The sequence below is a fragment of the Hanstruepera neustonica genome (assembly GCF_002895005.1).
GTDB lineage: Bacteria > Bacteroidota > Bacteroidia > Flavobacteriales > Flavobacteriaceae > Hanstruepera > Hanstruepera neustonica.
Genome location: NZ_POWF01000002.1, coordinates 288,358 through 346,028, shown reverse-complemented (window position 1 = coordinate 346,028; position 57,671 = coordinate 288,358). Strand labels below are relative to the sequence as shown.

Sequence of the window (57,671 nt, the reverse complement as noted above, 5' to 3'; positions counted from 1 at the left end):
TTGGCCAACAGATAAAATTTTGGAGTTGCTTTGAACGTGTTTTCTGTTGAGGAGATTTTGAATGCGTACAATCAATTCCTCCATGCTAAAAGGTTTCTTTAAATAATCATTACCACCAATGCTAAACCCTTCAACCACATCTTGGGTTTGTGACTTGGCTGTCAAAAAAATAATGGGAATATGATCATCAATGGCTCTGATTTCTTTAGCTAATGTGAAACCATCTTTTTTTGGCATCATCACGTCCAAAACTAAAAGTTCAGGTTGATTTTCATGGTATCCTTGTAGTGCCTTTTCGCCATTTTCAAACAAATAAACCTCAAAGTCTCGAGTTTCTAGACTTTCCTTTATAATCTGGCCCAAGGCAGGTTCATCTTCAGCCAATAATATGCTTGTTTTTTTAGACATTAGGCAGCGTGATTTTAAACGTTGTTAGTTTTGGCTCCAGATGTAGAGTGATTAACCCACCGTGTTTTTCAATAATTTTTTTAGTGTAGTAAAGTCCGATACCAAATCCTTTGACATCATGAGTATTGCCTTTTGGAACCCGATAGAATTTTTCAAAAATGTGATTTTTTGATTCGTTATTCAAAGAAGCACCATTATCAGAAATTGAAATGGACAATGATATGGCGGTTTTCTGAATACTAACTGTAATGGTCTCACCACCATATTTTACAGCATTATCGATAACATTACTAATGGCATTTTCAAAATGAAAGACGTCAACCATGACCGTAATTTCCTGCTGGGGTTTGATAAAGGTTAGAGTTTTATGAGGTGCCTGAATTTGATATTTAGCCATGAGACTTTCCAATAATGGAATCATATCGCAAGATTCTTTGTTGAGGTCTATTTCCTCACTATCTAGCGTGGCAGTTTCCAAAAGTTTTTCAACCATGGTATTTAATTTTTCCAATTGGTTGGAAGACATCTCTAAATATGACTTCGTCTTTTCTGGGTCATTTTTGGTATTGAAGTTTTTAATGCTTTCCAGAGCTACACTAATAGTCGCTATAGGAGTTTTGAACTCGTGTGTGATGTTGCTAATCAAATCATTCTTAACTTCAGCTAATTGTTTTTGATGCTTGATGATTTTGAGAAGATACATTAAACATCCAATAACTGATAAGACCAATAGCAATGACACGAATATGCCTAACATAATGCGTTTTAAAATGAGTGCTGTGGCATTGCTAAAGTATATTTCTAATTCACTGCCTTTTGGCAAATACGTAGATTTGGAAGTGGTCTTTAAGGCAGATAGTTTTATGTTGTCTAATTGCTTACTGGTGAAACTGTCGATAGGCGATTTAAACAATAAGCCGTAATCAATATTTAAATTTTTACGGGTTAACTCGGTTTTTACTAGGGAGTCTAATTGTTCCAATTTTAACGTGTCATTGGTCATAGAATAAATGACTTTTGATGTTAGCATTTTGAAAGAATCTTGGGTGAGTGAATCGATTGAAAAATCCCTGTCTGTACCCATTTCAAGTTTTATAGGTTGCCATTTTTTGACCACCTTTTTTTGGACGGTATCGGAATTACCGAAATAAGAGACATCGTCAAAGATTTCTATTTTTAATGAGTCCCTGTCAGAATCAATATCAATGTGTTTAATGATATCATTAATTTGTTTGTGATGATTGTGCATTTCTGTGGAATCATCCACACTAAAAGCAAATGCTAAAGTATTTTGTTTAGCAATTTTGGCGTAATAGCTGTCAACTGCATTGTCCAAACTTATTTGAACATCATTAATAAGTTGTTGTTTATTGATCAAATAATTTTTGTAATTCCAATACACTTGAATAGCGATTGTGCACATAGCAACAATCACAATAGTATTTAAAATCCAACCGTAACGCACATTATTCATATTTCAAATGTAGAGGTTAAAAATTAGTAAAACTAATCGGTTAACACACGTTAACACTGGTTAACTTAAAAACGAAATCAATCGTTGCATATTTGTAGGGTATAAAAACAAAAACATCAAATTATGAAACGAACAGTTATGCTATTTGCCTTATTCTTAACGACTAGTTTGGTTATGGCACAAGATTTCCAAGGGAAGGCTATTTACAAAACGTCCAGAAAAGTAGATATTCAATTGGATAGCACACAAGTCAATTCCGAACAACATCAAATGATGATGGACATGTTAAAGAAGCAATTTCAAAAAACGTACATATTGAGTTTTAACAAAGAAGCTTCCATTTACAAAGAAGATAAAGAATTAGAAGCTCCTCAACCAGCAGGTGTTCAGGTTATGGTTATCAATACTGGTGGAGCAGATATCCTCTACAAGAATATAAAGGAGAACCGCTATACTAATCAAAGTGAATCCTTTAGTAAATTGTTTTTAATCCAAGATGCCTTGGAGGAACATGATTGGGAATTGACCAATGAGAAAAAGTATATTGGAGATTATGAATGTTTTAAGGCTACCAAAATTCGTGAGATGGAAGTTGTTCGTGGCGGTATTAGTATCAATGGCGATAAAGATTTAGATGCTGAAACCGAAGCCGAGCCCGAAATGAAAGAGGTTACAGTAACCGCTTGGTATACACCGCAGATTCCTGTTAACAATGGACCTGGGAACTACCAAGGACTTCCTGGGTTGATTTTGGAAGTGAACGATGGTACAACAACTATGGTTTGCAGTAAACTGGTTTTGAACCCAGAAAAAGATTTGAATATAGAAGAACCAACCAAAGGCAAAAAAGTAAATCAGGAAGAGTACGATGCCATCATCGAGAAGAAACTCAATGAAATGCAAGAACGCATGAAATCCAATTGGAATGAAAACGGCCGAGGCGAAAACGTTGAAATCCGGATTGGAGGCTAAATTTTTATGATAACTTTAACAAATTCAAGTTAAACATTTATTGCGTTTGTAAGTCTTATTGTAATTATAGGTAATTTTACTAAAATTAATAAAAACAGTTATAATGAGACTATTTCCAACAAGATTACTGATTGCTACTTTAATTTTAATGATGCCATTGTTCACAATGGCCCAACAAGACTTTCAAGGAAAGGCCTATTATCAAACCAAAACTACTATGGATTTGGATAATTGGGGACGAGGTCAAATGAGTGAACAACAAAAAAAGCAGATAATGGAACGCATGAAGAGCTTTTTGGAAAAACAATATATTTTGACATTTACACAATCTGAATCCATTTATAAAGAAGATGAAAAACTAGAAGCTCCTGGAGCTGGAGGGCGAGGATTTGGAATGATGAGCAGTTTCACAGGTGGCGCACAATATAAAAATGTTAAGGAGAAGCAACAGTTACAAGAGCAAGAGTTTTTCGGTAAACAGTTTCTTATAAAAGATTCCCTACCAGATTTAGTGTGGGAAATGGGTACCGAAACCAAGCAAATTGGTCAATATACTTGCTTTAAGGCGACGGCAGTTAAAAAAGTAGATGAATTTGATTGGAGCAGTATGAGACGTCGTGATCGTGATAAGGAAGAGGGCGAAAAGAAAAAAGACTCTACGGAAACAGCAGATGCTAAAAGTGATAACCCAATGGATGAAATTGAAGTGCCCAAAGAAATTGTTGTTACAGCTTGGTACACACCACAAATCCCAGTCAATAATGGACCTGGAGAATATTGGGGATTACCTGGTTTAATTCTAGAAATAAATGCGGATAGAACAACGATGCTATGTACCAAAATAGTATTGAATCCGGATGAAAAAGACGATATCAAAAAACCATCAAAAGGTAAAGAAGTGACACGAAAGGAATATAATGACATCTTCAAACAGAAAATGGAAGAAATGCGCGAAATGTATGGAGGCCGTAGAGGTGGTGGAAGAGGCCATTAATTTTGTGATACTACAATCAAAAAAATCAAAAACCAAAACATGAAGAAATTCTTTTTCATGCTGCTTATTGCAGCATCAAGCACTGCTTTTGCCCAAGTTAAAATTGAGGGTGTGGTTAAAGATAGTATTGGCAATCCATTAGAGTTAGCCAACGTTATTGCCATTAATCAAGAAACTAATAAATTGGATTCCTATGGTATCACCAATGATCAAGGACGCTACAAGTTATCATTAGAGAAAAATACCAATTATAAACTTCAGGTGAGCTACATCGGAATGAAAACAGCCGATGAATCTATTTCTACAACCGACCAGGATATTACCAAAAACTTTACATTGGCTAACGACAATAGTCTGGATGAGGTTGAGCTTATTTATGAAATGCCAGTGACCATCAAAGGGGATACGTTGGTTTATAATGCCGATTCTTTTAATACCGGAACTGAACGTAAACTAGAAGACGTGCTTAAAAATCTTCCAGGCGTAGAGATTAATGATGATGGTCAAATTGAAGTAGAAGGTAAGGTAGTCTCAAAAGTCATGGTTGAAGGAAAAGACTTTTTCGATGGCGATTCTAAATTGGCCACCAAAAATATACCAGCCAATGCGGTTGATAAGGTTCAGGTGCTTAAAAATTATGCTGAAGTTGGGCAGTTGAGTGGTGTGCAAAACAATCAGGACAATGTGGCTTTAAATATCAAACTCAAAGAAGGTAAGGAAAGCTTTTGGTTTGGAACTGTGACTGCTGGAGGAGGTATAACAGATGACAATGGTCTGTATTTGGCACAACCCAAGCTCTTTTATTATAGCCCCAAATACAGTGTGAACGTTATTGGCGATATTAATAATATAGGTGAACTCGCCTTTACAAGACGGGATTATTTTAACTTTTCTGGAGGCTTCAGGCAACCTAGTCAAAGTAGCGGTACTAATATTAGTTTAGGCGATAATGGATTAGGGTTTTTAACCTTGCAAAACAATAATGCCAAACAAATAAACGCGCGTTTCGCGGCAGCCAATTTTAGTTATTCACCAACAGATAAATTAGATATAGGCGGTTTTGGAATTTACACAGGAAACAAAATTTTACTTCAAGAAAGTAATGACCGAATCTATACCGACCCAGAATTGGGAATTCCTGACGAATTTACATCCAGCAATACCGTACAGCGCAGTGATTTGGGAATGTTAAAATTAAATGCATCTTATAAACCCAATGCCAATAATCAATTGGATTATGAGATTTTAGGGCGCATGTCGCAAGAAACGCAAGAGCAAAATGTATTTTCTTCTGTAATTGGCGATGTTGCACAAGGCGAAGAAACTAATCCGTTTAGTATCAATCAAATTTTGAACTATTATTACACGCTAAACGAAACAAATATTTTTGCCTTTGAAGCCACGCACGTCATCAAAGATGAAGATCCTTTTTACAATGCGATATTAGCGAACGACCCATTTAACAATGACGCAACTCCTCCAGATACCAACGACCCTTATGATGACACTGCTGAAAATTTAGGAATGGACCGCAGTCAGTTCAATTATGATATTTCACAAGAAAAACGGGTGAAATCTAATCAATTGGATGCCAAATTGGATTATTGGAATGTACTGAACAGCAAGAGCAATATTAATTTTACGTTGGGGACAATCTACAGTAACCAAAAGTTCAATTCTGAAATTTTCCAGACTTTGGATAATGGCTCTATTTTTTACAATCAACCAGTAATACCTGTTCCACCAGACGATCCATACAGTCCAATGAATGATACCGATTATACATTTAATGACGTGTATTTAGGAGTGCATTATCGATTAAAAGCCGGTATTTTTACATTCACACCAGGATTGTCAGCTCATGCTTATTCCATGAGAAATAATCAGTTTGGATTTACTTATACAGATAATTTCTTCAGAGTTCTACCAGATTTTAATGCCAGAATCCAATTAAAGAAAAGTGAGCAAATAACTTTTGATTACCGCATGCAAACCCAATTTACCGATGTCAATCAATTGGCAGAAGGATTGGTATTGAATAGTTATGACTCGTTTTATGCGGGAAATCAGCAGTTGGAAAGCTCCTTGACACATAACCTTAGCTTGAATTATTTTAGCTTTAATATGTTCAACTATACCAATGTATTTGCTAGAGTCAATTATTCCAAAAACATTGATAACATTCGAACAGCTTCAAGTTTTCAACCAGGAAGTGTTATTAGGGTTTCTAGTCCGTTTAATTCTAATTTTGCCGATGAGACACTTACGGCATTCGGGCGATTCCAACGTAATTTTGGTAAGTTTAGGACTTCGGTAAATGCCAATTTTAATTATAGTAAGTTCAACCAGTTTATTTCATCAGGTCAAGATGTAAATGATTTTAGACGCTCGGTGAATGAAAACTATAGACAAACCTACGGTGCTGAAATACGTACCAATTTTAAGGAAGCACCAAATTTTGAAGTCGGTTATAGTTACGGAATTCAAGATATTGACCAAGGTTCTAGCCGTACCAAAGCCTACACAAGTTCTCCAACCATTGAGTTTGATGCGCTTATTTGGAAATCTTTTACGCTGCGTTCTGAATATCAATATACCAATATTAGTAGAGAAGCAGGTGGTTCTAACAGTTTTGATTTTTGGGATGCTTCGTTGGCTTACCGTAAAGATGCCGATGCCAAATGGGAGTTTGAACTCAAAGCTACAAACTTACTAAATACCCAATCGCAAACACAGGTAAATGCTGGTGGTTTAAGTGTGAGTACCAATGAATATTTTATTCAACCACGGTTTTTAACCTTTAGGGTAATCTATAATTTATAACAAAAAAGCCTCACAAGTGTGAGGCTTTTTTGTTAGTAGTCTCTGATGACATGAATAGTTCCTGAAATGGAATGTTCTATGTTAGTATTGAAATCAATAAATATGCCGTTAAAATTGATATCAATATATTCTCCTAATTCGCCAAGCAATGAAATATTCGCTTCAATGTTTGTGTTTATTCCATCTGGATATGAAGCGTAATTTTCATCTCTAAAACTAAAGAATACATTTGGGTCTGAATAGGTATTAACAATAATGGGTTCGCCATAATTATTTATATTCAATGATAGAAATGAATTATTATCGTTATAATAAATACTTAAAAAGGAATCGAAATCCAAGCCTCCCTGAATATTAAATAAAGTCACAGTGCCTCCATCGTCAACTTGATAGGTTATAAATTCATCTACTGCGTTACAAGCTGCTATAGAACCAACATCGGTAATTGGAGGGGTATATGTAAAACTTAATGTGTCTGTTTCTTGGATGTTTACATAATCTTCAGCTTTTAATTTGAATATATTAGAAGAGTTACTGCATCTAACTGTTGTTAATTCGAAGTTGCCGTTATCAACAAAATCATAATCAAGCGGGTAGTCATTTTCTTTAAATAGTTTGACATAGCCATCTGTTATTGCATTGCCATCACAATCTGTAAAAATACCTGTCACTGTTTCAGTAAGCCATTCATTGCCGTTAGAATTGGATTCAACTAAAATATCTATTTCAGAATCTGATGTAAATGGTCCAGTGGTGTTGGTGTAAAGGTTTCCTGTACATAAATCATTATATTGGCTAACAGTAACGGTTAGTGTTTCGTTGCTTGGCACTAAACCACAAACTTGACCGTCTGTATTCGTATAACCATATCGTGAGCCATAATTTTCGCTCGTAATGATAACCCGTAGATTGGATAAAGCATTGCCTTCTTCATCAATTACATTTATACATAGCATAACAGCTTCCGCAGGAATATCACAATTCCAAAACGAGAAATGGGAAACAGTTCCTACATAGTTATTACCAACTAGAGTCGCTTCACCTTCTTCTTTCCAATAACCTGAGACTTCATCAAAATACCATAAGGGTATCGTTGCTGGTGCTGTATCTAATAAAGTGGCATCAAGAGGTACCGTAATTTCGGCAGTACTGCCTGTGGCCAAATTTAAGTCTTCACCATTACTACCGCGTAATTCCACGGCCAACATGCCAAAGGTTTGCAACATACGCTCCTCATTTTGGGCATTGGCAGCATAGAGCATGCCTGGCATTTGGTCGCGCATGTTTTCATCGGTTGGGTCTAGGTGGTGCATAATCACATTGACACTGCCTGAATAGGCAGAACCATCTTCTTTAATATACTCGCCTTCCAAAGCAACCGAAGCACCATTGGATAAGTTAATGGTTTCTGAAGTACCACTAGCAGTTGTTCCCACAATGGTTTCTTCTAGCAACATAATTTTCACCTTGTTGGTTCCGTTAGTTGGCACTACCGAACGTGAACCATGAATATAACCCGCTTTTTCAACTTTTACATAACCAAAGCGTTCATAAATATTAGCGCCTCTGATAATAAATATACCATTGGCATCTGTCAAGGTGGTTTGGTCACCAAGGGTAACAGTGGCATTGTGGATAGGATTGTTGTTTTTGTCTACCACCTCACCCAAAAAGTCCCTGTTAATATCATTACCAAAATTCTCGGTAAAAACTTCGGGATTTGGATTGGGATTGGTGTCAGACAAACTATTGTCGTCATCATTTTTGCAGGAGTAGATAACAACAAATAATAGACAAAGAGATATAATTTTAAGAAATTTCATAAGCGTGATTGGTTATAGCGTTTTTTTTATAGATGCAGAAACTACAAAAAGGTTGCGTGAATTCTGACAATAGTTTTAAAAAAAAGCCCCGAAAATTCATTTCGAGGCTTTTAATTATGTTGGTAAACACTTATAAATCAAAGGCTTGTTTGACCTTATCGACATAATCTAATTTTTCCCAAGTGAACAACTCCACATCCAAGGTCACATCCTCACCATTAGGTTGTGAAAATGTTTTTGAGATGGTTTCGGGTTTACGTCCCATATGGCCATAAGCAGCAGTTTCACTATACATAGGTTGGCGTAATTTTAAGCGTTCTTCTATAGCAGATGGTCGCATGTCAAATATTTCAGAAACTTTTTGAGCAATTTCACCATCGGTCATATTAAATGGACAAGTACCATAGGTATCAATAAAAATACCCATAGGCTCTACAACACCAATAGCATAACTAACCTGTACCAATACTTCATCACAAACGCCTGCAGCTACTAAATTTTTAGCAATATGTCTGGTGGCATAGGCAGCACTGCGATCAACCTTACTAGGGTCTTTTCCTGAAAACGCACCACCACCATGAGCTCCTTTGCCGCCATAAGTGTCCACAATAATTTTACGACCCGTTAGTCCAGTATCCCCATGAGGTCCACCAATGACAAACTTGCCTGTTGGATTGATATGATATTTTATGTCGCTATTAAATAATGCCTGTAAATGCTCTGGTAATTTCGCAACCACACGAGGTATTAAAATCTCTACAATATCTTTACGGATTTTTGATAACATGTCGTCGTCGGAACCAAAATCATCATGTTGTGTAGAAACAACTATGGCATCAATGCGTTGTGGGATATTATCGTCACTATATTCAATAGTTACCTGGCTTTTTGAATCGGGACGTAGATAAGTAATCTCTTTATTTTCACGGCGTAAGGTAGCTAATTCAATTAATATGCGGTGTGCCAAGTCTAATGCCAATGGCATGTAATTTTCTGTTTCGCGAGTGGCATAACCAAACATCATCCCTTGATCACCAGCTCCTTGTTCTTCCTTTTTAGCTCTATCGACACCACGATTGATATCTTCAGATTGTTCGTGAATAGCAGAAAATACACCGCAGGAATTTCCATCAAACATATAAGCGCCTTTGGTATATCCTATTTTGTTAATAGTATCTCTGGCAATTTTTTGAACATCCAAATAGGTGTTGGATTTGACTTCACCGGCTAAAACAACTTGCCCTGTGGTTACCAAAGTTTCACAAGCAACTTTTGATTCTTTGTCGAATGCTAAAAAGTGATCGATTAAAGCATCACTAATCTGATCGGCTACTTTATCTGGGTGTCCTTCAGATACACTTTCTGAAGTAAATAAATATGGCATAAATCCTAATTTTTTATGGTTTTGAAATTGCGGAAAAAAAGTGAGATTGCGTACTAGCTAAAGAAGTGAAATCGGTACTGCTTTAGCATTTTTTAATGAGGTTGCAATCAGACAAATTTTTCCTCTAATTAATTGTTCGGCAAATGTAAAAAAATAAAATAAAACCCTAACTGATTTCATTTTTTTTATAAAATAATTTGGTTTTTAAATTATTGAATTGCAATATTTGTACACGACAACGTTCAATAATTTACTGATTTGTTATCACGAAAGGCAGAGGGAATAGACCCGTTGAAGCCTTAGCAACCCTTTATTTTTAAAGAAGGTGCTAAATTCTACCCATATAGAATGGGACAGATAACCCGAGAATAATTCTTCTCTCTTTTCTTGATGACATTTTAAATACACTAAAATGTCAGAAATTTTCAAAATATTACAAAATCGTATTCTCGTGCTTGATGGCGCCATGGGTACCATGTTGCAACGCTATAAATTTGATGAAGCAGATTATCGCGGCGAACGATTTAAAGATTTTCCTCATCCCTTAAAAGGAAATAACGATTTACTGTCCTTAACCCAACCACAGGCTATTGCTGAAGTACATAGAAAGTACTTTGAGGCAGGAGCCGATATTGTGGAAACCAATACGTTTTCTGGGACTTCCATAGGAATGGCTGATTACCATATGGAAGATTTGGTTTATGAGTTGAATTATGAGTCAGCAAAAATAGCTAAACTGGTTGCTAAAGAATTTACAAAAACTAATCCTACTAAACCGCGTTTTGTTGCTGGAAGTATTGGGCCGACCAATCGTACGGCGAGTTTATCACCCGATGTTAACCGTCCGGAATATAGAGCCATTACATTTGAAGAACTACGTATTGCCTATAAAGAGCAAGTGGAAGCTTTGATTGATGGTGGAGTTGATATGCTTTTGGTGGAAACCATATTTGATACACTCAATGCGAAGGCGGCTTTATTTGCCATTGAAGAGGTTAAAGAAGTGCGTCAGATAGATATACCAGTTATGGTTTCAGGTACCATTACGGATGCTTCAGGGAGAACGCTTTCAGGACAAACGGTAGAAGCATTCATGGCTTCTGTTTCCCATATCCCGTTATTAAGTATTGGGTTTAATTGTGCTTTGGGAGCTGAACAATTGAAGCCCTATTTACAACGATTAGCCCAAAAAACAGATTTTTTTACTTCGGCACATCCTAATGCAGGCTTACCCAATGCCTTTGGGGAATATGATCAAACGCCAAAAGAAATGCAAGCACTCATCAAAGATTATATGGATCATGAGCTAGTCAACATTATTGGTGGTTGCTGTGGTACCACACCTGAACATATTAAAGCCATTGCTGAAGTGGCTAAAGAATATAGACCTAGACCCTTAAAAACTGCCGCCAATGTCTAATTGTAACTATTTAACATTATCAGGTTTAGAACCATTGGTTGTTACGCCTGAAAGTAATTTTATTAATGTTGGAGAACGCACCAATGTTACAGGTTCTAGAAAATTTTTGCGATTGATTCAGGAAGAAAATTTTTCTGAAGCTTTGGATATTGCTCGGCATCAAGTGGAAGGTGGTGCGCAGATTTTGGATGTGAATATGGATGAAGGCATGCTTGATGGTGTGCAAGCTATGACTACCTTTCTTAATTTGATTGCTTCAGAGCCAGATATTGCGCGAATTCCCATTATGATTGACAGTTCCAAATGGGAAATTATTGAAGCGGGTTTGAGAGTGGTGCAGGGGAAGTGTGTCGTAAACTCGATAAGCTTGAAAGAAGGTGAAGCTGAATTTATACGTCAGGCTAAATTGATAAAACGTTATGGAGCTGCTGTAATCGTCATGGCTTTTGACGAGCAAGGACAGGCTGATAACTATGAGCGACGCATAGAAATTTGTGAACGTTCGTATAACATATTAGTGGATATTGTTCGCTTTTCACCTGAAGATATCATTTTTGATCCTAATATTTTTCCAGTTGCGACTGGGATGGAGGAACACAGAAAGAATGCTATAGATTTTTTCAAAGCAACCCAATGGATTCGAGAAAATTTACCATGCGTGAATGTTTCCGGAGGTGTTAGTAATGTGTCCTTTTCATTCCGTGGAAACGATACGGTTAGAGAAGCCATGCATTCAGCATTTCTTTACCATGCCATTAAACACGGCATGACTATGGGAATTGTGAATCCTGCTATGTTGGAAGTTTATGATGAAATACCAAAAGATTTACTTGAGCATGTAGAAGATGTTCTACTTGACCGTCGTGATGATGCCACTGAACGCTTGTTGGAGTTTGCCGAAAAAGTCAAAGGACAGAAAAAGGATGATAATACCAAAGTTCAAGAATGGCGTCAAGAGCCTCTTCAAGAACGAATTACCCATGCCTTGGTAAAAGGTATTGATGCCTTTATTGTTGATGATGTGGAAGAGGCCAGACAATCTGTAGCGCGGCCTATTGAAGTGATAGAAGGCCATTTAATGAAAGGCATGAATGTCGTTGGCGATTTATTTGGAAGCGGAAAAATGTTCTTACCGCAAGTTGTAAAATCGGCACGCGTGATGAAAAAAGCTGTAGCATATTTACAACCGTTTATAGAAAAAGACAAAGATTCCACCGCAAAAAGTGCCGGTCGTATATTGCTTGCGACGGTTAAGGGCGATGTACACGATATTGGTAAAAATATTGTCAGTGTGGTTCTGGGATGTAATAACTATGACATTATTGACCTAGGCGTCATGGTGCCACCCGAAAAAATTATTCAAACAGCTATTGAAGAGAATGTGGACGTCATTGGATTAAGTGGATTAATCACACCATCTTTAGATGAAATGGTTTATGTTTCGAAAGCCATGGAAGAAAAAGGTTTTCATATTCCATTAATGATTGGAGGGGCTACAACTTCCAGGGCACATTCGGCTGTAAAAATTGCGCCAAATTATTCCAATACGGTGGTGCATGTCAATGATGCTTCTCGGGCAGTAACGGTTGTTGGAAATTTGCTACAAAAGGATAACCGTGTTTATAAGGAACAAATTCGAGAAGAATACGAAAATTTCCGTGAACAATTCCTGGGACGAAGTAAGCAAAAGGAATATGTGACTTTAGAGGAAGCCCGAAAGAGAAAATTCCAAATTAATTGGGAGAGGGCTGACATTATTAAGCCAAATCAACTGGGTATTCAAGTTTTACAGGATTTCAATATATCAATTTTGGAGGACTATATTGATTGGACACCGTTTTTTAGAAGTTGGGATTTACATGGGAAATATCCTGATATTTTAACTGATCAGGTAGTTGGTAATCAAGCTTCAGAATTATTCAATGATGCACAAAAACTACTTCAAAAAATATTCAAAGAAAAACTCTTGAAAGCTAAAGCTGTTTTTGGTTTGTTTCCAGCAAATACCATAAATGTTGATGATATTGAGTTCTCGACTGCGCTCAAACAGACAAACGAACTGTCACCTCGAGCGGAGTCGAGAGGTCTCACAAAATTCCTAACCTTACGTCAGCAACTAAAAAAACGTGAAGGCGTTCCCAATTTTGCATTAGCCGATTTTATCGCGCCAAAAGACACAGGAATTCAAGATTACATAGGTTGCTTTTGCGCGACTACAGGTTTCGGCACCGATGAAATAGCTAAAGAATTTGAAGCAAATCACGATGATTATAACGCCATCATGATTAAAGCTTTGGCTGATCGATTGGCTGAAGCCTTTGCCGAATACTTGCATGAACAGGTTCGTAAGAAGTTTTGGGGTTATGCTGCTGAAGAAAATTTGAGTAATGACCAATTAATTTCGGAACATTACAAGGGTATTCGTCCAGCGCCTGGTTATCCTGCTTGTCCCGACCATCTGGAGAAGAAAACCATTTGGGATGTTTTAAACGTTGAAGAAACCATAGGTGTGAAACTCACAGAAAGTTTAGCCATGTGGCCAGCTGCCAGTGTTAGTGGTTATTATTTTGGCAATAAAGAAGCTAAGTATTTTGGTTTGGGTAAGATTACCAACGACCAATTGGAGGATTATGCCAAACGGAGACAACTAAGTAAAGAAGTCGCTGAAAAATGGTTGAGTCCAAACTTGGTAGAATAACTGTCATTCCTGCGTAGGCAGGAATCTATTGAAAGCATAAACATTAAATAAAAAGATACCTGCTTTTGCAGGCATGCGTATGAAAGTAACAGAACACATAAAAAATGCCAACGGGAAAACGCAGTTTTCCTTTGAAATTTTACCACCATTAAAAGGGCAGCACATACAGTCCATTTTTGATAATATTGACCCGTTGATGGAGTTTAAACCACCATTTATTGATGTGACTTATCATCGAGAAGAGTATGTCTATAAAGAATTGGAGAATGGCTTATTAAAAAAGCAGGTCGTAAAAAAACGTCCAGGGACTGTTGGGATTTGTGCGGCCATTCAAAACAAATATGGTGTTGATGCTATCCCACATATTTTATGCGGTGGATTTACCAAGGAGGATACGGAGAATTTTTTAATTGATTTAGATTTTTTGGGCATTTATAATGTCATGGCCTTACGAGGTGATGCCGTAAAAACAGAAACCTATTTTAGACCTGAAAAAGAGGGTCATGCTTATGCCAGTGAATTGGTGAATCAAATTCAAGAATTGAATCAGGGGAATTATTTGGATGATGATTTACAGAATTCGTCCAAAACAAACTTTTGCATTGGTGTGGCTGCATACCCAGAAAAGCATGCTGAAGCACCTAGTTTGGAAAGTGATATTCATTTTTTAAAAAAGAAAATAAAAAAAGGGGCTGAATATATTGTAACCCAAATGTTTTTTGATAATGAAAAATATTTCAAGTTTGTTGAAAAATGCCGTAATGAGGGTATAGGCGTGCCCATTATACCAGGTTTAAAACCCATAGCAACCAAAAAACAATTGAACTTAATTCCGCATCGGTTTCATGTAGACTTGCCTGAAGCTTTAATTTTGGAGATTATAAAGTGTCAAGACAATACCCAAGTCGCTCAAGTGGGCATGGAATGGTGTATTCAACAATCTAAAGAACTTCAAAAAGCAGGTATCCCGGTATTGCATTATTACTCAATGGGTAAGAGTGATAATATTAGATCAATTGCCCAAGCCGTGTTTTAATAAAAGCGTGATGCTTTATAAAAATAGGTTTATAAAGTGTACTTTTGCGGAAAATATGTCAGGTAATGAAAACGTCTAAATTAGCCGAAGGGTTAAAAGGTTCAGAAATTATTAAAATTGCGGGAGAAGTTAATGCTCTAAAAGAACAAGGGGTAGTGGTGTATAACCAAACTATTGGTGATTTTGATCCTAATATTTTTCCTATTCCAAATGCCCTTAAGGAAGAGATTATAAAAGCTTATGGTAACAATCACACAAATTATCCTGCTGCCAATGGTATGGAATCGCTGCGTGTGAGTGTTGCTAATTATTTATCTGAAAATCTCCAATTAGATTATTCAAAAGACGAAATTTTAATATCTGGTGGCGCAAGGCCTTTAATTTATGCCATTTACCAGACGATACTAGATATTAACGATACCGTTTTGTATCCCGTTCCCTCTTGGAATAATGATGCCTACACATATTTGTCAAGAAACAATGCGGTGGTTGTTGAAACAAAAGCGGAAAATAAATTCATGCCAACAGTTGCTGATATTGAACCTCATATTGAGTCAGTGAATTTAATAGCACTGTGTTCACCGTTAAACCCAACTGGTACCACGTTTAATAAGGAAACACTGTTTGAAATATCTGAACTGGTTGTCAAGGAAAACAAACGCAGAACGGTAAATGATGAAAAACCATTATATGTGTTATACGATCAAATTTATTGGCAATTAACCTATGGAGAAACCGTTCACTATAATCCAGTAGAGTTGGTTCCTGAAATGAGAGCCTATACCATTTTTGTCGATGGAATCTCTAAAGCTTTTGCTGCTACAGGTGTTCGTGTAGGCTGGGCATTTGGACCAAGTCACGTTATCAATAAAATGAAAGCCATGCTCAGTCATATAGGTGCATGGTCACCTAAAGCGGAACAATTGGCAACAGCAACCTACCTGAAACAAGATGCTGAAGTCGCTGATTATCTTTCAAACATTAAATCGGAATTAAATGATCGTTTGGTGTCATTTTATAAGGGGTTTAGTGCGTTGCAGGACAAAGGATTTCCAGTAAAAGCCATAGAACCCGAAGCCGCTTTGTATTTGACTGTTCAGTTTGATTTGATTGGTAAAACAAATCAAGATGGTAGCCAATTGCATACCATTCAAGAAGTAACCAGTTATTTATTAAATGAAGCCAAGTTAGCAATCGTTCCCTTTTATGCATTTGGGGCATCGACAGATTCTAATTGGTTCAGATTATCAGTTGGAACAGCAAGAACGGAAGATATTGAAACCATTTTTGAGTTGTTGGAAGCTGCTTTGTTAAAATTAAGCTAATGACTGTTTAAGAATTTACATACATTTACGCCACAACTTTGTTCATGAGGCTTTATTTAGCGTTTTTTCTTTTTAGTTTTTGTTTATTGAGTTTTTCTCAAGAAAAACAGGCCAATTCTTACTTTGATATTAACTACTTTAAGGGTAATATCGCGCTTCATAACAACGATATACTGCATTTAATCAAAGGACATCCTGAAGGTTTTATTTTAAGTTGGAATAAAAAGACCTTTGGTAATCAAGATTGGGAACAACGCTATTGGTATCCCGATTATGGCGTATCATTTGCCTATCAAAATTTAAAAAATGACGTGTTAGGAAATAACTACTCATTGTATGCCCATTACAATTTTTATTTCTTGAAGCGTAACCTGATGTTACGAATTGGTCAAGGTCTAGCATATACTACCAATCCTTATGATAAGGTTGATAATCACAAAAATATAGCGTTTGGATCGCGATTATTAAGTAGTACGTATTTGATGCTTAATTATAAAAAGGAGCGCATTTTAGATAGGTTTGGATTGCAGGCAGGTGTGAGTTTAATTCACTATAGCAATGCCAATGTTAAGGCGCCAAATACCAGTGTTAATTCCATAACGTTCAATGTTGGTGTAACCTATAATTTGGATGAGGAAGATGCTGAATACATTAAAACCATCACTAAAGAAAAATTTACTGAGCGTATAAAGTATAATTTGGTATTTAGAAGTGGTGTGAATGAAAGTGATGTGGTAGGTAGTGGTCAGTTTCCATTTTATATTGTGTCGGCCTATGCTGATAAGCGATTGGGTTACAAAAGTGCTGTTCAATTAGGTGTCGATGCTTTTTTCTCGAAGTTTTTGGATGAATTAATATATTACCAATCGGTTGCCTTTCCAGAAGAGAATGTGTCTGGTGATGAAGATTATAAGCGTGTAGGTTTGTTTGCAGGGCATGAATTATTTATCAATAAAATGTCGGTGGTTACTCAATTGGGCTACTATGTGTATTACCCGTTCGATTTTGAAGGCAGAACTTATATTCGGGTTGGTTTGAAACGTTATTTTGGTGATAAATGGTTTGGTGCTTTGACTTTAAAATCTCATGGCGCTAAAGCCGAAGCCGTTGAATTTGGTGTTGGAATTCGATTATAAATGAAGAAACTAATTTACATATTATTCGTTTCGATGATAGTGTCTTGTAGCAAGGAGAATGCCAATGACTGTATTCAAAATGCCGGGAATATCATTCAGCAGGAGGTTCCGGTTTCAGAATTTGACAAGATTTTGGTTAATCGCGATGTGGAATTAATTGTGAAGGAAGCTTTCGACTATCAAGTTATTATTGAAACTGGTGAATACTTGTTGAATGATGTGGAAGCTCGCGTTGTAGATAATGAATTACAATTAATAGACCATAACACGTGTAATTATGTGCGTGAATATGGTATCACCAAAGTCTATGTGTCTGCACCCAATATTAGAACCATTAGAACGTCTTCACAATATACCGTAAAATCTGATGGTGTTTTAAATTACCAAACATTGAACCTGCTTTCGGAAGATTTTAATGCTACTCGTACCTTTACGGTTGGGGATTATAATTTACAGGTAAATACCAACAATTTGCGAATCGTATCGAATAATATTTCTTCTTTTTATATCTCTGGTGAAACCAATAATCTCACAGTTGAATTCTATTCGGGCGCTGGACGATTTGAAGGTGCTCATTTAATAGCTCAAAATGTGGAAGTATACCATCGCGGCAGTAATGATATGATTGTGAACCCGCAACAATCCTTGAGTGGCGAATTAGTTGGAACAGGCGATTTGATTTCGGTCAATAGACCACCAACAGTTGAGGTGGAGCAATTATATACTGGAAGGCTTATTTTTAATTAGCTGTTAACTCCCTAAACAAACTCTCCAAGCTGGCATTTTTTTGATTCAATTGAAGAATTTTTAACTGATTATCATGGGCAAAATCAAACACATGCGAGCGCATATCATCAGTTGTTGAAAAGGTGATTTCATAAACAAAGTCATGGGTGTTTTCAACCTGTTTCACTTTTGGAAGTTTTAATAAAAAGGCATCTTCCACACGATAGTCAAATTCCACAATAACCACTTGCTCCTTATCATCTCGTAATTCCTTGAGGGTTTTGTTGGCTACAATTTCACCCTTATTGATGATAATAACACGGTCGCACATAGCTTCCACCTCTTGCATGATATGAGTTGATAAGAATACCGTTTTTTCTTTACCAATGGATTTGATTAAGTTGCGTATATCCACCAATTGATTCGGGTCCAGACCCGTTGTAGGTTCATCAAGAATGAGCACATCAGGATTGTGTAACATGGCATTGGCGAGTCCAACACGTTGTCTGTAACCTTTGGATAGTTGCCCTATTTTTTTATGAGCTTCCGGCGTTAATCCGGTCAATTCAATGACTTCATCTATGCGTGTTTTGTTTACCCCATAAACTTGGGCATTGAACGCTAAATACTCTTTGACATATTGTTCCAGATATAATGGATTGTGTTCAGGCAAATAACCAACGCTTTGTTGTACTTGTTTTTTTTGAGCCGTAATATCAAAATCATTGACTTTGGCTTGACCCTCCGATGGTTCAATGTAGGTTGTCAAGATTTTCATCATCGTTGACTTACCAGCACCGTTAGGACCTAAAAACCCAACAATTTCAGGTTTTTTAACCTTAAACGTAACATGGTTCAAAGCTTTTTGTTCGCCATAAAGTTTGCTTATGTTTTCAACGGATATTGACATAGGTGTGAATTGTTTCTCAAAAATAGGATTTAATTCGATAAAAAAAGAATTCCGTTGAAATTGTCATTCCCGTGAAGGCGGGAATCCAAAATAATAGAATTTCTTTTTTAGAGCACTCAATTTAGAAATTCTATTATTGCCTTGTACTACGAAAACGATATAATTTTGAAAGATTTTAAAAATGATTTTGTTTTTTCATTTTATTGGTTACTTTAGCTATTCAGATTATGAAAACAAGCTCAAATTTTACATACTATAGCGGTTATTATTTCTTTTTTTACAGAAGAAACGAGACGTTATAGGTGTATTTTGAATAAACTATAAATATAAGTCTCGATGGAAATCGGGACTTTTTTTTTACATGATAAAATCGGTTGCCATACAAGGTATAAAAGGATCATTCCATCATATCGTTTCCAATCAATATTTTGGAAAGGAAGTTACCATTCAAGAATGTTTGACTTTTGATAGTGCGGTTCAAAGTTTGTTGACTGATGAAACAGATGCTGTGGTTATGGCATTAGAAAATTCAATTGCAGGCTCCATAATTCCTAACTATGCTTTGATTGATACACATAATTTGCATATTGTCGGTGAGCATTATTTGGATATTCAGCACTGTTTAATGGCATTGCCAAATCAATCTTTACAAGAAATTGAGGAAGTTCGTTCACACCCAATGGCACTGCTACAGTGTAAGGATTTTTTTAAGACCTACCCGCATATGAAACTTGTAGAAGATATTGATACAGCCGAAGTAGCTAAACGGATTGCAGATACTGAAGTCAAAAAAATAGCAGCTATTGGAAGCCAATTAGCTTCCGAACTATATGGTTTAGAGATAGTAGCCAAAAGTATTCAGACTATTAAACATAACGAAACGCGATTTGTTATAGTGAAACGAGAAAATCATGAAGTTGCTGAAAATCGTATAAATAAAGCATCACTGAAATTTGAGTTGGAACACAAAAGGGGGAGTTTGGCAGCTATGTTGAATGTGATGAGTGATTGTCATTTGAATTTAACCAAAATACAATCCCTGCCTAAAATTGAAACACCTTGGAAATATGCTTTTTTTATTGATGTTACTTTTGATGATTATAAACATTTTAAAAAAGCCAAGTCCATAATGACCATAATGACAGAACATTTTAAGGTATTGGGAGAATATATAAATGCGAAACCATGATTGAATTTGCAAATAGACTGGAATCAGTAGAGGAATACTATTTCTCAAGGAAGTTGCGCGAGGTCAATTTTTTAAAGGCTAACGGTAAACCAATTATTAACTTGGGTATTGGTAGTCCGGATTTGCAGCCACCTCAAAAAGTCATTTCGGCTTTGGTTGAAGGTTTGAATGATGAACAGGCGCATAAATATCAAAGTTATCAAGGCTTACCGGAACTGCGCGAGGCTATTGTGGCATTTTATCGTGATATGTTTGATGTGTATATGAGTCCTTCAACTGAAGTATTGCCGCTTATGGGAAGCAAAGAAGGGATTATGCACATCTCGATGGCTTTTTTAAATGAAGGTGATGGTGTGCTTATTCCAAATCCGGGTTATCCGACTTATACATCGGTGACTAAATTGGTTGGTGCCAAACCCATTTTTTATGAATTGGATGCTTCCAATAATTGGTTGCCCGACTTAGATGCTCTGGAAGAACAAGATTTGTCAAACGTCAAACTCATGTGGATAAGCTATCCCCATATGCCAACAGGAGCAAAGGCTAGTGAAGCTTTTTTTACACGATTGGTGGCTTTTGCAAAAAGGCATCAAATTTTACTTGTCAATGATAATCCGTATAGTTTTATCTTGAATGATTCACCAAAAAGTTTGTTTAGCATTTCGGGAGCCAAAGAGGTTTGTTTGGAGTTAAACTCATTAAGCAAAACCTTTAATATGGCTGGATGGCGCGTAGGAATGGTCTTGGGAAAATCCGAGTTCATTAATGCCATTTTAAAAGTTAAGAGCAATATGGATTCCGGGATGTTTTATGGTATTCAAAAAGGTGCTATAGAAGCTTTAAAGTGTACCAAACTATGGTATGTCAGTCTCAATAATGTCTATGAACAGCGACGTGAAATTGTTTGGAAAATAGCCGAAGCACTCAACTGTACTTATGACAAATATAGCTCAGGGATGTTTGTTTGGGCAAAATTACCGGCTTATGTAAAATCGGAAGAATTTATTGATGTGTTACTTAAGGACAAAAACATTTTTGTCGCTCCAGGTACCATCTTCGGTTCAAAAGGCGAAGGGTATATTCGTTTTTCACTGTGTGCTACTACGGATGATTTAGAAGAAGCATTAGCCAGAATATAAAAAAGTATGAAGAATATTTATATCATAGGAGTTGGTTTAATTGGTGGCAGTATTGCCAAAGATGTTAAAAAGCTCAATCCAGAAATTACCATTCATGGAATTGATAGTAATAACAGTCATCTGGAAGAAGCTTTGGAACTTGGAATCATTGACAAGAAAGCGGCGTTTAACGATTTAAAACAGGCCGATATTGTGATTGTGTCTATTCCAGTAGATGCTACGGTTGAAATGCTTCCGAAAATTTTAGATGCTGTTTCAGATGATGCCTTGGTAATGGAGTCCGGTTCCACAAAGTCAGCCATTTGTAACAGTGTTGCTAACCACCCCAAACGCCGAAATTTTTTAGCAACCCATCCCATTGCTGGAACGGAGTTTTCTGGGCCAAAAGCTGCTATGGAAGGTCTATTTCAGGGAAAAACCAACATTATCTGCGAAGTTGAAAAAACGGCATTCAAGTTACAGGAACGTGCATTGGCGATATTTAAAATTATGGGTATGCGTATTCGTTATATGAACCCTGAAGCCCATGACAAACATATTGCGTATGTGTCGCATTTATCACACATCAGTTCATTTATGCTTGGAAAAACAGTCATAGAAAAGGAAAAAAACGAACGGGATATTTTTGATTTGGCGGGCAGTGGTTTCGCTTCAACAGTTCGATTGGCAAAAAGTTCACCTGACATGTGGACACCTATTTTTAGACAAAATAAAACGAATGTTATTGAAACCTTGGAAGAGTATATTCAAAATTTGACTGCTTTTAAAGATTTTATGAAGCATGATGATTTTGATGAAATCTACAATGAAATGAGAAATACCAATCATATTAAGGATATATTAAACGGAATAAAATAAAGGAAAAAGACTATGGAAAACAAAAAGGAATTAAGGTCTTGGTTAGATGCATTTGGGTTGAATCATCCATTGGTCATAGCAGGTCCCTGTAGCGCAGAGACCGAAGAGCAGGTCTTAAAAATAGCGCATCAATTAAAAGATAGTGATGCTACGGTTTTACGAGCCGGTATCTGGAAACCCAGAACACGTCCAGGAAATTTTGAGGGTGTAGGTGCATTGGGACTTAAATGGTTGCAAAAAGCAAAAGAAGAAACGGGTATGCTCATTACCACGGAAGTGGCCAATGCGAATCATGTGGATTTGGCATTACAGCATGATGTGGATATTCTATGGATAGGTGCCAGAACGACTGTGAGCCCATTTATAGTTCAGGAAATTGCTGAAGCCTTAAAGGGGACGGATAAAACGGTATTGGTCAAGAATCCGGTTAATCCAGATTTGGCTTTATGGTTGGGAGCTGTCGAAAGATTTTATACAGCCAATGTCAAAAAATTAGGAGTTATCCATAGAGGGTTTTCAACCTACGAAAAAACCCGATATAGAAATAACCCAGAATGGCAATTACCTATTGATTTACAAAATCGTTTCCCAGATTTACCCCTTATTTTGGACCCTTCTCATATAGCTGGACGACGCGATATCATTTTCGATTTATGTCAAACGGCTCTAGATTTAAATTATGATGGTTTAATGGTAGAAACGCATTTTGATCCTGATAATGCTTGGAGTGATGCAGCACAGCAAATTACACCGAGCACACTTATTCAGTTTATGGACGACTTAAAAATCAGAAAGGAAACTGGTGAGGCGGCTGAATTCAAAAATAAGATAAACACACTTCGAACACAGATAGATGTTATAGATCATCAACTAATTGAAATACTTGGTAAGCGTATGAAGGTAGCCGATGACATTGGATCCCTTAAAAAAGTTCACAATGTGGCTGTTTTACAAACCAAACGTTGGAATGAAATTTTGGGTAAAATGATATTGCAGGGTGAAGAAAAGAATTTAAGTGAAGAATTTATATTAAGAGTTTTTAAAGCCGTTCACCAAGAATCTATCAATCATCAGGAGAAGATTATCAATGCTAATTAGAATTTTAGCATCTTTGTAGTAATGACAGGAACTGTTTATAAATCTACTGGAAGTTGGTACACCGTAAAAACAACATTGGGTGCAAGTTATCAATGCCGAATTAAAGGTAAGTTTAGGCTTAAAGGCATAAAAAGTACCAATCCTATTGCAGTTGGTGATGTTGTAGATTTTGAACTGGAAACCAAAAATGATGAAGTTACTGGTGTGATTGAATCCATTCACGACCGTGAAAACTACATCGTAAGAAAATCGGTAAACCTATCGAAACAAACCCACATCATTGCTGCCAATATTGATCAAGTATTTTTGTTGATTACCATTGACAATCCACCAACATTTACCAGCTTTATCGATCGCTTTTTGGTCACAGCTCAAGCTTATGACGTCAAAACGGTTTTACTGTTTAATAAAGTTGATTCCTATTACGGTGACACATTGGATGAGGTAAAATATTTGGCTCATGTTTATAGAAAGATTGGTTATGAGTGTATTGGTATTTCTGCCAAAACAGGAAAAAATATTGATAAAGTTAAAGCCTTGATGAAGGATAAGGTGAGTATGTTTGCTGGACACTCTGGTGTTGGAAAATCGACTTTAGTTAATGTTATTGAACCAACGCTGGATTTGAAAACCAAAGAAATATCCAATCAACATATGCAAGGTCAACATACCACAACGTTTGCTGAAATGTTTGATTTAAGTTTCGGAGCCAAGATAATTGATACTCCTGGTATCAAAGGCTTTGGAGTGGTGGATATGGATCGAGAAGAAGTTGGAGATTATTTTCCTGAATTTTTTGCGCTAAAACAGGACTGTAAGTTTAACAATTGTATTCACATTGATGAACCAAAATGTGCTGTAAAAGATGCCCTTGAAAATGGTGATATTGCGTATTCACGTTATCGTAGTTATATTCAAATACTCGAGGGTGAAGATGAAAACTATCGAACAGATAATTGGGATAATGAATCATTATGAAGGTAGTTATACAAAGAGTGTCAAAAGCCAGTGTTACGGTTGAAAATGTGAAAATAGCTGATATTCAAAACGGACTGTTGATATTGCTTGGTATTGTTGATGACGATACATTGGAAGACATTCAGTGGTTATCCAATAAGATTGTTAATATGCGCATTTTTCCTGATGCGAATGGTGTTATGAATAGATCAATTCTAGACGTGAATGGTGAAATTATTGTGGTTAGTCAGTTTACATTGCATGCTAGTACAAAAAAGGGAAACAGACCCAGTTACATCAAAGCCGCAAAACCTGAATTGGCTATTCCATTGTATGAGACTTTTATTAAACAACTAGAAACTGATTTTGGCAAAAAGGTGCAATCTGGTGAATTTGGTGCCGATATGAAAGTGGGATTGTTGAATGATGGACCAGTGACCATAATTGTTGATTCTAAAGATAAAATTTAAGTTATTTTTTTTACTTTCTGGCTTAATCTTTTGTAATTAATTATATTTTTATGGAATAATTTCCAGTAATGAGTTCTAGATTTTTCATTCTATTCATTTTATGTAGTTTCCCTTTTATCTTGTTTTCTCAAGATGAGGACGTATTCAATGCTTACAATATTCCATTGGATTTAAAAAATAAAGCTAATGCCGTAATTCGTTTCAATAGTGAAAAACTGGAAGTATCCGATTATAATGATGTCTATTATACGAATCGTAGAATTATTACTGTATTAAATGAATATGGTGATTCTAACGTGAGAGCTTTAGCAGGTTACAATAGTAACCGTATCATTAAAAAAATGGAATGTAGAATTTATGATGCAAATGGAAACCAAATAAAAAAAATTAAAGAAAAAGATTTTAATGATGTTAGTGCCGTTTCAGGAGGAACACTATATTCAGAAAACAGACAAAAATATTTAAATTACACACCTATCAGTTATCCATATACTGTGGACTTTGAATTAGAGGTGCAATTCAAATCAACGGCATTTTTGCCTGATTGGATGCCTATAGAAGGGTATTTTGTGAGTACCCAAGAATCGCATTATGAAGTTGTCAACACTTCAGGAGTAGATTTAAAAATTAAAACCTTAAATTTTGAAGATTATGAAATTGAAAAAATAGGTGACACATATTACAAAGCCACTCATTTAAGTTCACTAAAGCCAGAAGCCTATGCGCCGTCATTTAGGGCTTTTGCACCTCATTTACGATTAGCATTAGCGGAGTTTGAAATGGAAGGCGTGAGAGGAAGTAATAATGGCTGGAAAGGATTTGGAATGTGGGTAAATAATCAATTGCTTTCAAATACTTCCGAATTACCACAAAGTATTAAGGATGAAATTAAAATCCTCACAGCTAATTCAACAACAGACCTTGAAAAAGCAAGAATAGTCTATGAATATATGCAAAACAAAACACGCTATATTAGTGTTCAGGTTGGAATAGGAGGATGGAAACCTATGTATGCTTCAGATGTTGACAGATTGGGATATGGTGATTGTAAAGCACTCACAAATTATACAAAAGCCTTAATGCAGGAGGTCGGTTTAGAATCATACTATACTATTATCTATGGTGATAGAAATATTGTGAATGTAGATAAAGATTTTTCGGCTACCGAAGGTAATCACGCCATTTTATACTTACCTGTAGATGGCGAGGATATTTGGTTAGAATGCACTAGTCAAACAAACCCATTTGGACATATCGCTAGTTTTACTGATGACAGAGATGCTCTTGTAATAACACCTGATGGAGGCCAAGTTATGCATACTAGGGTATATAATGCAAATGATAATTTACTAAAAACTAATGCGCAAATTACATTAGATGAGGCTGGAAATATCAAGGCATCAGTTCAAATGACATCAACTGGCACGCAATACAGCACACATGAAAAGGTCTTAGGAAAAACGGATAAGGATAAGGATTTACATTTTAAGGAGTATTGGGATTATATTAATGGATTGACCATAGGTGATTGTGAAATAATTAATGATAAAACAAAGGTTCAGTTATCAGAAAACATTCATGTTGAAGCTTCTAATTATGCTTCAAAATCTGGCAATAGATTGCTATTTCAGCCAAATGCTTTTAATAGAGTTATGAATGCTCCACCTCGATATAATGACAGAAAGCATCCAGTCGAAGTTGATAGAGGTTTTTTAGATATTGATGAATTTGAAATAGCTATTCCAAATAATTTTGAGGTGGAATCTTTACAAGAAGATGTCAATATAAATAATCAATTTGGAGAATATACCTATTCAATAAAAGAAGTTGAACCCAATAAATTGATGTTTAAAAGAAAATTTCTTCTCAAAAAAGGGACTTATAATCAAGAACACTATCAGGATTTTAGAAAATTTTGGCTTGATATTATAAGGCACGATAAATCTAAAATAGCATTAAAACGAAAACAGTAAAAATTTAAAAATGAAATACACACTAACCATTCTTCTATTTATCACCATTCACATTAGTTTTGCCCAAAATTTCAAATTTGGAAAAGTTAGTAAAGAAGAACTTTCAGAAAAAGTACATCCGTTAGATTCTTCCGCACATGCAGCAGTTCTTTATAAAAGTTATAAGGTTTATTTTGATTATCGTGAAAATGAAGGTTTTGTTCAAGTCAATGAAATTACCGAAAGAATTAAAATTTATGATAAGGACGGTTATGATTATGCAACCCATCAAGTTAGGTTATATGATGAATCAGCTACAAAAAAGCAAGAATTAAAAGGCTTGAAAGCTTATACTTATTACTTGGATGGTGGGAAGGTTGAAAAAGATAAATTGAAAAACGAAAGTATTTTTGAGGAAAAGGTCAATGATTATTGGGCTACTACCAAATTTACTATGCCTAGTATTAATGACGGTGTTGTAATTGAGTATGAATATCGTATTGAGTCCCCATTTTATGGCATAGAGGATATTATTCTTCAATATAACGTACCAATTAATGTATTGGAGGTTGATGTTAGAACACCTGAATACTTTGTATTCAATAAATTGCTGAATCCCAAATCAACTTTTTATCCAAATTTGGAAGAAAATTCAGTTTCAAGAACAGAAATTAGAAAGGGAAGTCGATCCGATTTTGAGCAAGCAGGTGTAAATAGATCTTCTGCCGATTGGCAATTTCAAGAAAATATAGTTATGATTAACGCCAACAATGTGCCAGCGTTAAAATTAGAACCCTATACTGACAACATTAATAATTACAGAGCAAAATTAATAATGGAGTATGCCTATTTCAAGGGGCCGAATGGACAGTCAGAAATCTATGCGACGGATTGGGATCAAGTAGTTAAAAGAATATATGATAGTGAGAGTTTTGGAGGTCAACTTCAAAAAACCAATTATTTTGAAGATGATTTGAATGCTATTTTACAAGGAGTTAGTGACCCCATGGAAAAGGCTTTTAAAATATACAGCTTTGTAAAGAGTAAGGTTAAACAAAATGACTTTGTTGGTTATTCTTCAGATCAAGGTGTGAAACAAGCTTACAAAACTGGTGAAGGCAATGTGGCGGATATTAATTTGATGTTGGTTGCTATGCTACGATATGCAGGGCTTAATGCGAATCCTGTATTGTTGAGTACACGCAGTAATGGTATCCCTATTGTTGCCACTAGAAAGGGATTTAATTATGTTATTGCCGCAATTGAGGTGCCAGATGGATTGATAATGTTGGATGCAACCGATGCTAATGCAACAGCCAATATCTTGCCAACGCATACATTAAATTGGCAAGGAAGAATTGTTAGGGAACATGGTAGTTCGGCTTGGGTTAATTTATTACCTAGTATGAGTTCAAAGGAAATTACTTCTATTAATGCAAAATTGAATACTGATTTATCTGTGGATGGAAAAGTAAGAACATTATTTTCAAATTATTTAGCCTATAACTTTAGAGATGATTATAAAGGGTTAGATGAGGAGTCTCACATAGCACGTTTGGAAAAAAATAAGGGTAACATTGAAATTTCAAATCTGGAATTTACAAATCAGTATGAGGTTGAAAAACCAATAACCTATTCATATGATTACCACGTGGAAAATGAAGTGGAAGAAATTGGAGATAAATTGTATTTCTCACCAATGTTATTTTTTACGCCAAAGGAGAATATATTTAAACAAGAAAATAGATCTTATCCGATTGATTTCATTTTTCCAATTTCAGAAAAATATACGGTCAACGTTATGTTGCCAGAAGGTTATGTTGTTGAAAGTTTACCTGAAAGTTCAAAAATTGAATTTAATGGTAGAGAAGGCGAATTCTCATATTTAGCACGCGAAAATGGTAGTATGTTGCAATTTTCTATAAATTTAGACCTTAACAAATCACTAATTTTAACGAATGAATACAAGCAATTCAAGAAGTTTTTTGAATTTGTAATAGAAAAAGAAACAGAAAAAGTTGTGTTGAAAAAAGGGTAACATGAATTTACAAAACGCACAGAAAATAGTTGACAATTGGATACAAGAACATGGTGTTCGTTATTTCAATGAACTCACTAATATGGCGCAACTTACGGAAGAGGTTGGTGAAGTTGCACGCATTATAGCGAGACGTTATGGAGAACAAAGTGAAAAAGAAAGTGACAAGGATAAGGATCTTGGCGAAGAATTGGCTGATGTTGTTTTTGTAGTATTGTGTTTGGCCAATCAGACAGGTATTGATTTGCAAGCGGCTTTTGACAAAAAGATGGCAAAAAAAACCAAAAGAGATCACGATAGGCACCACAATAATGATAAGCTAAAAAAATAATGGATATTACACTCCATCAATCGGCATTATCAAATCAATCATCTCCAATTGTCATTACAGGCTCAAAAAGTGAATCCAATAGATTACTGTTGTTACAAGCGCTTTTCCCTAATTTAAACATAACCAACTTATCGCATTCAGATGATTCTGAAGTCATGCAAAGAGCGCTCCAAAGCGATTTAAAGACAATTGATGTTCATCATGCTGGCACCGCTATGCGCTTTCTTACTGCGTATTACGCTGTTCAAATAGGAAAGGAAATTACCTTAACGGGATCTTCAAGAATGCAGGAACGTCCTATAGAAATTTTAGTTGATGCTTTAAAGGATCTAGGAGCCGATATGGGTTATTTAGGGAAGAAAGGATATCCACCATTGAGAATCAAAGGAAAAATACTTTCAAAATCTGAAGTGGTTTTAAAAGCCGATGTTAGCAGCCAATATATATCGGCATTGCTACTTATCGCTCCGAAACTTCAAAATGGTTTAAAATTGATTTTGGAAGGCAACATCACTTCCAAGCCTTACATAAATATGACACTGAGTTTATTGAATCAAATTGGAATTGAAACCAGTTTTGAAGGACAGGTTATCCAAGTACAACATCAAGATGAAATCAATAATCAAACCATTGTGGTGGAAAGCGATTGGTCTTCGGCTTCGTATTTTTATAGTTTAGCGGCGTTAAGTCCCATAGGGACAACGATTACGTTAGTCTCATTTAATGAACAAAGTATTCAAGGTGATACGGTTTTAAAGGAAATCTACAAGGATTTTGGGGTAAATTCCATTTTTAAAGATGGCAGATTGACGCTGCAAAAAATCAATGAGCCTTTAAAAACTCATTTCGAGTGTCATTTGGTAAACGCACCTGATATAGCGCAAACCATTGCTGTTACTTCTTTTGGACTCGGATTGTCATGTGAGCTAACAGGATTACACACTCTTAAAATAAAGGAGACTGATAGATTACAGGCTCTCAAAACCGAGCTAGAAAAGTTAGGAGGAACAGTCCATATTTCTAATGATAGCCTAAAGTTAGAAGTATGTAATACCATAACGAAAGCTGTTTCCATTGACACCTATAATGATCATAGAATGGCCATGGCCTTTGCGCCACTTTGCCTTAAAACAGATATCGTAATTAACGATTTTGAAGTGGTTTCCAAATCGTACCCTAGTTTTTGGGATGATCTAAAAACACTTGGGATCAAAGTATCTCAATAATAATTGGTTAAATACTTGACAACCCCTACTTTCAGATTGTATATTTGCACCTTTTACAAAAAACAAACACAAATTTTAATTAAATAACAGCAAATGAAATTATCACACTTTAATTTTAATCTGCCAGATGAATTGTTGGCCGAATACCCTTCTGAAAACAGGGATGAAGCACGATTAATGGTTCTTAATAGAAAAGATGAATCTATCGAACACAAATACTTCAAAGATTTAATTGATTATTTTGATGAGGATGACGTGATGATTTTAAACAACACCAAGGTATTTCCTGCTAGACTTTATGGTAATAAGGAAAAAACTGGAGCTAGAATTGAAGTGTTTTTGTTACGCGAGTTAAATGAGGAACAGCGTCTATGGGATGTTTTGGTTGATCCAGCTAGAAAGATTAGAATTGGTAATAAGTTATACTTTGGTGATGATGAAACGTTAGTAGCTGAAGTTATTGACAATACAACCTCCAGAGGACGTACCCTACGTTTTTTATATGATGGATCGTACAGGGATTTTAGAATGAAATTAAACGAGTTGGGTCAGACACCATTACCAAAATATATAAAACGTGATGTAGAGCCAGAAGATGAAGAACGTTACCAAACGATTTTCGCAAAAAATGAAGGTGCGGTTGCTGCTCCCACAGCTGGCTTACACTTTTCAAAGCACTTATTAAAACGTTTGGAAATTAAAGGAGTCAATTTTGCAGAAGTAACTCTTCATGTGGGATTAGGTACTTTTAACCCTGTTGAAGTTGAGGATTTATCCAAACATAAAATGGATAGTGAAGAGATTATTATTAATAAGCCAGCAGTTGATACTATAAACAAGGGTATCAAAAATAAAAAACGTGTATGTGCTGTAGGAACTACCGTAATGCGTGCTATTGAAAGTTCGGTGTCATCTAGTGGTACTTTGAATGAATTTGAAGGATGGTCCAACAAGTTTATTTTTCCACCCTACGATTTTAGTATAGCCAATTGCATGATAACCAATTTCCATACACCAAAATCAACACTATTAATGATGGCATCTGCTTTTGCAGGACATGATTTTATTAAAAGAGCTTATGATGAAGCCGTAAAAGAAAAGTACAAATTTTACAGTTATGGTGATGCCATGTTAATTTTATAAATTATATAAGGCCTTGTTTTTACAAGGCTTTTTTAATGATACTAATATTTTTGCAACTACATGCAGACTCAAAAAAGAGACATACGAGCACTGACTAAAGAGCAATTAAGAGATTTCTTTGTAGCGGAAGGTGATAAAGCCTTCCGTGGCAATCAAGTTTATGAATGGCTTTGGCAAAAGTCTGCGCATTCTTTTGATGATATGACCAATATATCAAAAGAAACCAGAGCTATGTTGGAAGCGAATTTTGTGATCAATCACATTAAGGTTGATTCTATGCAAAAAAGTAGTGATGGAACCATTAAGAATGCGGTTAAATTGCATGATGGGTTGATTGTTGAATCGGTTTTGATTCCTACAAAAAGTAGAACAACAGCCTGTGTGTCAAGTCAAGTGGGTTGTAGTTTGGATTGTAAGTTTTGTGCCACGGCTAGGTTAAAGCGTATGCGAAACTTAAACCCTGACGAAATTGTAGATCAGGTTGTAGCCATCGACAAGGAAAGCCGATTATATTATAACAGACCATTGAGTAACATTGTATTTATGGGGATGGGTGAACCACTTATGAATTACAACAATGTTTTGAAAGCCATTGATAAGATTACATCACCTGAAGGTTTAGGGATGTCACCAAAACGTATTGTGGTTTCAACTTCAGGTGTGCCAAAAATGATTAAAAAAATGGCCGATGATGAGGTTAAATTCAAATTAGCCGTATCATTGCATTCTGCAATAGATGAGGTCCGAACATCAATCATGCCGTTTAACGAAACATTTCCGCTGAAGGACTTGAGGGAAGCTCTAGAGTACTGGTATGCTAAAACCAAAAATAGAATTACTTATGAGTATGTGGTTTGGAAAGGCATTAATGATCAACAAAAAGACATCAAAGCATTGGTGGATTTTTGCAAATTTGCACCCAGTAAGGTAAATTTAATTGAGTACAACCCTATTGATGACGGCGTTTTTCAACAGGCCAATTCCGAAGCTATCGACCGTTACGTTTCCGTTTTAGAACAAAACAACATTACGGTTACCGTCAGACGATCACGAGGTAAGGACATAGATGCTGCCTGTGGCCAATTAGCTAATAAAAGTTAAAAAAAGCGACTATATTTAGTCGCTTTTTTGTGTAAAATTATTGAATGACAATCTTTTTCCGTTCAACGGCATTAGAATCGGCACTTCTTACTTCTACAATGTAAATTCCAGAAGCTAAATTACTGGCATTAATTTCCTTTGATTCCACGTGGGTTTCTCCATTAATCAATTGTTTTCCCGTAAGAGATAAAATACGATAATTGGCATTGCCTGTTAATTTAGAAATAGTTACAATTTTATCTTTACAACTGATGTCACAAAACACTTGTGAGGAAAATTTATCTACGCTCAAAGTTTGCCCTGCGCTAATTGGTTCTCCAGCTACAGAGTTATAAGCATAATCTTTGATGGTGTATCCATCCGTACCGGGAGATAGACCTGCATCAAGTCTTGCCCAACCATAATGTGTGTTTGCACCAATATTAAATCGTAGTCCAAGATATTTATCAGTAACAGCACACCATTGGCTGCTAGAATAATTACAGCTATTGTAGTTCATGGTTTTATAGTAGCCATTTCCAGATAACCAATCGGTTAATCCGGCACTAATATTATCACCATTGTCAAGAGCAAATGGGTAATCGTATGTGCTGTCAATCCCTAAAATAGCTGCGCTACTCGGGATAGGTGCCGCAAACAAGTTGTTACCCGTTTGATTAATCACAAACTCACTATTACCATCATTATCCATATCTAAAAGATATTGCACACCTACACCACCGTCATCTGGGTCAATGTCGGTATAGACTATTTGCCCGTTAGCATCGGCAACACCTGTAATGGCAGCTGTCAATGCTCCATATTGGGCTAATCTTTTAGTTAAAGATTTTGGAGTAGTTTTTTTCATGTTTTTTGTATTTCAATGTTACACAATGTTTTAAATATACTAATTTTTTGGTAAAAATTTAATCAACACCTATAATTAATGTACTTGCCTATGAATTAACACGTTTCTAATCTAGTTTCAATTATGTATCTTTTTATGGAAAATTTGCATATCAATCATAACTTTTGTTCATTTAACCAATACCTTAATTTTCATGAATGAATAATAATAAAAAACCATTTGATATTCGTGTTGAAGGTTCTTTAGGAATCTTGGCATATGGTGATATTGGGCTGCGTGAGTGGCGCAAAGTAAAAAAGAACGATAAAAATAGAGATGAAATAGATGAAGAAGAATAAAGTTCTGTTGATTGGTTGGGATGCGGCTGATTGGGAAATTATTGGCCCTTTATTGGCAAAAGGACAAATGCCATCGCTAAAAGAATTAATAGACAAAGGGGTGTATGGTAACATGAGTACTATGAACCCGCCATATTCTCCTATGCTTTGGTCTAGTGTAGCCACAGGAAAAACTCCCGACAAACACGGGATTCTTGGCTTTATTGAGGTTCATCCAAACAAAAAAAGTATTCGTCCAGTTACCGTAAATTCAAGAAAATGTAGAGCACTATGGAATATTTTGCATAACCAAGGTTATAAGAGTAATTTGGTTGGATGGTGGCCAAGTTTTCCTGCAGAACCAATTAACGGTACAGTTGTTTCTGACCGTTTTCAAAAAGTTAAATCTGACCCTAAAGAAAGAAATCCAATCATAGAAGGTACTATTCATCCATCAGAGTTTACAAAAACGATTCGAGACCTTCGCATGTTTCCTTATGAAATAACCGAAGCACATATTTTACCCTTTATTCCAAAAGCCAATGAAATAAACCAAGAAGTAGACAAGGGATTACAATCTTTTGCCAAAATAATGGCAGAAAATACATCTATACATGCAGCGGCTACCTACATCGCTAGAAATTCTGATTGGAACTTCATGGGTGTTTATTTTGATTTGATTGATCATTTTTGTCATGCTTTTATGAAGTTTCACCCACCAAAGCAGCCAGAAATTCCTCAAAAGATTTTTGAAATATATAAAGGCGCTGTTGAAGGCGCTTATCGTTTTCAAGATATGATGTTAGGACGTATGATGGAATTAGTTGATGAGGAAACAACCATTATTGTCATGTCTGATCACGGATATGAATCAGGTCATAAACGTATTCTTAAAATGCCTAAATATCCGGCTGCACCTGCTTTGGAACATCGGCAATTTGGAATTTTTGTAGCAGCGGGTCCCAATATTAAGAAAAACGAAAAAGTATTTGGATTAGGATTGATTGATGTTGCTCCAACAATTCTTCACATGTTTGATTTGCCCATTGGAAAAGATATGGATGGAAAACCAGCTTTGGATATTTTTGAAAATCCAAAAGAACCTAGCTTTATTGATAGTTGGGAAAGTGTTGATGGAGATTTTGGAGAACATCCAAAAACTAACAATCAAGATATTTTTGACGAAGAAGAAACGATTGAGCAATTGGTTGATTTGGGATATATTGAGAGACCAGATGAGAATATTGAAATAGCAGTTTTAAAAACAAAAAGTGATTTGAAGCATAATTTAGCAAGGGTACATCTTGGTAAAAAGAATTATGATCAAGCAAAACAACTTTTATTCGAACTTATTAGTGCCAAATATCCTGTTTATGATGAAGATGCTTTTCAAGGAAAAAATAAGGAATCACTTAAAAAGCAAGGTTATAAAGTTGGTGATTCGGTTGTAAATATAATACCATATTATATGGACCTTCTCAATATAAGTTTAGCCGAAAAGGAATTTGACAAAGCAAGACTGTATTTTAATGAATTAAAGCGACGGGATAAGAAAAATGAAATAGGTTTGGATCTTGCGGAATCTAAAATTTTATATGGTGAGAACAAGCCTTTTGAGGCTTTGAATATTTTGCTGAATAAAAAGAAGAATAAACCAAGTTCCGAAATTTGGTATCAAATAGGTAAGATTTACAGAGGGTTAAGTCGTTTTGAAGAGGCCAGAGACTCCTTTGTAAAAGCATTGGAAATTGAAGTAGATAAAGCCAAATTACATCAAGCACTGGCTGAAACTCTTATTAGATTGGGAGAATATGAAGAGGCTGCTGAACATGCGTTAACAAGTATTGAATTAGTCAAATATTATCCTGAAGCACATTATACTTTGGGTGAGGCACTGGAGAAATTAGGTGATTTGGAAAATGCAAAAATTGCTTATAACATGGCGTCAAAACTTAAACCTAAAGCGCATGATAGAGCTGAATTGGCGATTGAAAACATTCAAGGTAAATTGGAACAAAAAGATAAGTTAAAAAATAGGCCAATCAAAAATCAAATTACAATTGTTTCAGGACTGCCACGCTCTGGAACATCGCTTATGATGCAAATGATGAAAGCTGGAGGAATTGAGCCTTTAACGGATTCAAAAAGAGTATCAGATATTTCAAACCCCAAAGGATATTATGAATATGAACCTGTTATGTCTTTACACAAGGATAATACCTGGCTTGAATTGGCACAAAATAAAGTTTTAAAAGTAGTTGCACCACTTTTAAAATTTCTCAATCCAAAATACCGTTATAAAATAATCTTTATGAATAGGGATTTATCTGAGGTATTGAAATCACAACAAAAGATGATTGGTAAGGATCCTGAGACTTTGCCAACAAAGCTTTTTGAAAGTTATTTAAATCATTTACAACAAGTTGAGGTTTGGAAAGAGAAAGAACCTGGAGTCGAACTTATTTATATCGACTATCAAGATGTTTTAAATAACACCAAAGAAACTGTCACTAAAATTGAAGCCTTTGTTGGAACCCAATTGAATACAGATGCAATGATTAACTGTGTTGACAAAACATTGTATCGAACCAAGGTTTAGTTTATAATAATATAGCATTTAATAAGCTTTTTTAGTAGGTTTGTTAAACCAATTATAGTCTTTCATTTTTTTTGAAAATTGTAGAACAAATAAAGCAACCAGTTGCATTTGAGATGGAGCTCTTCGAGCAGAAATTTCAACTGTCAATGTCTTCAAAAGTTGCCTTACTCAATCGAATTACGCATTACATAGTCAATAGAAAAGGCAAACAAATGCGACCCATGTTTGTTTTTTTGGTGGCCAAAATGGTTGCTAATGGTGAAATTAGCGAGCGCACATATCGAGGCGCATCGGTTATAGAGCTTATTCACACTGCTACATTAGTTCATGACGATGTGGTTGACGATAGTAACAGACGTCGTGGATTTTTTTCCATTAATGCCTTATGGAAGAATAAGATTGCCGTTTTGGTTGGGGACTATTTACTATCAAAAGGACTATTGCTCTCAATCGACAATAATGATTTTGACTTATTGAAGATTATTTCCATCGCAGTTCGGGAAATGAGCGAAGGCGAGTTGCTACAAATAGAAAAAGCCAGAAAGCTAGACATTACTGAAGAAGTCTATTACGAAATTATTCGTCAAAAAACGGCTACCTTAATTGCTGCTTGCTGTAGTCTGGGTGCGGCTTCTGTGAAACCAGATTCGCAGGATATTGAAAAAATGAGGTGCTTTGGTGAGCTCATAGGGATGGCCTTTCAGATTAAGGATGACCTATTTGATTACGGTGAGGAAAAGATTGGAAAGCCTACAGGGATTGATATTAAGGAGCAGAAAATGACATTGCCTTTAATTTATGTTTTGAATAATGTGCCAAAAAAAGATAAAAGCTGGCTTATAAATTCAATCAAAAATCATAATAAAGATAAAAAAAGGGTCAAGGAAGTTATTGCATTTGTTAAGCAAAATAATGGACTAGAGTATGCCATCAACAAGATGAAAGCGTTTCAGGCTGAAGCATTAAATATACTCAAGACCTACCCAGAATCTACTTACAGGTCATCTTTAGAATTAATGGTCAATTACGTGATCGAACGTAAAAAATAATTTTTTTTCATAGTCAGGCAACCATTTGCATCATAATTGCGTCTTTATAAATAGAAGTTTCAATGAAAGCTATTTTGAAGGTTATTCAACTCTATAAAAATAATAACGAGCTAATCAATAAAGCTGCCAAAGGCAATCGCGAAGCCCAAAACAGACTTTACAATATCCATGCTCCCAAAATGTTGAGCGTTTGCCGCTATTACATCAGTGATGTGCAACATGCTGAAGAGGCTATGCTCAACGGATTTTACAAAGCGTTTATAAATCTCAAAAAGTTTGAAGATAAAGGGAGTTTTGAAGGTTGGTTACGAAAAATTATGGTCAGAGAGTCTATCTCATTTTTAAGAAGTCAAAAAAATGTTGAGTTTTTTGAAGAAGATATGGCCACCCAAAATAGTTATGAAAACAACATTCAAAGTAATCTTGAAGTAGCGGCAATTCAACAACTCATAGACAATTTGCCTTCAGGTTATAGAATGGTATTTGTGATGTATGCCGTAGAAGGGTATAAACATCATGAAATCGCTGATCTACTGGATATTTCCGAAGGAACTTCAAAATCACAGTTGTTTAAGGCACGACAAATCCTACAACAACAAGTTAAAGAATTAAACAATCAAAATTATGGCACCAATTAAGTTGGAAAACAACATAAAAGAAACATTGGAGAAGCGTACCATCACACCATCTTCAAAATCATGGGAGAGCCTTTCAAATAGATTGGATAGCCATGAAAATAAAAAGAACAACAATATTATTTGGTATCTAGGTGTTGCGGCGAGTATTGTGGGGATTTTGTTTTTAATGAATGGATTGTTTTTTAATCCCACAATTCCAATTGAAAACACTCCCAATGTTGTCAATTCAGATGAATTAGACTCCAAAAATACAGTTGATATAGCAGTTGGTGAATCTGATGAAAATTTACAGGAGCAACAAAAAGCTGTTGGAGTTGAGAATTTTAAATCTGCAATAGAATCTAACGGAGAACTTGTTTCGCAACATACAGCAACGTCTAATAGACAGCAGGATCCTGCTGTTAGTGTAAAAAGTAATCAAACAATTAATCAAAATAACAAAGTGGCGGCTTTAAAAAATGACCACAAGAAACCAATAAATGATATTGAAAGTAATGGCTTAGAAGAAGAAGCTATAGAAGGGCGCATGGCTATTAATGATCAACAGGATATCATTGACGCGACAATTTTGGATTCTGAAATCGAAACGTTATTAAGTGAGGCGCAATTGCAGATAGATGCAGAGAGTGTCAAACGATCGGTTGATGCCAATAGTTTATTACAGGATGTTGAGGACGATTTGGAACAATCCTTTAGAGATAAAGTATTTGAAACTATAAAAACAAATTTCAAGAAAGTAAAAACGGCTGTTGCAGACCGTAATAATTAAAATTATCAATTAAAAAACAAACAGTTATGCAAAATTTTACAAAATTTCTAGTAGTCATCGCACTAGTATTTGCAGTTCAAAAAATGGCTGCACAAGAAACAGATAATGGAGATGAAATTGAACGTCTAAAGGCACAACGGGAGTATGTTCAAAATAGTGAAAAAGATGCCTTGAAACGCGAAGTTGAAGCAATCAATGAACGATTGGATAATGACGAAATATCGCTTGAAGAAGCAACGGAGCTTAAAAAAGAACTCGCTGAAAAACATGCCTTAAACATTGAAAACAGATTGGCAATTATTGATAACCGTATTGCTTTATTAGAACGCAATGAGCATGTGGATTATGATACGGGAGCCAATCTAGAAGGTTATATCCTCGAGATTGGAAAAAATGAAGATTCGGACGAATATGATATTGGTAGTATATACATAGGTCCTCACAAAAAACGTAAACCACGAGTTTATGACCGTAGAACGACCAGCGATTTGGTTTTTGCCATAGGTTTCAACAATGCCATAATTGAAGGACAATCCTTAAATGATTCACCGTATAAAATAGGCGGTTCTGGTTTCGTGGAATTAGGTTGGGCATGGAAAACACGTGTATTTAAAAATACCAATGCCATGCGGATAAAATATGGTTTGTCATTCCAGTGGAATAAACTGGATATTAAAGACAATCTCTATTTCACGGAAACCAATGATGTGGTTACATTGGAAGAATATCCTTTAAATCTAAAAAAATCCAAATTCAGGACAACTAATTTGGTGGTGCCAATCCATTTTGAGTTTGGACCTTCTAAAAAGATTGAGCGTGAGGACTACTTCAGGTATTCAACATATCGAAAATTTAAAGTTGGTGTTGGAGGCTATGGTGGATTTGTAATCCAATCACTTCAAAAATTGAAATATACTGAAGATGGTCAAAAACAAAAGGATAAATTCAAGGATTACAACACCAATAATTTTGTCTATGGCGTTAGTGGTTATATTTCTTGGGGAAATGTTGGAATTTATGCTAAATATGATTTGTCTACTATATTCAAGGATCAGGCAATTGATCAAAATAACATATCATTAGGTATTCGTTTTGATATGGACTAGTGTTAATTATATTGAATTGGTTAAAAAAGGCTGCAAGTTTTTCTTGGAGCCTTTTTTCATGTAACTATTAATTTTAAAAACAAGAAGATTATGTTACTTTTACGGTAACAAGAATTCAACTGAAATTGATAGCCAAAACCACCATAGACCAAGTGTTTGAAACCGCCCGAGTAGAGGAGGTTATTGGTGATTTTGTTCAATTAAAGAAGTCTGGAAGCAATTATAAAGGATTGAGTCCTTTTAGTGATGAACGTACACCAAGTTTTATGGTGTCACCAGTTAAGCAAATCTGGAAAGATTTTTCAAGTGGTAAAGGTGGCAATGTCGTAGCTTTTTTAATGGAGCACGAGCATTTTACCTACCCTGAAGCTATAAAGTATTTAGCAAAAAAATACAATATTGAAATTGAAGAAACCGAACAAACCAATGAAGATAAGGAAAAAGCCAATGAGCGAGAAAGCCTCTATTTGGTAAACGAGTTTGCCAATACCTATTTTCAGAAAACCCTTCATAAAACAGATCCTGGCAAAGCCATTGGCTTAAGCTATTTCAAAGAAAGAGGTTTTACAGAGGAGACCATTAAGAAATTTAATCTTGGATATTCGCTTGATGAATGGGAGGCCTTTACCAACGAGGCTATTAAAAAAGGTTATAAGCTAGAATATCTTGAAAGAACGGGATTAACTATTGTTAAGGAGGAGAAGCGTTTCGATAGATTTAAAGGACGCGTGATGTTTCCTATTCAAAGTATGAGCGGAAGGGTTTTAGGTTTTGGAGGCCGAATTTTAACCAACGACAAAAAAGCCGCTAAATACTTAAACTCCCCCGAAAGCGATATCTATCATAAAAGTAAAGTACTTTATGGCATTTATCATGCAAAGCAAAGTATTGCCAAAGAAGATAATTGTTATTTGGTTGAAGGGTATACGGACGTCATACAATTACACCAATCGGGAATAAAAAATGTGGTGTCATCCTCGGGTACGGCATTAACGCCAGAACAGATCAGGCTTATTAACCGATTGACCAAAAACATCACGGTTTTATTTGATGGTGATGCAGCTGGATTACGAGCATCTTTGCGTGGCATTGATTTGATTTTGGAACAGGGCATGAATGTGAAAGTATGCACCTTTCCTGAAGGTGATGATCCGGATAGTTTTGCTAAAAACAATACATTGGAAGAAATCACCTTATATCTGTCGGAACATGCTCAAGATTTTATCCAATTTAAAGCTTCTTTATTGTTTGAAGTATCAAAAAACGATCCTATAAAAAAAGCGGAAACGGTTCGTGATATTGTCAATAGTATATCCAAAATTCCCGATCGTATAAAAAAAGAGATTTACATTCAGGAATGTGCCCGAATAATGGATATCAGTGAAGAAGTCTTATTTAGCACACTGGCACAAATAAATAAAAAACAATTTCAAGATACCAATAAACAATATCAGCAAGAACAAAAGGCATTTGAAGTGATAAAACATAAACAGCCTGTAAAAAAGGTTGATATCCAGTATGAATTGGAGCGAAAAATCATTCAAATATTGTTGTTATATGGTAATGAAAAAGAGGAATTTGAAGATCTGATTTTAAAAGAAAATGACCACAATGAGTTGGTTTTGGAGCCCGTTAAACATGAGGCTAAAGTATTTGAAAAGATATACCTGGATTTACAGGATGATGAGATGCAATTCTCAAATGAAAATTTCAGGGAGTTATACTATACCATTATTGATACGTTGAATCAAAATCCAGATTTTGCTATTGAAAGTTTTGTTAATACGGTTACTCCTGAAATGGCCAATGAAATTACAACTATTTTAATGGAAGATGAACGTTATGTGCTGTCTAATTGGGAACGCAAAAACATATTTCCAAAGGAAAAACAACATACTGTTTCACAGCTTGTTAGCGAAACGATTTTGAGTTTACGGTGTTATTTAATTGAACAAAAAGTCACCGAATTTAAACAAGAAACATTAGATACTAAAAATCAAGTGAATAAAAATATTCTAGAAGAAGTTAAAGACTATTCCAGCCTTAAAATGTTGTTATCTCGGAAATTAAATAGGGTTTTATAGTTCCAGAAGTTTTGCACGACTAATTAAGTCAACAATATTGTTCACGTTCAATTTTTTCATCAATCGTGCTTTATAAGTACTTACGGTTTTCTCATTAATGTTGAGTTCGTTGGCAACTTCTTTGTTTTTTCTTCCGGAAGACAACAATTTTAAAACTTCAATCTCTCTGGTTGAAAGCTTTTTATAAACGGATCCAGATCTGGTAACCCGTCGACCCATAGTCATCTGTTGCGCGATATCATTACTCAAATAAGTACCTCCCTCATAAACTTTGATGATGGCTTCTTTCAACGTAATAATATTAGCCGTTTTATTGAGATAGCCTTCAGCACCAGCCTTTATGGTATTAATGGCATAAATTTCTTCAGGTTGTGAAGAAAACATAATGGTTTTAACTTCGGGATATTCTCGTTTTAAACGTCTCAATGCTGTAATACCATTGAGTTTGGGAAGATCAATTTCACTTAAAATGATATCTACACGATGTTCCTTTAAAAAGTCAAAAATGGCCTCACCATTTTCTACACCACCAACAACTTGTATTTGTGGTGACGTGACGAAAAGTAGTTCAAGACCTTTCCTAATAATTGGGTGGCTATCAGCAACCAACAGTTTAATCATTACTTAAAAGTTTTAGACATTAACACTGTTGAGGCAATGATGTATTAGCATATACACTACAGTAAAGATATGAAATTCGTAGCGATTTGTAGAATTTATTTTAAATTCTTTGGAATTTCGCAAATGGGTATCGGAATCATTTTGTGCTTGTTGGCCGTATTAAAACGCTTATAAATTTTAAACACATCTTTACTGCGTCCAGTAAAATCATCAACCGTTTTGCCTTGGTCGTCCATGAGCATGGCCCACTCAAGCTCTGGGTAAGAGGCGCCTATTTGGTCCTCGTCCGTTCTATCATCTCCCCACAATCCATCTGTAGGTGCGGCGTCAATAATTTCTTGATTAATGTTTAAAAACTTACCAATTTCATAAACTTCAGACTTCATCAAGTCGGCAATAGGGCTTAAATCAACACCGCCATCACCATATTTTGTGTAAAAGCCTACACCGAAATCTTCCACTTTATTGCCAGTGCCTGCAACCAATAGTTTGTTTAAGGCAGCAAAATAATATAAGGTCGTCATACGAAGTCTGGCTCGTGTATTAGCCAAAGACATAAAACGATCTTCTTCTTTCTCAACACTTGGTAATACATCAATAAGATTGTCAAAAACAGGCGTTAAATTAACTTCAACTTTTTTGACAGTATCAAAATTTGATTGCAACCAATCAATGTGGTTCACGGCTCTGGTAACTTGCGATTTTGCTTGATGAATAGGCATTTCCACACATAGTAGTTGTAGTCCCGTTTTAGCACAAAGGGTTGATGTAACAGCTGAATCGATTCCACCTGATATCCCTATAACAAATCCGTTAACTTTTGCGTTATTAGCATAATCTTTGAGCCAATTTACAATATAGTCTATGACTTTTTCTGTGTGCATTTTGTAGAGGTTTTTAAGCAAAGTAATGTACCTTTGCTTCACAAAAGTAAATCAATAAGATTAGTTATAAAAATTAATAGTTTGAACAATAACATGAGGTTTATAATTATACTATTTTCTTTCGGAATGCTGCTTTCCTGTAATCAAGAATCTAAAGTTGAGGCTGAAATATCCAAGATTGATATTGATTTCGTTGTTGAACGATTTGATATGGCAATGCATGAAGCCGAAGCCAAAGATTTGCCAATGCTAAAAGAGGCTTATCCTTTCATGTTTCCAGATCGCTATGACGATGCCTTTTGGATTGCGAGAATGCAAGACACCTTGCAACAAGAATTGATAACAGAATCAACAAAAGCCTTTGATGATTTTATTGATGAAGAAGATGATATTACGAAATTGTTTCAGCACTTGAAGTACTATTTTCCAGAATTTAGTACCCCTAGAGTAATCACCACAACATCATCTGTTGATTACAGAAATAAAGTCATTGCTACCGATACGATAGTATTAATTTCTATTGACACGTATCTTGGAAAAGATCATGAGTTTTATCAGGGTATTCAGCATTATTTACGACAAAATTTTGAAAGGGAACAAATGGTTGTTGATATGGCAAATGCCTATGCTGAAAAATATGCTTTTCAGGTTAATCGAAAAACATTGTTAGATGAGATGGTTTATTTTGGGAAACTCCTTTATTTTAAGGATATCATGATTCCATTTAAGTCAGATGCTCAAAAAATAGGTTATACTGATGAGCAAATGGAGTGGGCAAAATCTAATGAGTTTTTTATTTGGAATCATTTTATTGACAAGGAATTATTGTATAGCACTGATTCCAAATTACCATCTCGATTTATAAACCCAGCACCTTTTTCAAAGTTTTATTTGGAGGTGATTGACAGAGAATCTCCCGGTAGAATAGGGCAATTTATTGGTTGGCAGATTGTAAAGTCCTATATGGCTAATAACGATGTTGGCTTAAAGGATATGATGACAAAAGAACCCGTAGAAATTTTTAATAATTCAAAATACAAACCACAAAAATAATGGCAAATATAAAATCGACTATAGAACTAACGGTAGAATTGGATGAGAATCGTATTCCTGAAAATTTAAGTTGGACTGCAGAAGATGGCGGTATCAATAATGAAGAAGCCAAAGCGATGCTGTTGTCTGTTTGGGATCACAAATCTCAAGAAACACTGCGAATAGACCTATGGACAAAAGATATGCCTGTTGATGAAATGAAGGTGTTTTTTCATCAGACGCTTGTGGCTATGAGTGATACATTTAACAGAGCTACACAAGACGAAAAAATGACGGCAACCATGAAGGACTTTTGCGATTATTTTGCTGAAAAGTTAGAACTCAAAAAATAAAAAAAGGCTGGATATTTCCAGCCTTTTTTATTGAGAAAAAATTTGTTAGTCTTGATTTGGAGCCAAATATTTATAAACGATTCCAGCGAGAATAGCTCCAACGATAGGTGCTACCCAGAATAACCATAACTGACCTGTTGCCCAATCGCCTACAAACAATGCCTGACTGGTACTTCTAGCAGGGTTCACGGATGTATTGGTAACCGGAATACTGATAAGATGTATTAAAGTCAATGCTAAACCAATGGCTAATCCAGCAAAACCAGGAGAGGCATTTTTATGGGTTGCCCCTAAAATGACAATCAAGAACATGAATGTCATGACAATTTCCGTAACTAAAGCGGATGTCATATCATAGCCCATAGGAGAGTGCTCTCCGAAGCCATTAGCTGCAAAGCCATCAGATAGACTAAATGAATCAATACCAGTAGCCATTAAATACAAAAGACCAGCACCAGCTAGCCCGCCTAGTACTTGTGACACAATGTAACCTGGTAATTCTTTCCCATCAAATCTGCCACCCATCCATAATCCTATAGAAACGGCTGGGTTAAAATGGGCTCCTGAAATATGCCCTAAAGCATATGCACCAGTTAAGACAGTTAAACCAAAAGCCAGTGCTACACCGGCAAATCCAATACCTAAATCAGGTATGCCAGCAGCTAATACAGCACTGCCACATCCACCAAGGACAAGCCATAGGGTTCCAATAAATTCTGCTAAAAGTTTTTTCATAAGTTAATTGTTTAATTAGTATAAAGTTATGACACCGATATGGTATTGATGTCACTTAAAATTAGTTTATTTTTAATTATTAAACAACTAAAAATGAGAGGCTTATTTAATATCTTGAACGCATCTAAAACCCAAGTGGTTTTGGCCAGAATCGGTAGAGGTAGCCATTCGGGATGTTGAACGGTAATTGGAACAATATTGTTCACTACACAAAAAGGACCCACCTTTAATTACGCGTTTTTGAGTCACATAGGGATCATTAGGGTCAAAGCTACTTTCCGGACCTGTTGGATTATAACATAATTTTGTACCGTTAGATAAGTACAGTTTTTTAGTATCAGGACGATACCAATCACTAGTCCATTCCCAAACATTTCCAATCATATCATAAAGTCCAAAAATATTGGCAGGAAAGGATTTAACAGGAGCAGAAGTTTCAAAACCATCTTTCTGTGTGTTATTATGAGGGAAATCTCCTTGAAAAAAATTTGCTAAATAGGTTCCTTGAGGCGTTAATTCCTTGCCCCAAACAAATTGATTGTTATTGTCTGAACCTCTGGATGCGAATTCCCATTCAGCCTCTGTTGGTAAACGTTTTCCAGCCCATTTTGCAAAGGCTTGGGCATCTTCATAGGCAATGTGAACCACAGGATGATTGTCTTTGCCTTCAATGGAGCTATTAGGACCTTGAGGGTGTTTCCAGTCGGCACCATTCACCCATCGCCACCATTGACTGTAATCGTTTAAATTAACAGCATCTGAAGGTGGGGAAAAAACCAGTGATCCAGGTTGCAATAACGAGTCATGTGGTTTTGGTGTGCCAGAAGGCAGGTCTTTTTTTATTTGCTCCCAATCCACAGGTCTTTCTGAAACAGTCACGTAACCTGTTTCATTAACAAATTTTGTAAATTGAGCATTGGTTACTTCGGTTTCATCCATAAAAAATGGATCTACTTTTACCAATACTTCGGGACCTTCGTCTTTTTCAGCATAGGCTTCACTACTACCCATAGTAAATGTACCTCCGGGAATATAAACCATCCCTTTTGGAGCACTGACGGTTTTAACCTGTGGAGAAGTTTCGGAAATCGGATTGGTTTTTGAAGAATCATTTTTGCAACTAAATACCAACATTGCATATACCACAATAAAATAAAGATAAGGTCTCATAAAATAAAATAAGTGATTAAAGATACTATCTAACTGTAAGGCTTAAAAATAATTTAATGAAAAAGTCACGTTAAATAAAAAAGGGAATAAACACTATGGTATTATTCCCTTTAAAACTGCTATTAATTAACACAAACTACTGACTCATCATTAAGCGTTTGGCTTCAGCTTCTAGATCCATATAAGGAGTTCCTTCAACTGTAACTCCAACTGCTTGTATGATTCCGCCTTCAAACTCTCCTGGAGATTTATATAAATTACTCACATTATCACCACTATCATATCCTACACACAAGCCATCACCAGATAAGGTGAATTTAGCAGGTTGTGTGCGCATTGGACCTTCGGCAACAACTTCTTCATTAATGTATAATTTGGTATTCCCCAATGACTCACCATATTCACCTCGGTTTTCCTTTACGAATTCCATTCCTAAAGTATATTTTCCAGGTTTTAAGGTTGTATTGGAAACAAATACCTGTTCTGGTTTAATGCCCAAGAAATTATATACATAATGCAATTTTTTGTCTTTGATGAAAAGCGCATGACCTCCAAAGCGAGAACCATGAGCAAAAATAACACCTGAAGCATTAGGATCGGTTATTTCAACATTGGCCAAGATTTTGTAGTTTCGACCTCTTATATTTACTGCCACACCTTCAGGAACCGGAGCTGTATTAGGATAGTAGATATATCTATCTTTTTTAGCCTCTTGAGATGGTCTCTCAACAGTTAATAGTTCGGCTGCACCTCTATCATCTAAAGGCAATACTTTGTTAATTTCAGCTTGTTTAAACCATTCATCAATCAATTCTTGTAATTTTTCAGGGTTTTCTTCTGCTAGATTGTTAGTTTCTGAACGATCTTCAGCCACATGGTATAATTCCCAAACATCTTTATCAAAATTTCCTTTTCCAGATATTGGTGCGTGAACTGCTGCTGCCTTCCAGCCATCTTTCCAAATACCTCTGGTTCCAAGCATGCAATAGTACTGCACTTCTTTTTGAGTTGGAGCATCTGGTTCTGCATCAAAAGAATAAACCATGGAAACACCAGAAAGTGGCGTTTGCTCTACACCATTGTATACCTTTGGCATTTCAATACCGCAGGCTTCCAATAATGTTGGTACAATATCAGTTGAATGATGATATTGATGACGAATTTCACCTTTGGCTTTTATACCTTTTGGCCAAGAAATTACTAATGGGTCATTGGTACCACCAGCATATTGCGAATAACGCTTAAACATTTTAAAAGGTGCCGAAAATGCTGCAGCCCAACCAGTAGGGAAGTGATTATAAGTATCTGGCCCTCCGAGAACATCTAAATACTTCATGTTTTCTGATAGTTCATCAGGGTAACCATTAAAAAATTTATTTTCGTTTACAGAACCGTTTGGACTTCCTTCTCCAGATGCACCATTGTCAGCTGCATAAAGTACAATGGTGTTTTCCAATTGTCCGGTTTCTTCTAAATAATCAATGACTCTGCCAACTTGGGCATCTGTATACTCTGAAAAACCAGCATATACTTCAGCCATTCTTGAGAATAGTTTTTTCTCGTCAGCATTTAATTCATCCCAAGGGCGCACATAATCTCCTGGATTAGCCATATCTTCAGGCATTGGATTAAAATCTGCCATACCAGTATTTTCAGGAAGAATGCCTTTCTCTTTCATACGTTTTACTACCCAATCACGATAAGCATCGTAACCATCATCAAACATGCCTTTGTACTTGGCCGTATATTCAGCAGGCGAGTGGTGAGGTGCATGGTTGGCACCTGGATTAAACCACATATAGAATGGTTTTGATGGATTGGTTGCATTTTTATCACGTAACATTCTGATAGCTTGATCAGCCAAATCTTTAGATAAATGATAACCTTCTTCTGGAGTAGCAGGAGCTTCTATAAAATGATTGTCTTCAACTAAATCTGGATACCAGTTGTTGGTTTCGCCTCCTAGGAAACCATAAAAACGGTCAAACCCAATTTGGGTTGGCCATTCTGCACGGCTACCACCAGGTGCAACATCCTGTTCTGGAACATTATGGTTTTTACCTATCCAAAACGTACTCCAACCGTTATCTCTCAAAATTTGCGCAAATGGTGCACAATCATCTGGAACACGACCATTTGATCCTGGGAATCCATCAGCAGTTTCTGTGATGGAAGCCATACCGTTTAAATGGTGGTTTCTACCTGTTAAAATGGTTGAACGGGTTGGTGAACACAATGCTGTGGTGTGCCATTGGGTGTACGTTAATCCGTTGGCTGCCAAACGATCCATGGTTGGCATATTGATGCGTCCGCCATAAGGAGACCAAGCTCCTAATCCCGTATCATCATAAAGTATGAATAGAATATTAGGTGCGCCTTCTGGTGCTGATTTTGGTGTGTATGCTGACCAATCGGATTCTGAATCACGAATGTCTAGAGCTATTTTTCCTTTAAAACCATCATCTGTTGTGGTGGTTTTGGTTTCTGCTGTTTCTTGCTTTGTGTTACAAGAAACGATAATTGTTAAGCAAAATGTCAAAATTAATGTATGGAAAACATTAAACTTTGTTTGTTTTTGATTTTTCATTTTTGGTTATTAATGTGATTAATTTAAGCTGTGTAAAATTAGTGTAAAGCCCTATTTAAAAAAATATCATTTGATAACTTTTAGTTTTTTTTTGATACGATGTAATGTTAAAGGTTTAATACCTAGAAAACTGGCAATGTGTTTATCAAATGTTGATTCAAGATACAGTGGGTTCATATCCACTAAATCTAAATAACGCTCTTCAGAGTTCATGGAAACAAATGTGTGGATTCTGTGTGAAAATGCTTGAATGATTTCTTTTAGAATATTCAAATACATGTTCATGATTTCCGGGTTATCATATCCAATAGACTCCAATCTTTCAATGTCAAATTTCAAAACATGAGTTTCTCCAATAGCTTCCGTGTTTAATATTTGAACTTGATTACTAAATACCCTAGGGTCTCCAAAAATGTATCCTTTTGATCTAATATGGTAAATACGTTCTTGACCATTTTCATCAATGCTGTATGCTCGGGAGGAACCTTCAAGTATTAAAAAAACATTTTTATCAGTTCGTCCACTTTTTTGAATTATTTCCTTGTTTTTATAAATGTCATATTTGGACATTTTAAGAAAGATATCAACTTCTTTGTTTTTTAAATAGGGGTAAAATGTTTTAACCAGATGTTTTATCTCTGATTTTGAAAGCGTCATAATTAAGTGTTTATTTTAATTCGAAAGGATAAATTACCTTCCAATCATTTTTCATGTCAATTATTGTCCAACCTTTTTCTAGAGCTTCATCAAGCCCTTTGTTTAATTGTCCAATGTGGGATTCTCTGTCGTAAGCCCATTCGCGTTCGGCATCGGTATGGTGCAAGTACAATTGAAATGACTTATATGAATTGGAATCTGTCCATTGCATCATTTGTAAGTCACCATCAGAATTGCCTGAAGCAAAAACCGGTTTTTTACCAATAATTTTTTGAATGTTTAAGGGTTTGCCTTCCTTGTCATCATTATAATCTAAACCAGGTAATCTTTTAATGATTGGGTTTCCATTATTATAATCATACTCGGTTTTTACGCGACTGCCTAAAATTTGTTCATTTGGGATACCATATACCTCTGTGACTATGGCTCTCATAAAGTCTACACCACCGCCAGAAACAATATACGTTTTGAAATCATTAGCTCTTAAATATTGAAGTAATTCTAACATAGGTTGATAAACTAATTCATTATAGCCTACGTTTTTTGTTGGGTGTTTAGCATTTTTAACCCAATCTTTCACAATGGAATCAAACTCCTCTACGGTAACTCCAGCATGAGTAGCCATAATGATTTCAACAATACCTTTCATTCCAGACTCCATTAAGGCTTTCATATCATCTTCTAAAATGGCTTTATAGGGTTGTTGGTCTTTCCATTCTGGATGTTCGGGAGCCAATGCTTTGACTCTGTCAATGGCAAAAAACAACTGAAAATAAGCTGGTTGCTCACTCCATAGGTTACCGTCGTTATCAAAGGTGGCTATTCGGTCTGGGATAGGGATAAAATTTGCGCTGTTAGAATTAGTAACATCCTCAACAAATGCTATTATTGCAGATTTGCTATTGCTTTCATTCCAAGAGGGTAGAGGGTCTGAAACTTCTTCTTTATAAACTTCAATATTATCACCAGAAACAACAATACCATTCGTAGTATTATTTTTACATCCAAAAGCTATTATTGTTATCAATAATATTGAAACGAGATTTTTAATTTTCATAACAAATGGTTTTAAATAAAAAAGCTGTGCCATTTAATGACACAGCTCTTCTAAAGTTTTAGTTAATTACTTTTTGTGACCATTTCTTCAATTTGCTTTTCAACTTTGCCTAAACTCCAATCTCCAGCAGTTTGACTGGGTGGGTAATCTTTGAAAGTAGACAAGAAATTAAAAGCATAACTTTGTATGGCTATTAAGATATAAGCTCTATCAATATACCAATCATAATATGTGTTGGATCCTTCATAAGCTTTTTCAAATGGGTCACGGCGCAGATTGAATAATAATGGTGCTCTTAACTCCACAAAAGGCTCCAGCCAAATCTGCAGTTGTCTTGCTCTATTTTCTAAAAACATGGCTTTCCAATCTCCATAACGTAAGGCTGCAATAGACCCACCATCATCTACATAAATAAAACCCTCTCGTGGTGATTCTTTTGCTTTGCCAGTCAGGTAATCTAATTGATTGTATCCGTCAATATGATTTTTATAGCTTCTGCCATTTAAGGTAGTGCCTTTAGCTAATTGATCTTTGATGTTTGAATTTCCAGCAATGGCTGCAAAGGTTGGCAACCAATCTTCATGAGCCACAATACCATTTAAGGTTACATTTTCTGGGAAATGTCCTGGCCATTTTACAAATGCAGGCACTCTAAAGGCTCCTTCCCAACTGCTATTTTTCTCACCGTGAAAAGGTGTTGTTCCTGCATCTGGCCATGTATTGTAATGTGGTCCATTATCGGTAGAATACATAACCACCGTATTATCGGCTATGCCTAATTCATCCAGTAAGTCCAATAGTTGCCCCACATGCATATCGTGTTCAATCATCCCATCGGTATATTCATCATGTCCAGGGTTACGCATGTCGTCTTTTACGTGTGTGCGAAAGTGCATTCTAGTAGCATTCCACCAAGTGAAAAAAGGCTTTCCTGACTCTACCTGTTTTTTAATAAATGCTTTAGCAGCTTCGAGAGTTTCATAATCTACATTCTCCATACGTTTTTTGGTCAATGGACCTGTATCTTCAATACGTTGTCCGCCTTTACCATCTGCCCAGCTATGAATAACACCACGTGGCCCGAACTTTTCTCTGAAGGTTTGTCCGTCTTTTAAGACCATATCACCAGGATAATCAAAGTTTTCTGGTTCTTCTTCAGCGTTTAAATGATATAAATTTCCAAAGAACTCATCAAAACCATGCATGGTAGGCAAGTGCTCGTCACGATCGCCTTGATGGTTTTTTCCAAATTGACCAGTAGCATAGCCTTGACTTTTAAGAACGGTTGCCATAGTGACATCCGTTTTTTGCCAGCCTTCTTGAGCACCAGGCATACCAACTTTGGTCATTCCTGTTCTAACAGGTACTACACCACCAATAAAAGCGGCACGGCCCGCTGTACAAGATTGCTGTGCATAATAATCTGTAAAGCCAACACCTTCTTTGGCTATACGATCAATATTGGGTGTCCTATAACCCATCATACCTCTGTTATTATGGCTAATATTCCATGTGCCAATATCATCTCCCCAAATCACTAGAATATTGGGTTTTTTGTTGTTTTGCGAAACTGCCAGCAAAGGAACTAATGCTAGCAAAAAAAGCATGTTTAATTTTTTCATAAGGTTTAGTTTATCGATTAATAGTTAATTAATAGCTTAATTTAAAGTTAAATAGCAATCTAATTTAAGGATTTATTTACTTTTTTAAGTTCTATCTGAAAATTTCTTATTGTCAAATGATACGCTGTTATTTTATTAGTTTTCATTAGTCATTTCTTCATTTAACATGTCAAATTTTATTTTAAACTTTGATTGAGATCCTTTATTATCTGGTTCTTTCCCATCTGATTGAAAGACGGATATATGTGTTTCAGGATTTTTAGTTTGTAAATAATTAGACGTATTTTCTAAAAGTTTTTTGTTAATTATAATTGACAAAGAATCTATTGTTGAAGGTGCCAGCAGCTGTTTGACCGCTTTTTTAATGTCCAATGAATCTGTTTGTGTTTTCTCTTTTAAATATTTTGCAAAATCTTTTTCATCTTTTATGTAATCTTTTTGAGTTTCCTGATAGAACATATTACCTAATTGATCCAAAGCAATGGCTTCTTTTTGTAGATCTTTATCTACATAATGTTCTAATTCTATTTTTAGACCTTCTTTTTTCGACTCTATTTCAAGTAGCTTATCTAGTTTTAAAAATTGTTCTTCACTCGGAATGGTATCCCTGTAATTAAAAACCAATTCCTGATAGTCTTTAGGGTCAACATCAACTAACATCGCGAGAGAATTGACTGGGTTAGTGGCAGCTCCTGTTATTTTTCTTTTGAAGGTAGTCCAAACTATTTTGCCAATGCTAATTTCAGGGTCGTTTAAATTTCCACGTACTGGAATTTCTAGATTCACATCGCCATTTTTATCCTTTAGAATGAATAGGGCAAATTTAAGTGGAAGGCTAAACAAGCCGTTCTTATTATTTTTAACTTCAACATTTTTTACCAATAAATTATTTTCACTTTCTATATTTCCGTTTGTGATAACAGAGCTTGAATAATAATAAAAATCACCAACTAATATACTGTGACCAGTATAATATTGAGAGTATATATTAATGTCTGAAAGCAGAAAGTTTTCTATGACTAGGTCTAATTTGAGGTTGTTGTAGTCTAATGGATTAAAGCCTAATTTAGCATTAAGCGTTCCTCTTTCGTTAAGTAACATATCTGAATACATATTCACCCATTCAGCATTGCTTGAAAAGCCATCTGAATCCATTTTTATTTTACTTAAATGATAATCAAAGCGCTCTCCAGTCAAGTTGTCACTGTAGTCCATGACACCCTCTTCAATATTAATGTTATTGATTGCGTAGTATAGGTTTGAGTCTTCATTAATGGTTGAGGTCGAATCTGCTTCTGTTATTTGATACCCTTGTGGTGTTGGTTCCTCGGTTTGATCTATTTTGAATATTTGAAAAAAGTTATTAGTGATGGAGTCCATTTCAAAATATACATAAGGTTGATATACATTGAGTGAATCCAATTCATAGGAACTGTTTGTATAGTCAATCTTTTTTAAGCTACAATCAACCCGGTTAGCCTTTAAAAACTCTTTATCTTGATTATCGGTCATACTAAAATGATGAACATCGACATGCCCTGAAACTATAGATTTAACAGCTTCATTGGTATTGCCAACTATTTTGATTTTCGAGTTCAGGTTTCCTCTTAAAGTATTTATTTCAGCATATTGTGCCGCGTATTCATAGAATGGTTCTAAATTCAAATTATTTATTGTAATATCGGAATCATAGTCACCAGAAACCGGATCTATATTTAATTTAGATTCAAGATAACCACCATTTTTAAAATTAAACTTAAGATCGGCATTACTTTTTTCTTCTTGATCCCAACCAATAAATGGAATAAAAAATGAAAAATCTTCGATATGTGTGATGTGATTGATATCTTGATTGTCAAAGAAGAAATTAGCATCTTTTAGCTCGAGATTTGAAAGCATATATTTGAAAGTTTCTTCATTTTCAGTTGAAACCGAGTCTTTAGGTGTATTATGGTATGCAATCAAATCGTCAAAGTTGAAAGTGGAGTCTTTCATGACAGTTCTTACCATCAGCCCTTGAAGGTAAAACTGTTCTAAAGCCTTGGTGTTACTAATTAATTTGTAAGGCTCAAGATTTATAATGAGTGTGTCAAATGATGTGAAAATGTCTTTGTCATTTTGCTCAAACATTTGAAAGTCGTAAACTTTAATTGTGCTGGTGAAGTAATTATATTTTAATTTCTCAATAGCGACTTGTCTACCCACTAACTCTTTACTGTTCTTAATGATATAACCTTTTATGATTGTTGGTAAGAAAAAAAGTAGCACAACAATTGTAAGAAACAATATGATTAATATTTTCTTTCTTCGGCTCATCGGTTGGTTGGTTGAACTCTGTTATTAAGAATTTTTATTGCCAAAAAAAGGCATGATCTTTTTGGATTATGCCTTTTTTTGGGAGTGATTCATTTTATTCTTTTTTTACTTCTACAATTTCATACATGTTTTTTCCATCAACCTGAATGGGTTGGTAGTAGGTTTCGCCAAATTGCACGTAGGTGACATCGCCTATTTTCACTTCCTCACCACCTTCAGGTAAACCAGGTACAATGGTGCCAGCAGTTGCAGGAACAACAATATAGCCATCCTTGTTTTGCTCGTAAAAGGCGCCACCATAGTAATAATTGGTGGTATTGTTGACTTCAACTTTTTCAGCTTCGTCAGGAATATCGGGTACTTGCGCGCCAACAGGAGCCTGCACAGCAACAAAGCCATCTTCGGTTTTTAGATAATAGTTACCGTTTTCATAGTGATATTCTTCATCATCGTCATCATCATTATTATTAACAATACTCACAATAATTGCAGTTGTTGCCAGGGAAGTCACAAAATAACCCCAAGGATGGTAATAAGGACCCCAATAAAAAGGCACAAACGGATGATAAAAATATGGCCTATGGCAATAGTAATGGAAACCACCATAGGCATAAGGAGGCCTAACATAGGCTCGAGGACTAGGTCTCACTACGGTATTGCGTCGGTTAATATTAATGTTTTTACTATTGTCTATATTTATATTATTTCTTCTATTTCCACTATTAATATTATTTCCATTCCCTCTATTTCCACTTCTATCTTTAATATTGGAGGTTTTTTTATCTCGCGAATTTAGCTTGGGTGCAGCATTGTCATTCTTTCTATCGGCTATTTTTGAATTTCCAGTGGAAGGGCGGTTAGTACTTCTGTTTGTGGTGCGATTTTTAGAAAAATCACGACTACTCGCTTTACTATGACCCCCATTAATGGATCGAGATGGTGTTCTATTGGTAGTTGGCGTTGTAGCTCTATTTCTACTGGTACTTCTATTCATAGTAGCAGCCCTGTTATTTGACGGTCGAGATATTGAGTGACTGGAGCCACGTGACATAGTGTGACCACCACCTCTGGACATGCCATGTCCCATTCGCTGCGCCAATAATTCAGATGGCATAATCAGTGCGAAAAATATTAAGCTGATACCGAGAATTTGTTTTATGCTTTTTGTTTTCATTTTAGTTGGTTTAGCAAAAATTTAAAATTAGGATTTTTTTAAAATACTGATTAGGCTCGCATTTGGAGGGGGCAAAAAGTCAAACACAGAATCCGGAATATTGGGGTTTAAACTCCAGTTACTAAAGGTAGCTTCGTATTGCAGATTGGACTTTTTCTTGTAAATCATTACAAAATGTTTTGGCAATACGTAAGTTTTATTGGAAATCCAAAGCTGGACATTCAAATCTGAATTGGTTGCCATGATATGATAACATGCTTCATCACCTATCATCTTTTTTCCAAGAAACTTAATCGTGTCAAACTGCTCCATCATGTCATCTGTAAAATTAGGGTAAAAGAAATCGGCTGCTGGAAACTGAAAATCATAATTGATGTGCATCTCATCAATCATTTCGAGTGTGGTCTCTGGAGCTTCTAGGATGACATAATTATTTTCATCAAAGTTGTAATAGGAAAGATATTCGCCGTCATACCACAATCCTTTGCTTCCTTTTGAACCATCTATTTTGGCCATTAGTTTATTGGGTCCAGAAAACGAAACTGTAGATTTTGAATAATGCTTTTCAATTTCATTGTTACTACTCATTTTGTCAGTTGAACTGTTTAGATCAAAAGAAACGGATTCTAAATCACCTATAACATCTGCCATTTTATCTAAAATAAAAATGGCTGTGGAGTCATGATCTTTTGTGACCTGTGAAAAGGTGAAAATTGTAAAAAAAAGAAAACAGAATAATAAAAAATAGTTTTTCATAATTTGGTTGGTTGAAAAGTGACAATTTTTTTCTTTGTAAGAAAATAAAGATAGTTAATTTCTTTGAAATTAGAAACTTCTAAATACAGGCAACTATAAAAAATTAACGATTATTTTAAACACTCAGCAGTACCAGAATAAAAGCCAACCTGTTTTAAATGAGTAGAAAAAATCTGGGCTCCATTATCGTTTAAGTGACTAATGTCGCTAAAATAGGTTTCATCTTGAAAATAATTGGAGTAATTTATTAAGGTAGCTTCAGGCATATTTTGTGAAGCAAAATCACAATACAATTCCTTATTAGTTTGAAGATCCTCATCCATTTTTGGATGAATAGGTGAATTTAGTAAAATCAATTTGATGTTATTCCTATTACAATAATCGTATATCTTCAGGAGATACGTGTCTTGATATTTAGGAGGTTTAGCTGTTGTATTAATATAGTAGTTGGGGTCATATCGTTTCAAAGATTCCTCTAATTTACTTCTGTCAGAATGGACATGGCCACCTAAATAAGGATATCCTTTATATAAAACTTTCAAGCTATGGACAATGACTTGTGGTGTATTAGTAATTACAGAACGTGGATTCGATTTTAATAGTTCCCAATAATCATTGGAGGTAAATAAAAAGAAATGATCACGCATTTTAAATTTTATTTTGTCTT

At 35.6% G+C, this 57,671-nt stretch carries 48 protein-coding genes and 1 riboswitch (2 of these 49 only partly in view); of the genes, 30 read left to right on the top strand and 18 right to left on the bottom strand.

The window, feature by feature from the left end; all coding sequences use genetic code 11:
- Both C1T31_RS06300 and C1T31_RS06295 read right to left on the bottom strand, forming a co-directional pair.
- On the bottom strand, nt 1-408 hold the 5' portion of the coding sequence (locus C1T31_RS06300; RefSeq protein WP_103051627.1) for a response regulator transcription factor. The gene continues 276 nt to the left of window position 1, outside the view; only the first 408 of its 684 coding nucleotides appear in the window; its start codon is at nt 406-408; its stop codon lies beyond the left edge, outside the window.
- Entirely contained in the window at nt 401-1,882 is a 1,482-nt protein-coding gene (locus tag C1T31_RS06295) for a sensor histidine kinase (protein ID WP_103051626.1), read from the bottom strand. Before C1T31_RS06295 ends, C1T31_RS06300 begins: the two co-directional genes overlap by 8 nt.
- Nucleotides 1,883-2,005: 123 nt before the next feature.
- On the opposite strand from C1T31_RS06295, the gene C1T31_RS06290 reads away from it, so the two are divergent.
- The 3 genes from C1T31_RS06290 (at nt 2,006) to C1T31_RS06280 (ending at nt 6,671) form a co-directional block, all read left to right on the top strand.
- Nucleotides 2,006-2,854, top strand: coding sequence for a GLPGLI family protein (locus C1T31_RS06290; protein WP_103051625.1), 849 nt, complete (start codon nt 2,006-2,008; stop codon nt 2,852-2,854).
- Nucleotides 2,855-2,957: 103 nt separating this feature from the next.
- Nucleotides 2,958-3,848, top strand: a complete 891-nt coding sequence (locus tag C1T31_RS06285; RefSeq protein WP_103051624.1) for a GLPGLI family protein — start codon at nt 2,958-2,960, stop codon at nt 3,846-3,848.
- A 39-nt stretch (nt 3,849-3,887) separates the two neighbouring features.
- Complete coding sequence (locus C1T31_RS06280; RefSeq protein WP_103051623.1) at nt 3,888-6,671, top strand: carboxypeptidase regulatory-like domain-containing protein; 2,784 nt, start codon at nt 3,888-3,890, stop codon at nt 6,669-6,671.
- A gap of 32 nt (nt 6,672-6,703) precedes the next feature.
- On the opposite strand, the gene C1T31_RS06275 is transcribed toward C1T31_RS06280, so the two are convergent.
- Nucleotides 6,704-8,494, bottom strand: coding sequence for a carboxypeptidase-like regulatory domain-containing protein (locus C1T31_RS06275; RefSeq protein ID WP_123912636.1), 1,791 nt, complete (start codon nt 8,492-8,494; stop codon nt 6,704-6,706).
- Nucleotides 8,495-8,624: 130 nt separating this feature from the next.
- Entirely contained in the window at nt 8,625-9,878 is a 1,254-nt protein-coding gene (metK, locus tag C1T31_RS06270; protein ID WP_103051621.1) for a methionine adenosyltransferase, read from the bottom strand.
- Nucleotides 9,879-10,136: 258 nt separating this feature from the next.
- A riboswitch (SAM riboswitch) is annotated at nt 10,137-10,242 on the top strand.
- Between the two features lie 48 nt (nt 10,243-10,290).
- Between metK and C1T31_RS06265 the strand changes: the two genes are divergently transcribed.
- From C1T31_RS06265 to C1T31_RS06240, 6 genes are all read left to right on the top strand, one after another.
- A complete protein-coding gene (locus C1T31_RS06265) occupies nt 10,291-11,298 on the top strand; it encodes a homocysteine S-methyltransferase family protein (RefSeq protein WP_103051620.1) in 1,008 nt (335 codons plus the stop codon).
- The gene (metH, locus tag C1T31_RS06260) at nt 11,291-13,996 is read left to right on the top strand and encodes a methionine synthase (protein WP_103051619.1); all 2,706 of its coding nucleotides are present in this window, start codon (nt 11,291-11,293) and stop codon (nt 13,994-13,996) included. Before C1T31_RS06265 ends, metH begins: the two co-directional genes overlap by 8 nt.
- 79 nt (nt 13,997-14,075) lie before the next feature.
- The gene (metF, locus tag C1T31_RS06255; RefSeq protein WP_103051768.1) at nt 14,076-15,032 is read left to right on the top strand and encodes a methylenetetrahydrofolate reductase [NAD(P)H]; all 957 of its coding nucleotides are present in this window, start codon (nt 14,076-14,078) and stop codon (nt 15,030-15,032) included.
- Between the two features lie 65 nt (nt 15,033-15,097).
- Nucleotides 15,098-16,357, top strand: a complete 1,260-nt coding sequence (locus C1T31_RS06250) for a pyridoxal phosphate-dependent aminotransferase (protein ID WP_103051618.1) — start codon at nt 15,098-15,100, stop codon at nt 16,355-16,357.
- A 44-nt stretch (nt 16,358-16,401) separates the two neighbouring features.
- Nucleotides 16,402-17,493, top strand: a complete 1,092-nt coding sequence (locus tag C1T31_RS06245; RefSeq protein WP_103051617.1) for an acyloxyacyl hydrolase — start codon at nt 16,402-16,404, stop codon at nt 17,491-17,493.
- Complete coding sequence (locus C1T31_RS06240; protein WP_103051616.1) at nt 17,494-18,240, top strand: head GIN domain-containing protein; 747 nt, start codon at nt 17,494-17,496, stop codon at nt 18,238-18,240. It begins immediately after the preceding gene.
- Here C1T31_RS06240 and gldA read toward each other — a convergent pair.
- Nucleotides 18,233-19,129, bottom strand: coding sequence for a gliding motility-associated ABC transporter ATP-binding subunit GldA (gldA, locus tag C1T31_RS06235; RefSeq protein ID WP_103051615.1), 897 nt, complete (start codon nt 19,127-19,129; stop codon nt 18,233-18,235). The two genes, C1T31_RS06240 and gldA, sit on opposite strands and share 8 nt — an antisense overlap.
- Before the next feature lie 361 nt (nt 19,130-19,490).
- On the opposite strand from gldA, the gene C1T31_RS06230 reads away from it, so the two are divergent.
- The 12 genes from C1T31_RS06230 to rlmN all read left to right on the top strand — a co-directional run bounded on the left by C1T31_RS06230 (nt 19,491) and on the right by rlmN (nt 32,631).
- On the top strand, nt 19,491-20,318 hold the full coding sequence (locus C1T31_RS06230; protein ID WP_103051614.1) for a prephenate dehydratase: 828 nt from the start codon (nt 19,491-19,493) through the stop codon (nt 20,316-20,318).
- Nucleotides 20,315-21,457: a pyridoxal phosphate-dependent aminotransferase gene (locus C1T31_RS06225; protein ID WP_103051613.1), complete on the top strand. Its 1,143-nt coding sequence runs from the start codon at nt 20,315-20,317 to the stop codon at nt 21,455-21,457. Before C1T31_RS06230 ends, C1T31_RS06225 begins: the two co-directional genes overlap by 4 nt.
- A gap of 6 nt (nt 21,458-21,463) precedes the next feature.
- The gene (locus C1T31_RS06220; protein ID WP_103051612.1) at nt 21,464-22,315 is read left to right on the top strand and encodes a prephenate dehydrogenase; all 852 of its coding nucleotides are present in this window, start codon (nt 21,464-21,466) and stop codon (nt 22,313-22,315) included.
- Nucleotides 22,316-22,327: 12 nt separating this feature from the next.
- On the top strand, nt 22,328-23,413 hold the full coding sequence (locus C1T31_RS06215) for a bifunctional 3-deoxy-7-phosphoheptulonate synthase/chorismate mutase type II (protein ID WP_103051611.1): 1,086 nt from the start codon (nt 22,328-22,330) through the stop codon (nt 23,411-23,413).
- 21 nt (nt 23,414-23,434) lie between these two features.
- Nucleotides 23,435-24,391 carry a ribosome small subunit-dependent GTPase A gene (rsgA, locus tag C1T31_RS06210; RefSeq protein ID WP_103051610.1) on the top strand — a complete coding sequence of 319 codons (957 nt, stop codon included), beginning with the start codon at nt 23,435-23,437 and terminating at the stop codon, nt 24,389-24,391.
- The gene (gene dtd, locus C1T31_RS06205) at nt 24,388-24,840 is read left to right on the top strand and encodes a D-aminoacyl-tRNA deacylase (protein ID WP_103051609.1); all 453 of its coding nucleotides are present in this window, start codon (nt 24,388-24,390) and stop codon (nt 24,838-24,840) included. Before rsgA ends, dtd begins: the two co-directional genes overlap by 4 nt.
- A gap of 68 nt (nt 24,841-24,908) precedes the next feature.
- Entirely contained in the window at nt 24,909-26,813 is a 1,905-nt protein-coding gene (locus tag C1T31_RS06200; RefSeq protein ID WP_103051608.1) for a DUF3857 domain-containing protein, read from the top strand.
- A gap of 10 nt (nt 26,814-26,823) precedes the next feature.
- Entirely contained in the window at nt 26,824-28,830 is a 2,007-nt protein-coding gene (locus tag C1T31_RS06195) for a transglutaminase domain-containing protein (protein WP_103051607.1), read from the top strand.
- Between the two features lies 1 nt (nt 28,831).
- Nucleotides 28,832-29,161, top strand: a complete 330-nt coding sequence (locus C1T31_RS06190; RefSeq protein WP_103051606.1) for a nucleotide pyrophosphohydrolase — start codon at nt 28,832-28,834, stop codon at nt 29,159-29,161.
- Complete coding sequence (locus C1T31_RS06185; RefSeq protein ID WP_103051605.1) at nt 29,161-30,387, top strand: 3-phosphoshikimate 1-carboxyvinyltransferase; 1,227 nt, start codon at nt 29,161-29,163, stop codon at nt 30,385-30,387. Before C1T31_RS06190 ends, C1T31_RS06185 begins: the two co-directional genes overlap by 1 nt.
- Before the next feature lie 93 nt (nt 30,388-30,480).
- Nucleotides 30,481-31,530, top strand: coding sequence for a tRNA preQ1(34) S-adenosylmethionine ribosyltransferase-isomerase QueA (queA, locus tag C1T31_RS06180; protein ID WP_103051604.1), 1,050 nt, complete (start codon nt 30,481-30,483; stop codon nt 31,528-31,530).
- A 60-nt stretch (nt 31,531-31,590) separates the two neighbouring features.
- A complete protein-coding gene (gene rlmN / locus C1T31_RS06175) occupies nt 31,591-32,631 on the top strand; it encodes a 23S rRNA (adenine(2503)-C(2))-methyltransferase RlmN (protein ID WP_103051603.1) in 1,041 nt (346 codons plus the stop codon).
- A gap of 37 nt (nt 32,632-32,668) precedes the next feature.
- Here rlmN and C1T31_RS06170 read toward each other — a convergent pair whose 3' ends face one another.
- Nucleotides 32,669-33,478 (bottom strand): T9SS type A sorting domain-containing protein, encoded by an 810-nt coding sequence (locus C1T31_RS06170; RefSeq protein ID WP_103051602.1) that lies wholly within the window; start codon nt 33,476-33,478, stop codon nt 32,669-32,671.
- A gap of 197 nt (nt 33,479-33,675) precedes the next feature.
- Between C1T31_RS06170 and C1T31_RS14040 the strand changes: the two genes are divergently transcribed.
- The 7 genes from C1T31_RS14040 (at nt 33,676) to dnaG (ending at nt 42,040) form a co-directional block, all read left to right on the top strand.
- Nucleotides 33,676-33,816: a hypothetical protein gene (locus C1T31_RS14040; protein WP_165780076.1), complete on the top strand. Its 141-nt coding sequence runs from the start codon at nt 33,676-33,678 to the stop codon at nt 33,814-33,816.
- Nucleotides 33,803-36,394 (top strand): alkaline phosphatase family protein, encoded by a 2,592-nt coding sequence (locus C1T31_RS06165; protein ID WP_103051601.1) that lies wholly within the window; start codon nt 33,803-33,805, stop codon nt 36,392-36,394. The genes C1T31_RS14040 and C1T31_RS06165 overlap by 14 nt, the downstream gene beginning before the upstream one ends.
- A 71-nt stretch (nt 36,395-36,465) precedes the next feature.
- Entirely contained in the window at nt 36,466-37,443 is a 978-nt protein-coding gene (locus tag C1T31_RS06160; protein ID WP_103051600.1) for a polyprenyl synthetase family protein, read from the top strand.
- Nucleotides 37,444-37,505: 62 nt separating this feature from the next.
- Nucleotides 37,506-38,081: an RNA polymerase sigma factor gene (locus C1T31_RS06155; protein WP_243398900.1), complete on the top strand. Its 576-nt coding sequence runs from the start codon at nt 37,506-37,508 to the stop codon at nt 38,079-38,081.
- Nucleotides 38,068-38,850 (top strand): hypothetical protein, encoded by a 783-nt coding sequence (locus C1T31_RS06150; protein ID WP_103051599.1) that lies wholly within the window; start codon nt 38,068-38,070, stop codon nt 38,848-38,850. The genes C1T31_RS06155 and C1T31_RS06150 overlap by 14 nt, the downstream gene beginning before the upstream one ends.
- Nucleotides 38,851-38,876: 26 nt before the next feature.
- Nucleotides 38,877-39,956: a coiled-coil domain-containing protein gene (locus C1T31_RS06145; RefSeq protein WP_103051598.1), complete on the top strand. Its 1,080-nt coding sequence runs from the start codon at nt 38,877-38,879 to the stop codon at nt 39,954-39,956.
- Nucleotides 39,957-40,081: 125 nt separating this feature from the next.
- The gene (gene dnaG, locus C1T31_RS06140; protein WP_103051597.1) at nt 40,082-42,040 is read left to right on the top strand and encodes a DNA primase; all 1,959 of its coding nucleotides are present in this window, start codon (nt 40,082-40,084) and stop codon (nt 42,038-42,040) included.
- Here dnaG and C1T31_RS06135 read toward each other — a convergent pair.
- Entirely contained in the window at nt 42,035-42,661 is a 627-nt protein-coding gene (locus C1T31_RS06135) for a response regulator (RefSeq protein WP_103051596.1), read from the bottom strand. The two genes, dnaG and C1T31_RS06135, sit on opposite strands and share 6 nt — an antisense overlap.
- A gap of 95 nt (nt 42,662-42,756) precedes the next feature.
- Nucleotides 42,757-43,545: an NAD(+) synthase gene (nadE, locus tag C1T31_RS06130; RefSeq protein ID WP_103051595.1), complete on the bottom strand. Its 789-nt coding sequence runs from the start codon at nt 43,543-43,545 to the stop codon at nt 42,757-42,759.
- A gap of 93 nt (nt 43,546-43,638) precedes the next feature.
- On the opposite strand from nadE, the gene gldB reads away from it, so the two are divergent.
- Both gldB and gldC read left to right on the top strand, forming a co-directional pair.
- Complete coding sequence (gene gldB, locus C1T31_RS06125; RefSeq protein ID WP_103051766.1) at nt 43,639-44,598, top strand: gliding motility lipoprotein GldB; 960 nt, start codon at nt 43,639-43,641, stop codon at nt 44,596-44,598.
- Nucleotides 44,598-44,930 carry a gliding motility protein GldC gene (gldC, locus tag C1T31_RS06120; protein WP_103051594.1) on the top strand — a complete coding sequence of 111 codons (333 nt, stop codon included), beginning with the start codon at nt 44,598-44,600 and terminating at the stop codon, nt 44,928-44,930. Before gldB ends, gldC begins: the two co-directional genes overlap by 1 nt.
- 45 nt (nt 44,931-44,975) lie before the next feature.
- Here gldC and aqpZ read toward each other — a convergent pair whose 3' ends face one another.
- The 10 genes from aqpZ to C1T31_RS06070 form a co-directional block, all read right to left on the bottom strand.
- The gene (aqpZ, locus tag C1T31_RS06115; RefSeq protein ID WP_103051593.1) at nt 44,976-45,665 is read right to left on the bottom strand and encodes an aquaporin Z; all 690 of its coding nucleotides are present in this window, start codon (nt 45,663-45,665) and stop codon (nt 44,976-44,978) included.
- A gap of 102 nt (nt 45,666-45,767) precedes the next feature.
- Nucleotides 45,768-46,835 carry a formylglycine-generating enzyme family protein gene (locus C1T31_RS06110; RefSeq protein ID WP_103051592.1) on the bottom strand — a complete coding sequence of 356 codons (1,068 nt, stop codon included), beginning with the start codon at nt 46,833-46,835 and terminating at the stop codon, nt 45,768-45,770.
- A gap of 136 nt (nt 46,836-46,971) precedes the next feature.
- Nucleotides 46,972-49,422 carry an arylsulfatase gene (locus C1T31_RS06105; RefSeq protein ID WP_103051591.1) on the bottom strand — a complete coding sequence of 817 codons (2,451 nt, stop codon included), beginning with the start codon at nt 49,420-49,422 and terminating at the stop codon, nt 46,972-46,974.
- 66 nt (nt 49,423-49,488) lie between these two features.
- Nucleotides 49,489-50,079 carry a Crp/Fnr family transcriptional regulator gene (locus tag C1T31_RS06100; protein ID WP_103051590.1) on the bottom strand — a complete coding sequence of 197 codons (591 nt, stop codon included), beginning with the start codon at nt 50,077-50,079 and terminating at the stop codon, nt 49,489-49,491.
- A gap of 10 nt (nt 50,080-50,089) precedes the next feature.
- A complete protein-coding gene (locus C1T31_RS06095; RefSeq protein ID WP_103051765.1) occupies nt 50,090-51,136 on the bottom strand; it encodes an HAD family hydrolase in 1,047 nt (348 codons plus the stop codon).
- A 62-nt stretch (nt 51,137-51,198) separates the two neighbouring features.
- Nucleotides 51,199-52,758, bottom strand: coding sequence for an arylsulfatase (locus C1T31_RS06090; protein WP_165780075.1), 1,560 nt, complete (start codon nt 52,756-52,758; stop codon nt 51,199-51,201).
- Nucleotides 52,759-52,893: 135 nt separating this feature from the next.
- A complete protein-coding gene (locus tag C1T31_RS06085) occupies nt 52,894-55,074 on the bottom strand; it encodes a DUF748 domain-containing protein (RefSeq protein WP_103051589.1) in 2,181 nt (726 codons plus the stop codon).
- Between the two features lie 94 nt (nt 55,075-55,168).
- Entirely contained in the window at nt 55,169-56,248 is a 1,080-nt protein-coding gene (locus tag C1T31_RS06080; RefSeq protein ID WP_103051588.1) for a DUF6515 family protein, read from the bottom strand.
- 27 nt (nt 56,249-56,275) lie between these two features.
- Nucleotides 56,276-57,004: a DUF2092 domain-containing protein gene (locus C1T31_RS06075; protein WP_103051587.1), complete on the bottom strand. Its 729-nt coding sequence runs from the start codon at nt 57,002-57,004 to the stop codon at nt 56,276-56,278.
- A gap of 110 nt (nt 57,005-57,114) precedes the next feature.
- Nucleotides 57,115-57,671 carry the 3' portion of a hypothetical protein gene (locus tag C1T31_RS06070; RefSeq protein WP_103051586.1) on the bottom strand. Its footprint extends 340 nt past the window's final position, so 557 of the gene's 897 nt are visible here — the last part of the coding sequence; its start codon lies beyond the right edge, outside the window; it ends in the stop codon at nt 57,115-57,117.

What these genes read in the sequence shown, in the direction of transcription:
- C1T31_RS06295 (WP_103051626.1), bottom strand. Translation starts at nt 1,882, where the DNA reads ATGAATAATGTGCGTTACGGTTGGATTTTAAATACTATTGTGATTGTT.
- C1T31_RS06290 (WP_103051625.1), top strand. Translation starts at nt 2,006, where the DNA reads ATGAAACGAACAGTTATGCTATTTGCCTTATTCTTAACGACTAGTTTG.
- C1T31_RS06285 (WP_103051624.1), top strand. Translation starts at nt 2,958, where the DNA reads ATGAGACTATTTCCAACAAGATTACTGATTGCTACTTTAATTTTAATG.
- C1T31_RS06280 (WP_103051623.1), top strand. Translation starts at nt 3,888, where the DNA reads ATGAAGAAATTCTTTTTCATGCTGCTTATTGCAGCATCAAGCACTGCT.
- C1T31_RS06275 (WP_123912636.1), bottom strand. Translation starts at nt 8,494, where the DNA reads ATGAAATTTCTTAAAATTATATCTCTTTGTCTATTATTTGTTGTTATC.
- metK (WP_103051621.1), bottom strand. Translation starts at nt 9,878, where the DNA reads ATGCCATATTTATTTACTTCAGAAAGTGTATCTGAAGGACACCCAGAT.
- C1T31_RS06265 (WP_103051620.1), top strand. Translation starts at nt 10,291, where the DNA reads ATGTCAGAAATTTTCAAAATATTACAAAATCGTATTCTCGTGCTTGAT.
- metH (WP_103051619.1), top strand. Translation starts at nt 11,291, where the DNA reads ATGTCTAATTGTAACTATTTAACATTATCAGGTTTAGAACCATTGGTT.
- metF (WP_103051768.1), top strand. Translation starts at nt 14,076, where the DNA reads ATGAAAGTAACAGAACACATAAAAAATGCCAACGGGAAAACGCAGTTT.
- C1T31_RS06250 (WP_103051618.1), top strand. Translation starts at nt 15,098, where the DNA reads ATGAAAACGTCTAAATTAGCCGAAGGGTTAAAAGGTTCAGAAATTATT.
- C1T31_RS06245 (WP_103051617.1), top strand. Translation starts at nt 16,402, where the DNA reads ATGAGGCTTTATTTAGCGTTTTTTCTTTTTAGTTTTTGTTTATTGAGT.
- C1T31_RS06240 (WP_103051616.1), top strand. Translation starts at nt 17,494, where the DNA reads ATGAAGAAACTAATTTACATATTATTCGTTTCGATGATAGTGTCTTGT.
- gldA (WP_103051615.1), bottom strand. Translation starts at nt 19,129, where the DNA reads ATGTCAATATCCGTTGAAAACATAAGCAAACTTTATGGCGAACAAAAA.
- C1T31_RS06230 (WP_103051614.1), top strand. Translation starts at nt 19,491, where the DNA reads ATGATAAAATCGGTTGCCATACAAGGTATAAAAGGATCATTCCATCAT.
- C1T31_RS06225 (WP_103051613.1), top strand. Translation starts at nt 20,315, where the DNA reads ATGATTGAATTTGCAAATAGACTGGAATCAGTAGAGGAATACTATTTC.
- C1T31_RS06220 (WP_103051612.1), top strand. Translation starts at nt 21,464, where the DNA reads ATGAAGAATATTTATATCATAGGAGTTGGTTTAATTGGTGGCAGTATT.
- C1T31_RS06215 (WP_103051611.1), top strand. Translation starts at nt 22,328, where the DNA reads ATGGAAAACAAAAAGGAATTAAGGTCTTGGTTAGATGCATTTGGGTTG.
- rsgA (WP_103051610.1), top strand. Translation starts at nt 23,435, where the DNA reads ATGACAGGAACTGTTTATAAATCTACTGGAAGTTGGTACACCGTAAAA.
- dtd (WP_103051609.1), top strand. Translation starts at nt 24,388, where the DNA reads ATGAAGGTAGTTATACAAAGAGTGTCAAAAGCCAGTGTTACGGTTGAA.
- C1T31_RS06200 (WP_103051608.1), top strand. Translation starts at nt 24,909, where the DNA reads ATGAGTTCTAGATTTTTCATTCTATTCATTTTATGTAGTTTCCCTTTT.
- C1T31_RS06195 (WP_103051607.1), top strand. Translation starts at nt 26,824, where the DNA reads ATGAAATACACACTAACCATTCTTCTATTTATCACCATTCACATTAGT.
- C1T31_RS06190 (WP_103051606.1), top strand. Translation starts at nt 28,832, where the DNA reads ATGAATTTACAAAACGCACAGAAAATAGTTGACAATTGGATACAAGAA.
- C1T31_RS06185 (WP_103051605.1), top strand. Translation starts at nt 29,161, where the DNA reads ATGGATATTACACTCCATCAATCGGCATTATCAAATCAATCATCTCCA.
- queA (WP_103051604.1), top strand. Translation starts at nt 30,481, where the DNA reads ATGAAATTATCACACTTTAATTTTAATCTGCCAGATGAATTGTTGGCC.
- rlmN (WP_103051603.1), top strand. Translation starts at nt 31,591, where the DNA reads ATGCAGACTCAAAAAAGAGACATACGAGCACTGACTAAAGAGCAATTA.
- C1T31_RS06170 (WP_103051602.1), bottom strand. Translation starts at nt 33,478, where the DNA reads ATGAAAAAAACTACTCCAAAATCTTTAACTAAAAGATTAGCCCAATAT.
- C1T31_RS14040 (WP_165780076.1), top strand. Translation starts at nt 33,676, where the DNA reads ATGAATAATAATAAAAAACCATTTGATATTCGTGTTGAAGGTTCTTTA.
- C1T31_RS06165 (WP_103051601.1), top strand. Translation starts at nt 33,803, where the DNA reads ATGAAGAAGAATAAAGTTCTGTTGATTGGTTGGGATGCGGCTGATTGG.
- C1T31_RS06155 (WP_243398900.1), top strand. Translation starts at nt 37,506, where the DNA reads ATGAAAGCTATTTTGAAGGTTATTCAACTCTATAAAAATAATAACGAG.
- C1T31_RS06150 (WP_103051599.1), top strand. Translation starts at nt 38,068, where the DNA reads ATGGCACCAATTAAGTTGGAAAACAACATAAAAGAAACATTGGAGAAG.
- C1T31_RS06145 (WP_103051598.1), top strand. Translation starts at nt 38,877, where the DNA reads ATGCAAAATTTTACAAAATTTCTAGTAGTCATCGCACTAGTATTTGCA.
- C1T31_RS06135 (WP_103051596.1), bottom strand. Translation starts at nt 42,661, where the DNA reads ATGATTAAACTGTTGGTTGCTGATAGCCACCCAATTATTAGGAAAGGT.
- nadE (WP_103051595.1), bottom strand. Translation starts at nt 43,545, where the DNA reads ATGCACACAGAAAAAGTCATAGACTATATTGTAAATTGGCTCAAAGAT.
- gldB (WP_103051766.1), top strand. Translation starts at nt 43,639, where the DNA reads ATGAGGTTTATAATTATACTATTTTCTTTCGGAATGCTGCTTTCCTGT.
- gldC (WP_103051594.1), top strand. Translation starts at nt 44,598, where the DNA reads ATGGCAAATATAAAATCGACTATAGAACTAACGGTAGAATTGGATGAG.
- aqpZ (WP_103051593.1), bottom strand. Translation starts at nt 45,665, where the DNA reads ATGAAAAAACTTTTAGCAGAATTTATTGGAACCCTATGGCTTGTCCTT.
- C1T31_RS06110 (WP_103051592.1), bottom strand. Translation starts at nt 46,835, where the DNA reads ATGAGACCTTATCTTTATTTTATTGTGGTATATGCAATGTTGGTATTT.
- C1T31_RS06105 (WP_103051591.1), bottom strand. Translation starts at nt 49,422, where the DNA reads ATGAAAAATCAAAAACAAACAAAGTTTAATGTTTTCCATACATTAATT.
- C1T31_RS06100 (WP_103051590.1), bottom strand. Translation starts at nt 50,079, where the DNA reads ATGACGCTTTCAAAATCAGAGATAAAACATCTGGTTAAAACATTTTAC.
- C1T31_RS06095 (WP_103051765.1), bottom strand. Translation starts at nt 51,136, where the DNA reads ATGAAAATTAAAAATCTCGTTTCAATATTATTGATAACAATAATAGCT.
- C1T31_RS06090 (WP_165780075.1), bottom strand. Translation starts at nt 52,758, where the DNA reads ATGAAAAAATTAAACATGCTTTTTTTGCTAGCATTAGTTCCTTTGCTG.
- C1T31_RS06085 (WP_103051589.1), bottom strand. Translation starts at nt 55,074, where the DNA reads ATGAGCCGAAGAAAGAAAATATTAATCATATTGTTTCTTACAATTGTT.
- C1T31_RS06080 (WP_103051588.1), bottom strand. Translation starts at nt 56,248, where the DNA reads ATGAAAACAAAAAGCATAAAACAAATTCTCGGTATCAGCTTAATATTT.
- C1T31_RS06075 (WP_103051587.1), bottom strand. Translation starts at nt 57,004, where the DNA reads ATGAAAAACTATTTTTTATTATTCTGTTTTCTTTTTTTTACAATTTTC.